Genomic DNA, 54,383 nt, shown 5'->3' on the forward strand with positions numbered 1-54,383 from the left:
AACGGGCACGGCGCCGAGAGCGAGCACCCTTCCCGCGTCTTGAGAACCTGCGCGACAAGACCATAGCGATCGCGCTCAATGGTCCGGCGCAGTGCATTGAGTTCGGGGGTCATCGCCTTGTTGGCGTTCACGGCGCTGCCAAATGCAGCCAGCCGCGAAACCTGTGCGGCGGTATAGGACACGCCCGCTGCGGCGGTATCGGCGGAGGCAAACAGCGCCTTCTCGCAGGCCGTCTCGACGCTTTCGCCGGCAAGGCCATCCAGACAGGCCAGAGCCGGAAGGGATGGACCGGCGGACACCGTCGCTGATTTCAGATCAGCCGACGCGCCGCTGCCCGACCCGCGCAGCATCATGGTGACGGCGATGCCGATGGCCAGCAGCGTGATCACGGTGAGCGCGCCATTGGCGACCGAGCGCTCGGCGCGAAACAGCGTCACCAGGAGAACAATCGCAAAGAAACCCGCCGCGGCGATGGTCAGCCACATCGGCAAGCTCTGCGAATGCCATAGATTTTCGATTGATGATGCCCAGGCCCGGTTCATGCGAGAATCCCTTCACAACGAACCGGACCAAGCGCCGCAACCGCGGCGAAATTCCGTCAGAGCGGAATCGTCAGGCGACGGCGAGCTGGCTTTCTTTCGCCACGCGCTCGAAGGCTTCGGTCGAACTCTTGATACGATACTGACAATCGTCGCCATCCGTCGGCAGCAGACGGATCACCTCATAGGTTCCGCTCGCGGCAGGCCGTGCCACATTGCTGGCCGTGAAATAGACAGTCTCTCCAACGATGAACTTGTGCTTCAACACCCTGCTCCATCACGCGATACGCGCATTTGGCGGCTTGCGGTTGTCCCCGGCAAAGCCTGTTTGACGCCCGCGGATGGTATAGCATGCCGGAGCCTTATTTGCCAGATAAACCGGCACACAGGGTGAAGCAAAATAACCTTTTTATTACAGTATCTTAATCTGGATTTAGATGCCCTGCGGGTGCCTCAAGGCAGGGTTCAGCCCCGTGCAATGCCGCAATTTTGCCTTGCCGCCCTCACGAAACGATTTGCGGGCAAGTTCAGTGTGTTAGCAGAGCAAGCTCATGCCGAGTGCGGCAGCGTCCCGCCGGGGCTCGCCTTGTCGACTGCGGTCGGCAAAACCTGCGCCAGAACGGTTGAAAGCTGATCCACGGGAATGCCGAACCGTGTGGCGAGTTGCTTCACCACATCGCTTCCCAGAACCTCCTGAATCTGATGCGCGCTGACCGGCAGGTTGGCACCATTGCCGATCCAGGAGGTCACCTGATCGCCGAGTCCCGCCTGCTGCAGCTTGGCGACAATGGCGGACAAGCCGCCCTCACCGCCCTTGCCAAGCACCTCGCTCAGGACAATCGGAATGATCGCCGGATCGAGCTCTTTCGCGGCCCGGGCGGCCATCACGCTGGTGAGCATGTCGAGGATTCCCATTGTGCATTCCTAGTCCGTTTCAAATCGTTCGATGACCAGCGTCTCGGCCAGCGCGTCCCGGGTCCATTGCTGAAATGCCGGATTGGCCAGCATCGCATCCATATAGGCGCGCACTGGCGGCGTCACCTCGATGGCATAGGTGCGGAAACGGTGGATCACCGGAGCATACATCGCATCCGCGCCGCTGAACGCGCCGAACAGATACGGCCCCTGCCCGCCATATTGCGCCCGGCATTCGGTCCAGATCTGCTGGATGCGCGCGATGTTCGCCCTCGCATCGTCCGACAGCGGCTTGGCGCGGATCGGGCGATGGATGTTCATGCCGCATTCGTTGCGCAGCGGCATGAAGCCCGAATGCATTTCGGCGGAGATCGAACGGGCATGCGCGCGCATGGCAACGTCCTGCGGCCACAGCCTCGCGTCCGGAAACCGCTCGGCGGCGTATTCGATGATCGCCAGCGAATCCCACACAGTCAGATCGCCATCGACCAGCGCAGGCACCTTGCCCGAACGGGTCACATCCAGAATACGCTGCTTGTCGGCGGCTCCTGTGTAGAGCGGAATGACGACTTCATCGAAGGCAATTCCCGCGCCCTTCAGCGCGATCCATGGCCGCATCGACCATGAGGAATAGTTCTTGTTGCCGATCACAAGCGTCAAAGCCATGAATTAAAACCTCCGTTCCAAACAATCTTGCCATGCCCGGCGCGCGACAAGCAACCAGCCCTCAAAGCGCTGAAAACCCTTCGCAGCGGGCGGCTTCCTGTCTATCGTAACGGCATTGTCCGGAAGGCATTGAGTCGTGCATCTGTTCGCAACCGCCGATCTGATCGCAATCGCATTTTTCGTCACCGCGTGGATGGTCTACGCGGTCACGCTGGAACGCACATCGCATGGCGCGAACAGCCTGAACGCCCGCATGAGCATCTACCGCGAGGTGTGGGTCCGGCGCATTCTCGACCGCGAGGCCCGAATGGTCGATATGCAGATCATGGCGTCGCTGCAGAACGGCACCGCCTTCTTTGCTTCCACGACCTTGCTGGCGATCGGCGTCGGACTGACATTGCTGCGCTCGACCGAGGAAGCCATGTCGGTCCTTGCCACCCTGCCGTTCGGCATCCGCAGCTCGCCTGCCCTTTGGGAAATCAAATGCGTCGGGCTGGTCGTGATCTTCGTCTATGCCTTCTTCAAGTTCTCATGGGCCTATCGCCTGTTCAACTATGTGGCGATCCTGCTCGGCGCGATGCCTTTCGCGGACAAGCACGATACGCCCGAAGCGCAGTCGCATGTGATGCGCACCACAAAGCTGTTCCAGTCGGCGGGACGGCATTTCAACCGCGGCCAGCGGGCCTTCCTGTTCGCGCTGGGCTATCTCGGCTGGTTCATCAGCCCGTGGGTGCTGATCGCAACCACGCTGGCGATCGTCGTTGTGATGTGGCGGCGGCAGTTCGACTCGGACGCCTATCGCGCGATGTCGCGATAAGATCATTGCCGCGGCCGCGCCGATGCGTCATGGCATGGTCATGAGCAAGCCCGATTCGACAATCACCCCTGCATCGCTGGACGATGCCATCCTCGCCGTGCTGGCGCGCGAGGGCACAAAGACCCTCAGCCCTCCGGAAATCGCTCACGCCATTGCCGAGGGTGATGACTGGCACGATCTCCTGGTGCCGATCCGCAGGTCCGCTGTCGCGCTGGCGCAAGCCGGACGTCTGGTGATCTACCGCAAGGGCAAGCCCGCCGACCCGAACGATTTTCGCGGGGTCTATCGCCTCGGCCTGCCCCGGCATGACTGAAGCATTTCAGTCAAATCAACCGGCGTATCGCTCTGCCACCTCTCCCGTGGGGAGAGGTCGACTTCGCGACAGCGAAGTCGGGTGAGGGCGTAGAATCTCTCGATAGATTGATATCCCCTCACCCCAGCCCTCTCCCCACCGGGAGAGGGAGCGCATCTGAACGCGGCGATACATCGAAAATGAACTACGCCTAGTTGATCTTGCGAGGGCCCGGAAACAATTCGCTGCTGCGTCCGCTCGCCCAATAGGCGATCAATCCGATCCATTCGTGAACGGCAACGTCGGTGCGGGCAAGTCCGGCGCTGAGTGCCGTGAACGGCATCAGGGCATCGCTCCAGCCGCGCGTGCGCCAGTCGACCGGATAGGCCTCGACGTCGAAACCCGCTTTGCGGAACGCGCCGATGGAACGCGGCATGTGGAAGGCCGACGTGACGAGCAGCCAGCGCTCGCCGGGCCTCGGCGACACCAGCTTGCGCGTGAACTCGGCATTCTCGGCGGTGGTGCGGGAGTCGCTTTCCAGCACGATCCGCGACGCCTGCGTTCCGAAATCCTGCAACAGATCGCCCGCGATCGGCGCTTCCGGAACCGCCTCCTGGATGAGATTTGCACTGCCACCGCTGAACACGATGCGCGCCTGCGGATACCGGCGGGCGAGTTGCAGCATCGTGACGATGCGCTCGGCGGAGGCATCCATTTCCAGCGACCCGCGCGCCTGGCTGCGTTCAGGGTCGATGGAGCCGCCGAGAACGATGATCCCGTCGGGCGTGCGGCCCGCCGCGCTCCACGCCGGGAAACGTTCGGTCAGCGGCAGCAGCAGCAGATTGCCGAGGGACGAATATCCGCACACCAGAAGCAGAAGGATTCCGAGCGCGAGAATGCGCGTCCCCGCCTTGCGCAGGCGCGTAAGCAGCAGGACCGCGCCAAGCGCGCACAGGATCGCCACCGTGTTGGACGGCACGACGAAAAAGCCGGCTATTTTTGAAAGATTGAAAAACATACGGACAGCGCGGCCTTCGAGTTCGGATGCTTGCCTCTGCTTGGGCGATCATCGCCGCGAGATCAAGCCACCCTCAATCCCATTTCGGCGCGAAACCAAAATCGACAATGCGGCCCCCGCGCGTTCCCATGGCAAAGATCTCGCCCATCTCCTCGTCGGTCAGATCGAAATCGAAAATCGCGAGATTTTCCGACAGGCGTTCGATTTTCGAGGTGCGTGGAATGGCGACGACGCCCTGCTGGATCAGCCAGCGCAAACAGATTTGCGCCGCCGTCTTCCGATAGCGTGCCGCGATCCGCGTCAGCACTTCCGCATTCTTGACACGGCCTTTCGCCACGGGGCTGTAGGCCACCAGCGCCAGATCGTGCGCGCCGCAGGCGGCCAGAACCTTGGCCTGGTCGAGATAGGGGTGATACTCGACCTGATTGCAGACCAGCGGCGCAGGCGACTTTGCAACCGCCTCCTCGATCAGCGCCACCGTGAAATTCGAGATGCCGATATGGCGCGTCAGACCGAGCCTTTGCGCCTCGGCAAGACCGCCGAGTGTCTCTTCCAGCGGTACCTGCGGATTCGGCCAGTGCAGAAGCAGCAGATCGACCTCGCTCATGCGCAGATGAACGAGGCTTTCCTTCGTTGAGCGCAGCAGATCGTTCGGCGCAAAATGCGTGGTCCAGACCTTGGTGGTCACGAACACATCCGGCCGCCTGACGCCGGAGGCGCGCACGCCTTCGCCGACATCGCGCTCGTTCTCGTACATCTGCGCGGTGTCGATATGGCGATAACCAAGCCGCAGCGCCTGCTCGACAAGCCGCGCGCAGGTGCGCCCGCGCAACTCCCAGGTCCCAAGGCCGATTGCCGGGATGCTGGCGCCATTTGCCTCAACGGTCTGCATGTCCTGCCTCAGCGCGGCGTATCTCTCTGCGCGAGCGCTGCGAAAACCATCTCGGGTTCGCGCGCAATAACTGTCAGCAGCGCGCGGGCCGGTCCGCGCGGCGAGCGCTTACCCTGCTCCCAGTTGCGGATGGTCTCAAGGGGAACGCCAAGGCGCGCGGCGAATTCGGCCTGGGTCAGTTTGGCGCGCAGGCGCAAATCCCGCACAATAGGAGTTCCCTGCGGTGCCGCCGGTGCAACGTTCGGCATGTCGGGAACCAGCGGCGCTTCCCGCCCGTCACGCAGTTCGACGATCCGCCCGTCCGCCTTCAGCCGTAGCCGCTGCATGTGCAACCCTCCGTGATCCTGAAGGGTCGGCCCGCGTGGTTAATCGCGGGTTAACAAGATGGCTCTGGTGGTCCGATTCTAACATTCGCCTCCCATTTACGCAGGCACCTCAGCGAATGTTAGAATCAAAGGACCACCAGCAAACTGTAAATTCTGGGTGGAGTTTGGATTTGACACTCGCTTTGCGAATCCCCGGGGAGACGGACAGCGAGTGTCAAATCCACTCCACTCGCCGTCCGGAAAGTTGAGGTTCCGGACGGCGCTATTTTGATTACCTCATGCGCGCGTAGGCGTTGCGCCACGAATGGCGCCGGTGCCCACCGCCGTGCGCGAAGCGCAGCCCCATCTCACGGCCGCCGCCGGCGTCGTAGGAAATGTGGATGTGCTGAACGCGGCCGGCGTCGGTCGAATAGCCGCCGCTCCAGCCCTTGAGCTGCGCGTAGATGCAGCCATAAGGCCCGCGCACGTCCACCGCCTTGCCTTGCGCGTGAAGCGACATGCGCCGCGTTCCGGCGATGCGCGTGTGACGGACACCCGAGATCGCATGCGTGCCCGGACAGGCCGCCTGAATGGAGGCGAGCTTGGCGGCAAGCGGCCCGACAAGGCCGGCAGAATAGCCTTCCGATGCAGCGGCAGCGCGCGAGGCAGCCGTGCGCGGCGGGGCAGGTTCAAACATTGCGCGCTGCGCGCGTTGAAGCGCGCGCTGCTGGCGGCGGCTCAGGCGCGGCGATGGCTCCATCATGGACAACGAAGGCTCTGCGCGGCGCTGTTTGCGCTGACGGGCATGGACGGGATTGTCGACACCGATGCACGGCATGGTGACATTGCATTCGGGCGAAACGGCCGGCGTGCGAACGCGCGCTTCGGCCAGCGATGACAGCGCACACAGCGCCGCCACGGCGGTGATGGTTCGGATCAAAATTTTTAGCTCCGGAAATATGCGTCACGGACGGCCGCATCGGGCAAGGTCCGGATCGCGAAGGTGTAGGAAGCCGCGCGGCTCAAGGCGTTTCGCGGCATGCGACAGAGTGTGTTTTATCGGCACGGATGGCGACAATGAGGCACACAGATGACAAGCCCCGATGCTGACGCATCGAACCCATGCCGAAACGGGTAGCATTAACGTTTCAGGCGGTTACGAGGCGCCGGCGCCGATGAATGAGCGCGCCTCATGTCACGAAACAACCCTGATTTGCAGTGCATTTCACCGCCTGCCAATCGACATCGGCGCAGCCGGTGCTAAATGTGCAGCGACGAACCGCAGTGCCGTTGAGGACTCTTCCGTGATGACCGCGTCGAAAGCCGTGATGTTTGCGCTGCTGGCGTCGTCGTTCGTGACGGCCGCGCACGCCGCCGACTGTCCGCGCAAGGACGCGCTCGGCACCTCGCGTGTCATGACGCTCGATCCGCAGGCATTTCCCCGCATCGGGCTCAAGAGCTTTCCGCAAACGCTGCCGCTTGCGGACAAGGAAGTGGTGCTGACCTTTGACGACGGCCCCTTCCCTGCAACCACCACCAAGATTCTGGCCGCACTCGCCAGCGAATGCGTGCGGGCGACGTTCTTCCTGATCGGGCGGAATGCCGAAGCCAATCCGGGCATCGTCAGATTGATCGCAGCCGGCGGCCACAGCATCGGTCATCACACCTGGTCGCACCGCCCGCTCGACAGGATCGGCGAGGCACAGGCGATCGAGGAGATCAATCGCGGGATCGCCGCCGATGAAAAGGCGCTGCATGGCGTCGCGACATCCGTCCCTTCGACACCGTTTTTCCGCTTTCCCGGCTTTGCGTCGACGCCCGCTTTGCTGACCAGTCTGCAGTCGCGCGGCATCGCGGTCTTCGGCGCCGACCTCTGGGCCAGCGACTGGAATCCCATGACGCCGGAGCAGCAGTTGAACCTGATCATCCAGCGGCTCGACTATGAAGGGAAAGGGATTGTCCTTTTCCATGACACCAAGGCACAGACCGCCAAAATGTTGCCCGCCTTCCTGCAGTATCTGCGGCGGAACGGCTACAAGGTCGTTCATCTGGCTGCGCCCCGCGCGATCAAAAGCTCCATGAACGAGCAATCGCGCCCGGTTCGCGCGAATTAATCCGGCGTTCACAGCACTGGCGGTAAGCCATCGGCGGTGTGCCCTGCTCACAGGTTCTCCATGCGCCGAACACTCATCCTCAATCGCACGACATTGCTGGCGCTTGGCCTGCTCACGGCGGCCACGAGCCTGGTACCCGCGACGGCCCATGCCGAGGCCTGCCCCGGCAATCCGAACGCGCTCGGCACCTCGCGCACCATCGTCGTGGATCCGAAGGAACATCCACGGATCGGCACCATGCAGTATGGCGAGACGCTGCCGCTCCAGGACCACGAGGTCGTCCTGACATTCGACGACGGACCGCTTCCCGCCCATACCAATGCCATCCTGGACATCCTTGCCTCGGAATGCGTGAAGGCGACTTTCTTCATGGTCGGGCGCATGGCGAAGGAGTTTCCGCAGGATGTGCGCCGGGTCCGTGACGCGGGCCACACCATCGGCACCCACAGCGAAAATCATCCCACCTTCTTCGGCAAGTTGCCGCCCGAACGCATGGCGGCAGAAATCGACGACGGCATCGCCCATGTCTCGGCTGCTCTTGGCGACGCCTCCCAGCTTGCGCCGTTCTTTCGCATTCCCGGCCTGCGCCGCGGCGACCTGCTCGAGGCTGAACTCAGCAAGCGCGGCCTCATGACCTGGAGCGCGGATTTCCCCGCCGACGACTGGCGGCACATTTCCTCGACGCAGGTGGTGAACTACGCGCTGTCGCGGCTCGAGGCAAAGGGCAAAGGCGTGCTGCTGCTGCACGATATCCAGGCGCGCACGCAGGCGGCCCTTCCCGTGATCCTTCAACAACTCAAGGCGCGGGGGTACAGGATTGTTCACGTCGTGCCCGCGACGCCGGATCGGCCCAAGACACCGACCGAGCCTGCGCAGTGGGTGCCTCACTGGATTCATGGCCCGGCGGTCGCGGCGAAAGCGCCGGCGGTCTTTGCATTCGGCGCTGTTGAGACGCCGCTCCACAATGCCTCGCGATCAATGCGTTCGGTCTGGCTGATGCGGCAGAAGCCTGCACGCGCGGCTGCGCTGATCCCGCATGCCTCATCGGCTCTCGCTCTGCATGGCAAGGGACCGCGGCCAATGGGCGTGATGGCGGCGAAAAAGCAAAGCCTGACGCGGCTCCCCCAGTCTCATCCCGTCCGCAAGAACGAGGTGATGTCCGCACCCGTCGTCAAGCCGATCAAGACCGGCAGCCGTACCGACGGGCCTCCCGGTCCTAACATCCGCTAAAAAGCCGCCCGGCAAGACCGGGCGGCTGAAATTCGATCGGCGAATCTGCCGCGTGCGCGCTCAGGCTATTTGCCTTCCTTGCTGGCGCCGGGCTGAACGGTGTTCGGCGATGTCTGCGACGTTCCGCCGGCGTTCAATGAACCCGGCACCGTCGCCCGATCCTGCTTCGACATTCCGGTCGTGTTCGAGCTGTTGTTGCGCATGGCGCCGCCCGCCTTCATGTCCTTGCCTGGCTTCATTCCCCCAGACTTCGCACTCGGCTGGCCACCCTGACCTTCCGCGTTCTGCGCCATCGCGCCGGTCGCCGTCAGAGCCAGCGCGCAGATTCCTGCAACCAAGACCTTCTTCATACGTCTCTCCTGTTGTTTCCTGCCGCCTTGCCAACAGCACAAACGCAAGCGTGTTCCTGAGGAACATCGGAAAACGGCGGAGTCCTTGGGTGTGGAACGCCCATGCGGCCGGAATCCACCAGCCGATAACAGCAAAGATGCTGACTGGAACCGAAAACGGAACAATTTCAATGATTTTTGAGGTGTGGTGCGCTCGGAGGGACTCGAACCCCCACCCTGTTACGGACTGCCACCTCAAGGCAGCGCGTCTACCAATTCCGCCACGAGCGCTAGAAGACCGGCCCGGGATTCGTGCCCGGAGCGGATCGACGGCGCCCGTGTAACAAATCAGGATTGGACGGACAAGAGCCAGAACAAGGCTTTATCCAATGGTTTGCGGACTATCTGTGGTCCGACGCCCGGGGCAGCATCTGCTTGACTTCGACCGCAATTCGATTGCGGTTCACCACCACCACCCCGCTGGCGACCGGCAGGTTGTTGGCCAGCACCTTGACCTCGTCCTGCTCCGTCGCATCCAGTTCGATGATCGCGCCGCGGCTCAGGCGCATCACCTGATGGATCGGCATCGAGGTGGTTCCGAGAACCACCATCAGATCGACGGAGACGTTATCGAGGGTTGGCACTTTGACTTCCGCATCCACAAATGAACGATAGCTCCAGATCACCACGGTTATGGTTACCCAATGGTTAATGCCCTTCAGACCCGGCGCGAAGACCCTGCCTTAACGTCGTTTTTCGCCCGGTCCGGCCCTCCCGCCGAATGGCGGGTCGCCGATTCGCCGGTGGCCTATCAGGAGGCGCTGGACGTCATGGAGCAACGGGCCGCGGACATCGCTGCCGGTCACGCCCCTGAACTGGTCTGGCTGCTGGAGCACCCGCCGCTCTACACGTCGGGCACGAGCGCCCGGCCGGACGACCTGATCGACGCCCGGTTTCCGGTGTTCGCCACCGGCCGCGGCGGACAGTTTACCTATCACGGGCCTGGCCAGCGGGTGGTCTATCTGATGCTCGACCTCAAGCGCCGCCGCCCGGATGTGCGCGCCTATGTGGCCAGCCTCGAACAGTTCACGATCCGCGCCCTCGCCGCCTTCAATGTTCGGGGCGAACGGCGGGAGGATCGCGTCGGCGTCTGGGTGGCGCGGCCGGAGAAAGGCCCCACCCACGAGGACAAGATCGCCGCCATCGGCGTGCGTCTGAAACGCTGGGTCAGCCTTCACGGCATTTCGATCAACGTCGAGCCGGACCTGTCGCATTTCTCGGGAATCGTCCCCTGTGGCGTGCAGGACCCGCGCCACGGCGTCACCAGCCTTGTCGATCTCGGCCTGCCGGTCACGATGCACGACGTGGATGTGGCCCTGAAGCAGGCTTTTGAAGAGGTCTTCGGGGCCTGACGGCCATCGGTCCCGGCTTGCCAGCGCTGGCCGTCCGTGGCGTAATCAGGCCGCAATCTGGAAATGCGCAGGGAATTTTAGACAGACCGCTATCGTCCGCAGACACCGCTCATTCGTGTGCCGTCGCTCTCAGGGGCAAAGGTCAACGCCATGCATGTGGATGTCATCACAAGCCGGGACGCATTGCTCCGCATTCGGAGCAATTGGGAGGCTGTGTATCAAGCGGACCCCGAAGCGCAGCTTTACATGTCATGGACATGGATCGCCGGATGGTTCGAGAAACTCGGCTGCCAGTGGATCGTTCTCGGCGCGAAGTCCACCGCCACTTCACCGGATTACGTCGGCTTCCTCCCGCTGCAATTGCGAACCGAACAGAACCGCGACGGCAGCTTTCGCAATGAACTGCGCACCGGCGGCGGCTATTTCGCCGGCTACACCGGTTTCATCTGTGATCCGCAGTTTGAGAAAGATGCCATCACCGCTTTTGCGGACCGGACGAAGCAACTGAACTGGTCGCGGCTGCACCTGGAAAACGTCTTTGCATCGCCGGACCGTCTCAATCTGTTCCTGAGTCAATTTTCCTCACCCGGTTTCGTCACCGAGAAGGTTCAGCGCCCCGACGATGGCGACGGTATCGACCACGACATCTATGTCTATGTGAACCTTCCCGAGAGCTGGGACGCCTTCCTCTATGAGCGGCTCGACGCGAAAGCGCGGCGAAATGCGCGTGCCGCGCTTCGGCAGGCGGAGGACGGCGAATACAGGATCACAACCCCTACACCCGATACGATCAGCGACGACATCGAGGCGCTGCTGAAATTCTGGGAGTTGCAATGGGCGGAAAAGCTCGCCGCGCGCTACAATCCGCGCCTGCCCATTGGCATGATGGCGAACTTCCGCAACATGCTGCATTGCTGCTTCGTCGACAACGCGCTGTATCTGCCAATGCTCTGGCAAGGCGATCACCGGATCGGCATTCAGGCCAGCCTGATCGACTGGAAGAACAAGTCGCTGATCAGCCTGCTCAACGGACGCGATCGTAACGTCAAGCGCCCGCCTCCCGGCTTCGTGCTGCATCTGCAATGCGTGCGCTGGGGCATCGAGAACGGCTTCAAGGTCTATGACCTGCAGACCGGAGACTTTCCCTACAAATATGATTTCGGCGGTATCGAACGGCGGGTCGAATGCCTGCGTATCAGCACACAGGACCTGCGCAACCTGCGCGGCACGCTCGAACCCCTGAGCGTGCCGGTGGTTCTTGGCCGCGCCATGCGGATGGAAAAGGACGGTGATCTTGCTGGCGCGGCGCGCGCCTGCAGGCAGATTCTCGAAGCCGATCCGCGGCACGCAGAGGCCACACGGTTACTCAAGAAGCTCGACGCAAGCGAGCGCCGCAACGTGCCGGCTGATCTCACCACTGCGAAGATCCTTCACCAGCGCGGCCGGATCGCGGAAGCCGAGAAAGCCTATCGGTCTATTCTGGAGTCCGAACCCAAACACGCCGAGGCGGCCTACCTTCTTGGCGTCCTTCTGCTCCAGCAGCACAGGTTTGAGGCCGCGGAACGTCAGATCGCACGGGCGATCGACCTTCAACCTGCCGCGCCCATGCTTCACTACAACCGGGGCGTCGCGCTTCAGCATCTCGGGCGCGCGAGGGACGCGCTTGCGAGTTTCAATTCAGCCATTGCGCTGAAGCCGGACTACGAACTGGCGCTGGTCCAGCGCAACAGCATCCTGAAAGCCGCTCCGAACATCGGCGTCGATCAAAGTCTTTCCTGAGACGTGGCGTCCGTTGCCAGTCATGGCCGGGTTTGCCCGGGCCATGACCGCAACGATAGCGGCTTCGGTCACGCCGCCGCACTGCGCGGCGCAACTGCGAGCTTGCCGGCGATATAGCGGCGCTCCTGCGTCAACCCGCCGAAACCGTAAGCATCCGCGCGCGCATCGTGCACGTAGATATAACTCTCGTTGTGCAGCGGCCCGAGCAGGTCATCCATCGTCTTGAAGGTAGCGGCGATGAAATCCGCCTTCTCGTCCTTGCTGTTGGTGCCATCCGAGATGTGGATGTCGACCCAAACGCTGGCGAGCTTCTGCTCGGTCAGCGAGCGACCGCCCGCGAACCAGTCCGACGGATCGACGGACTGCACGATGACAGCCGTGACGTTCGGGTCCTTGTGCAGGATGTCAGCCGACAACCTGGTGACGGCGGCGGCGATGTCGGCCTTGGGAACCTGACGTTGCGAGGTGTACTGGACTGTAATGAGGGGCATGGTCGTGTCTCCTGTCTTGCGCATCAGCGCGTAACAGGAAGCTAGACCTCTCCGCATCATATTGGTATCTTATGTTATGTAATATCAATCATAACGATACATGATGATGAAATGACCACGCTCGATATCCCGACGGTACAGGCCTTCCTGCTGGTGGCCGAGTTGCAGAGCTTCACCCGCGCCGCCGAGGTGCTCGGCACGACGCAGGCCAGCGTCAGCATGAAGCTGCAACGGCTGGAAGCGGCACTCGGAAAGCGTCTGGTGGAACGCTCGCCCCGCGCAGTCCGTCTCACCGCGGACGGTACTGAATTTCAGGAATACGCCCGCGCCTTGATGACGGCTCATGACCGGGCGCTGTCGGGATCGGCGCCGATCATTCAACAACTGACGCTTGGCATCAGCGATCATGCCGCCGGTCCTGAACTCGTCCCCATTCTTGAAAAGATGAATGACGCATCGTCGTCGCTGACGCTGGCTGTCACCATCGACTTCTCGCGCACGCTGCTCGATGCGTTCGACAACGGAGACCTCGACGCCGTGGTGGTGCGGCAGGAAGGTAGCCGCCGCGGCGGAGAAACACTCTGCACCGACGACTTCGGATGGTTCGCATCGCCGTCGTTCCGCTGGAGCAAGGGCGAAACGCTGCCTGTCGCGGCCCTCGCCGCGCCCTGCGGCGTGCGCGCAATGGCCATTCGCGCACTCGACAAGCGCCGAGTCAAATGGACCGAAGCCTTCATCGGCGGCGGTGTCAGCGCGGTCGTGGCTGCCGCGGCGGCTGGACTTGCCGTTGCGCCGCTCGCGAAGCGGATCGCGCCGGCCGGCATGGTCGATGTCGGAATGGCGTTCGGCCTCCCGACACTCGGCGCATCGAAAGTGATGCTCTATTCGCGCGTCAGCGATGCCTCGAAGCGTGCGGCGCTGCGGATTCTCGCCGCGACCTTCCGCAAGGAGGCTGCAAGGTAGCCCGCGTTTCACATCGTCGGAAGAACGGAAAACATTTCGCCGACGCCGCGCAGCTTCAGCATGTCCTCTGTGGCTGGCTGGTTATCCACAACGGACACGCGCGCCATGCCGGGACCGTGCCGGCATTTTTCGATCAGCGCGGCGACGATATCATCCGATCCGAACAGCACAGCTTCGACTGAACCGTCCTTGCGGTTGCGCGCCCAGCCGCCAAGTCCGCACGTCTCGGCCTCGTCCGCAAGCCATGCGCGATAACCGACGCCCTGCACCTTGCCTCTCACGACGATGTGGCGGATGACATCGGCCATCGCAGCACCTGTATGGCGTTACTTCTTCAACCCCAGAAACTCCGCGATACGCGCCTTCACGGCGGCGTCGCGCATCACGCGATTCGTCAGTTCGCTGGATGGTAAGCCTTTGAGGTTTTTCGGCGATGTTCCGTCACGCAGTTCCTTCAGTGTCTGATAAACCGCCTGGGTTGCTGCGGCGATCGGCGCATGTCCCTGATTGGCGACACGCACGCGCTGGCTGGCGAGAAATGCGGTATCGGCAAGTTCGCCGTCCGCGCTGCCCATGATGATCGGCAGCTTGGTCGCGGCGGCAATGGCCTGCAATTCGGCGCGTGTCTTCAGCCCGGTGAAGAACAGCGCATCGACGCCGGTTGTCTCATAGGCTTTTGCACGCGCCACCGCATCTTCGATATTGGTAATCGCCGCCGCACCGGTGCGGCCGACAATCACAAGCGACAGATCGGAACGGCCACTGAGCGCGGCCTTCATCTTGCCGACACCCTCGTCGATCGAAATCACCTGCGGCTTCGCCTGCCCATAGGCCTGCGGCAGCAACGTGTCCTCGATGGTGAGACCCGCCGCGCCGGCCGCTTCCAGTTCCTGCACCATGCGGCGGACATTCAGCGCGTTGCCGTAACCGTGATCGGCATCGACCAGCACCGGAATGTTTCCGGCGCGGCAGATGCGCCGCACCTGCTCGGCGAGTTCAGAGAGCGTGATCAGCAACAGATCCGGATCGCCGAGAATGGTCAGCGAGGCTGCCGAGCCGCCGAACAGGCCAAGCTCGAAGCCGACATCTTCAGCAATGCGTGCCGAGATCGGATCGTAAACCGATCCCGGCTTGATGACGTCCTTGCCCGACAGGATCGCCCGGAACGCTTCGCGCTTTTCCTGCGGGACCATGGATACCTCAAGCGAATTCGAGGATCAGCGCATCGACCGCGAGCGTCGCGCCCGGCGTCGCGGCGACTTTCTTCACCACGCCGTCGCGCTCGGCCCGCAGCACGTTCTGCATCTTCATCGCCTCGATCACGGCGAGCGTTTCACCGGCCTTGACCTCCTGCCCTTCGGTCACGGCGATAGAGATCACCAGACCTGGCATCGGGCACAGCACCTTCTTGCCGGTGTCGGCGGCGGAGACCACCGGCATCAGGCGCGCGGCAGCCGCTTCGGTCTCGGTATAGACCTGAACCGGAATCTCGAAGCCCTGATGGGCGATGCGGAAACCATTCGGCAGCGGACGGACCTGCGCCACAGCGGGCCGGCCGCCGATGGTGCCGAACCAGACCGGCTCGCCCGGCTTCCACTGCGAACGCAACAGCACCGGCTGACCGGCATTGCCATCCGCGCCGATCAGGCGAACCGCGATGTCGTCGCCTTCGCGTCCGACCTCGAGCAGCACCTCGTTGCGATCGAGCCAGACCGCGCGGCGGCGTTCGCGCGAAACCGCCCGGCCCTGCATCTGGCCGGAAATCTGCCGCTTGCGCGCACCGATCACATGATCCACCGCCGCCGCGATCGCCGCGATGCTGCTGGCGATATCGCCTTCCGGCGTGCGCGCCGTGAAGCCGCCCGGAAATTCCTCGGCGATGAAGCCGGTGGAGAGATTGCCCTCGCGCCAGCGCGGATGATTCATCAGCGCCGAGAGGAATGGAATATTGTGGCGAATGCCGTCGACATAGAACGCATCGAGCGCCTGCGACTGCGCCTCGATGGCGGCGGCGCGCGATGAGGCGTGAGTCACCAGCTTGGCGATCATCGGATCGTAGTAGATCGAGATTTCGCCGCCTTCCTGCACGCCAGTGTCGTTGCGCACGGTGATGTCGTCCACCTTGCTCTCGGCGGGCGGACGATACTTCACCAGCCGTCCGATCGACGGCAGGAAGTTGCGGAAGGGATCTTCTGCATAGACACGCGATTCCACGGCCCAGCCCGTCAGCGTCACGTCCTTCTGCGCCAGCGTGAGCTTTTCGCCCGCCGCAACGCGGATCATCTGTTCCACAAGGTCGATACCGGTGATGAGTTCGGTCACCGGATGCTCGACCTGAAGGCGGGTGTTCATTTCGAGGAAGTAGAAGCTCTTGTCCTGCCCCGCGACGAATTCCACTGTCCCGGCGGAATCGTAGTTCACAGCCTTGGCCAGCGCGACGGCCTGCTCGCCCATCTTGCGGCGGGTGGCTTCATCGAGCAGCGGCGATGGCGCTTCCTCGATCACCTTCTGGTTGCGGCGCTGGATCGAGCATTCGCGCTCACCGAGATAGATCACGTTGCCATGCTTGTCGCCCAGCACCTGGATTTCGATGTGGCGCGGATCGACGATGAATTTCTCGACGAATACGCGATCGTCACCGAACGAAGCCTTGGCTTCGGCCTTGGCGAGGTTGAAGCCTTCCTCGACCTCGTCCCTGGAATGGGCAATGCGCATGCCCTTGCCGCCGCCGCCGGCGGACGCCTTGATCATGACCGGATAGCCGATCTCGTCGGCAATCTTCACGGCGTGCTTGCCGTCCTCGATTACCCCGAGGAAGCCGGGCACGGTCGAAACCTTGGCCTTGGCCGCCGCCTTCTTGGATTCGATCTTGTCGCCCATGGCGGCAATGGCATCGGGGTTCGGTCCGATGAAGACCACCCCGGCGGCTGCGAGAGCGCGCGGGAACGCCTCGCGCTCGGACAGGAAGCCGTAGCCCGGATGCACCGCCTCGGCGCCGGTCTTGCGGCAGGCCTCGACGATCTTGTCCATGACCAGGTAGCTCTCGGCAGCCTGCGGCGGCCCGATGAAGACCGCCTCGTCGGCCATCTCGACATGAAGCGCGTCGCGGTCGGCTTCCGAATAGACGGCGACCGTCTTGATGCCCATCCGGCGCGCGGTCTTGATGACCCGGCAAGCGATTTCGCCGCGATTGGCGATCAGTATCTTTTTGAACATGGAGTGATCTGGACCTTAAGGAACGGCGGGTTCGGGCCAGGCAGCCCTAAGCCGCAATCTGGCATGCGGGACCGGTTGTAACAATTCTGTCGCCGACAGAAACTACACCAAGCTACCGTCCGGCATAGCTGCCCTGAGCGGCAAATCGTCCGAAAGCGAGTCTCCCATGCGTCGCTCCATAATGCTCTTTTGCTTCGGTTTTCTGGCCTTGTCGTCCGCCAGCTTCGCGCCCCCGGCTTTCGCCCAAAACAGCCAGCCCCGCAACCTGATTTTGTTTATCCCCGACGGCCTGCGGGCGCTCAAGGTGACCCCGGAAACGGCCCCGGCCATGGCCGCCGTGCGCGACAAGGGGGTGAATTTCAAGAACCCCCATTCGCTGTTCCCGACCTTCACCATGGCCAACGCCTCGGGCATGTCCACCGGGCACTACCTCGGCGACACCGGCACCTTCAGCAACTCGATCTACACCGGCAAGCCGGTCACCTCGGTCGCGAGCCAGGCTGGCACGGTGGTGCCCTTCATCGAGCACGACCAGATTCTGCGGGAGATCGACGAGCAGTTCAACGGTGACTACCTCAACGAGGAAACCCTGCTCAAGGCTGCGCGCGAGGCCGGGTTCAGCACCGCCGCAATCGGCAAGGTCGGCCCCACGCTGCTGTTCGATCACACCGAGCGCACCGGCACCAAAACCATCACCATCGACGACCAGACCGGGGCGACCGAGAAGGACGGCAAGCTGATCGGGATTCCCCTCTCCGACGAAATGAAAGCAGCGCTAACCGCGGCCAATCTTCCGGATGCCGCGCCGGGACGCGGCGACAATGGCAAGGCGGGCAACTCCAAGACGCCCGGCACGACGGTCGCCAACACCAAGCAGCAGGACTACTTCGCGGATGTCGCCAGCAAGGTCGTGCTGCCGATGTTCAAGGCCCGCAACAAGCCATTCGTGCTGGTGTTCTGGTCACGCGACCCCGACGGCACGCAGCACAACCAGGGCGACAGCCTCAACAGCGTGGTTCCGGGCATCAACGGCCCCTCATCGCTCGCAGCTATCAAAAATGCCGACAACAACCTCGCGCAATTGCGCAGGGCGCTTGACGATCTCGGCCTCGCAGCCACCACCAACATCATCGTGTCGGCCGATCACGGCTTCTCGACCATCTCCAAGGAGAGCAAGACCAGTTCGACGGTGAAGAATACCTATCCCGACACGCCGGAAGGCTTTCTTCCGCTCGGCTTCCTCGCGCTCGATCTCGCCAAGGCGCTGGTCCTGCCGCTGTTCGCTCCGAACAACAAGAATGCGCCGGTCGGTGCGAATGAATATCCAAGGGCCGGCAACGGCCTGCTCGGCAAGGACCCGCTCAAGCCCGATCTCGTCGTCGCCACCAACGGCGGATCGGATCTGATCTATGTCCCGAACAAGGACCGCAAGCTGGCGGGCCGCACGGTCAAGGCGCTGCTCGAGCAGGATTACGTCAGCGGCATTTTCGTCGAGGACAGCCTGGGGCGTTTTCCCGGCACGCTGCCCCTCTCCCCGCTAAATCTGAAGGGCAAGGCCGTGACGCCGCACCCGGCCATCGTGGTCAACTTCCGCTCCTACGCAAAGGGGTGTGACGAGCCGACACTGTGCTCGATTTCGATTGCCGATACCATTCTGCGGCAAGGCCAGGGCATGCATGGCAGTTTCAGCCGCGGCGACACCATGAACTTCATGGCGGCCATCGGTCCTGATTTCAAAGCCGGCTTTGCCAGCGACCTGCCGGTCAGCAACGCCGATGTCGGCATCACCGCGGCTCATCTTCTCGGCCTCAAGCGCAAGGCGAAGGGTTCACTGATCGGGCGTGTGATGACGGAAGCCATGCCGAACGGCGTCACGCCGAAGAGCTACACCGGCACCATCGCCGGCAAGCCCGCGGCCAATGGCCTGCGGACGGTGCTGCAATTCCAGCGGGTGCTGGACCAGCGCTATTTCGATGTGGCGGGATTTCCGGGCCGGACCGTCGGACTGCCGGAGACAACAAAAACGGCAGGCGCCAGATAGCGCCTGCCGTTCTCTAACTTTGAAGCCTTACATGCCGAGGTCGAAGACGTTCGGCAGCGTATGAGCGAGCGGCATGGTCGCCGCGCCGATCAGGGTCGCGACCAGCCGCATCAGCGCGCGGTTGTTGCGGCGGGTGCCGCGCATCTGGCTGGCGATCCATTCCAGCACTTCGATGTTGACGCCGACTGCGGTGGTCGGCGCCCAGCTTTCGATCGCGGTTTCAGGCGACAGCGCAACCGAACGCGGCGGCACGGGCAGCCCGGAGGCCGCAGCAGCGTGATGGACGATGGCCTTGGCGAACAGATCGTCGAACTGGCCGTCGTCAGTGCGCTCGCTTGCGGCGCGGTTGATCTCGAACAGCGTTTCGGCTTCGGCGCGGCTGACCGGCTCGTTGGTGTTGGCGGCGGCATTGAGAATGCGCGCGCACCAGGCGGCGTCAGCGGCATCCAGCGCGCGGGAGAAATGAATCCGGCCCGTGGTCGTCGGCCCCTCACCCGTAATCACGCCATCGCGCACAAAAGCAAGCGCGTGAGCCGAGACATCGCGGTCTGCGGTGAGGCCGGTTTCGATTTTCCGGATCAGGTCGGAAAGCGGGGCATTGGAGATGATCTGGGCGGACGTCATGTTACTATTCTCTTGTTGTGTCCTGCAGCATTTTCACGCGGACGTAAACGAAGCATTAAGAAAGCGATTCGGGTGCCGCTTCTTTTCCTTATGGTTGCGGATTGGTCGCACTGACCGCCCGCGAGGTTCATTCATGACAACGGGAACCGGCGGCGTTGCGGCGCATCAAAGACAAATTCGAGGCATTGCAAAAAAGTGAGCGCGCCGGGCGCCGGGGATGAATTTTCAGTCATCCGCCTGAAAAGAGCAGAGCCTGCTGCAAACCCTTGCGCGCCTGGAAAGAACTTGTCGTTTTTGCCATCCCTCTCGCGAAAAGACAGGGAGCGATGTAGGGTGAGACACCAAATTTCCTAGAAACTCTAAGTACATGAGGCAGATTCATGACGATCCAGATTGGCGCGGTGGCCCCCGATTTCGAGGCCGACACCACCGAAGGGCGCGTTCATTTCCATGACTGGATTGGCAATAGCTGGGCGCTGCTGTTCTCGCACCCGAAGGACTTCACCCCGGTCTGCACCACCGAACTCGGCACGCTGGCGCGCCTGAAGCCGGAATTCGACAAGCGCGGCGTCAAGCTGATGGGCATCAGCGTCGATCCCGTGGACCGTCACGCGAAATGGGGCGAGGACATCAAGGAAACCCAAGGCTATGCACCGAACTATCCGATGATCGGTGACACCGACCTCAAGGTCGCCAAGCTCTACAACATGCTCCCGGCAGACACCGCCGGCGGCGCCGATGGCCGCACCGCCGCCGACAACGCCACGGTGCGGACCGTGTTCATCATCGGCCCGGACAAGAAGGTGAAGCTGGTTCTGGTCTATCCGATGACCACCGGACGCAACTTCGACGAAATCCTGCGCGTGATCGACTCCCTGCAACTTACCGCCAAGCATCGCGTGGCGACGCCCGCCGACTGGAAACAGGGCGAAGACGTCATCATCGCCGGCTCGGTTTCCGATGAGGAAGCCAAGACGATCTATCCCGGCGGCTGGAAATCGCCGAAGCCCTACATCCGGATCGTTCCGCAGCCGAAGTGATCGCGGGTCACAATACAAGCAATACAAAAAGGGGACGCAGCCGCGTCCCCTTTTCATTTCACTGACGAATGGCTTGGCCGATCACGCCGCCCGCACATCATTGAGGAAGCGCTCGACCTCCGCCTGAAGGTGGAGGCTTTCGCCACTGAGAGCCTGTGCCGAGACGAGGATGCCGTCCGACGTCTCGCCGGTCTGCTTCGCGCCATCGGCGACCTGTCCGACATTGACCGCGACTTCGCTGGTGACGCTTGCCGCCGCCTGAACGCTTCTTGCGATTTCCTGGGTTGCCGCGCCCTGCTGTTCCACAGCGGCGGCGATGGACGTGGCGATATCGCTGATCTGCTCGATGGTGTGCCCGATTGCCTTGATCGCAGACACCGACTCCTGGGTCGCCGACTGCATATTGACGATATGGCTGGCGATCTCGTCAGTCGCCTTTGCAGTCTGTCCCGCAAGGTTCTTCACTTCCTGTGCGACCACGGCAAAGCCGCGCCCCGCTTCGCCGGCCCGCGCCGCCTCGATGGTGGCGTTGAGCGCAAGCAGATTGGTCTGTTCGGCAATCGAGGTGATGAGTTTTACGACATCGCCGATGCGATCACCCGCGCGCGACAATTCCGCCATCCGCTCGTCGGTCGCGGCCGCCTGCTTCACCGCGCTGGAGGTAATCCCATTGGATTCCTGAACCCTGCGGTTGATTTCCGCGATGGAGCTGGTGAGTTCCTCCGAGGCCGCCGCGGCGTTGCGCACATGCTCCGAGGCCTGTGTCGAGGCGCTGGCGGAGGCCTGGGACAGATGCGCCGTACTGCGCGCAGTGTCCGTCAAGTTTTGCGCCGCAGTCTCGAACTCGCCTGATGAATGAAGCACCTTCTTGACGATGCCGCCGACGTTGGACTGGAATTCATCCACGAAGTTTCTCAATTCGGCTTTTCGCCTTTCGGCGGATTCCGCCTCCGCGCTCTTTCGTTCCGCTTCGAGGCGGCGGCGTTCCAGCGAGTTCGACTTGAACACCCCGATGGTGCGGGCGATCGAGCCAATCTCGTCGTACCGATCGACGTGTTCGATCGCGACGTTGGGGTTGCCTTCCGCAAGCGAGGTCAGCGTATCGGTGACGGACCGCAGCGGACGTGTCACGCTGCGCACCAGCAGCATTGTCAGGCCTAGAACAAGCAACGCGCCGACAACGGCGGCGGCCACCATCATCGCCATGGCGTGCTGAAGCATCGCGTCAAGCGGGTCAGTCGGAATTCCGACATAGAGAATGCCGATCACCTTCCCCGCCGCATTGAATACCGGCTGATACGCCGTCATGAAGCTCTTGCCGAACAGGACCGCCGGGCCCTTGTAGGTCTGACCGGCCCGCACGATCGCCTGCGCCGGATGATCCGGGGCCAGCTTTGTCCCGACGGCGCGGTCGCCGTTCTCTTTCTTGACGTTCGTCGTGCGGCGGACGAATTCCTTGCTCGCGTCGTCATAGACAAAAATCGTCGCATTGCCGCCGACATAGGATACGGCGCGATCCACCGTCTTGTGATCCTTGAAATCCGGCATCGCCGGGATTTCGGCGCGGCTGAGGTTGCCGTCCTTGATGACGACCTTGGCATCGGGCGTGGTTTCGGCGAAAGCCAGCGCCAGTGTGCGCAGACTGGTTTCGATATCAGACTTGCCGCGCGCCTCGAACTCCTTGCTCAGGGACCAGTAGGCCGCGCCCACCACCATCGAGGTGGTGATCGCAATCAGCAGCGCCGCGCAAATCGTGGCTTTCGCGCCCAATTTGAACTTCAGAAAATCAGGGGATTTCTTCCCGGAACCGAATGCCATTGCATCGCCCTTTCAAAGCATTCCGATAAAAATCGAGACACTCTGACAGTTTATGTTTACCGTTTCATTAACTGTTCGCTAGGCGATCGGACGCGGCGAAAAAAGAAGGATCGCAACCACTGATGACGAGTTCGTCTGCCCCACCCGTCATTGTCTGGTTCCGCGACGATCTGCGCCTGTCCGACCATCCGGCGTTGCACGCGGCGGCGGAGACAGACGCTCCGCTGGTGTTGCTCTATGTGCTGGACGAGGAAAGCACTTCGCTACGGCCGCCGCGTGGACGCGCAATCGGCAGCGCGTCGCGATGGTGGTTGGCGCAATCGCTGAGAAGCCTGCAGGCCAGTCTCGCGGCCCGCGGACAGACTCTCGTGCTGCGCAGCGGCGCAGCAGCCCGAGTCATTTCCGATCTCGCGCAGGATATCGAGGCCGCAAGCGTTCACTGGATCGAGAGCGACGTCCCCAGCCAGTCCGCCGTGGAGCGCGATGTGACGGCGGCTCTCAAGGAAATCGGCGTTCAGGCGCGAGGTTTTCCGGGCGACCTGCTGGTCAAGCCGGCGAGCCTGCGCAACAAGGAAGGTCGGGGCCTGCGTGTGTTTACGCCGTTCTGGAAGCGGGTCCTCAGTCTCGGCGATCCGCCGCAGCCTCTGCCCGTGCCGAAAAAGCTGAAGCCCGGCCCCGCTGTCGCGAGCGACGACCTCGCCTCCTGGAATCTCGAGCCGAAACATCCCGACTGGGCCGGTGGCTTGCGCGACACGTGGACGCCCGGCGAAAGCGCCGCGCAGACACGGCTTCACGATTTTCTCGAGACCGGCATCAAGGGTTACGCCACCCTGCGCGACCGGCCGGATCGCGACGGCACCTCGCGGTTGTCGCCACATCTGCGGTTCGGTGAAATCAGTCCGCGGCAGGTGTGGCATGCCGCGAATTTCGCGGCGGCTCAAAAACCCGACATTGCAAGCGATGTCGGAAAATTTCTGAGCGAACTTGGCTGGCGCGAATTCTCGCGTCACCTGCTATTCGATCTTCCCGATCTCGCCGAAAAGAATCTGCAATCATCGTTCGATGCGTTTCCCTGGCGGCGCGACGCCAAAGCGCTGCGCGCCTGGCAGCGCGGCCGGACAGGCTACCCGATTGTCGACGCTGGCATGCGCGAACTCTGGCACACCGGCGTGATGCATAACCGCGTGCGCATGGTGGTCGCATCGTTTCTGGTCAAGCACCTGCTGATCGACTGGCGGCACGGCGAAAAATGGTTCTGGGATACGCTGGTCGACGCCGATCCCGGCAGCAATCCGGCAAGCTGGCAGTGGGTGGCGGGCTCGGGTGCGGACGCCGCGCCCTACTTCCGCGTGTTCAATCCGGTGCTGCAGGGCGAGAAGTTCGATCCGGACGGCGCCTACGTCTCAAGATGGGTGCCGGAACTGGCGCGCCTTTCGGCAAAACTGATTCATCAGCCATGGGAAGCCACGCCGATGGAGTTGGCCGCCGCCGGTGTCACGCTCGGCGAAAACTATCCGGAGCCGATGGTCGATCACAAGGCCGCCCGCGCCCGTGCGCTTGCGGCCTACGCCAAAACGCGAGAACCCTAACCTCGCGCCCTTGCTGTGCTCTTGTTCACCAGCAGCACTGCCGCCGCGCAGATCACCATGCCGGCAATCGAGAGACCATCCAGCCGCTCGTCGAACAGCAGATAGGCCATCAGCGCCGTGACGCTCGGTACGAGATAGAACAGGCTCGCCACCTGTGTCGCGGCGGAGTGGCGGATCAGCCAGTAGAGCAATCCGATCGATCCGATCGAGAGCACCACGACCAGCCACGCCAGACTCAGCACGAATTCGCGATTCCAGACGATCACGCGCGTCTCGAACAGCCACGCGCCGAGCGCGAACAGCGCAGCCGCCGACAGAAACTGGATTGCGTTGCCCGAACGCCAGTCGATCCGGCTGCAGTAGCGCTTCTGATAAAGCGTGCCGAGCGTGATGCTGACCAGCGCGACACCGGTCGCGAGCCAGCCCCAGCCGGCCTCGCCTTCCATCGAGCGGCCGTGCAGGACAATCAGCGTGCCCGCAAGCCCCATCAGCAAGCCGGTCCATTGCAGCGGCGTGACGCGCTCGCCCAGCCAGCGGTTCGCCAGCGTAGATGTGAGGATCGGCTGCAGTCCCGGGATCAGCGCTGACAATCCGGCCGGAACAGAATGAAAAATCGCAACCGCCGTTCCGCCAAGATAAAAGCCGTGAACCAGCAATCCGGACACCGCGCTGTGAAAAATGTCGGCGCCTTTCGGCCATGACGCACGGGAGACGGCGGCGATCAGCCCCATCAGCACCGCTGCAAGGACCATGCGCACCGCGAGATAGGTCAGCGGTTCGGCCCCCGCCAGCACATACTTGGTGCCGATAAATCCCGTGCTCCACAGCACGACAAAGACCGCCGGCGCGGCGCGCGCGGCGATCGAGTCGAATGTCGCTTGAGGGGCCGATGTACTCATTTGCGCATCTGCTTGCCCGATCCTATGGTGTCGGGCAATCGACAAATATGCCGGGCCATGCTTTCAAAAAATGCAGACCCGGACACACAAAACAGAGGTCTGTTTCATGGATGTTCGTGCCGCCGTCGCCACCGCAGCCGGTCAACCGCTGGAGATCACCACCGTTCAACTGGAAGGCCCCCGCGAGGGCGAGGTGATGGTCGAGATCAAGGCGACTGGCGTGTGCCACACCGACGAATTCACGCTGTCCGGCGCCGATCCGGAAGGCCTGTTCCCGGCCATTCTCGGTCATGAGGGCGCAGGCGTCGTGGTCGATGTGGGCCGTGGCGTCACCAGCGTGAAGAAGGGCGATCATGTCATTCCGCTCTATACGCCGGAATGCCGCCAGTGCCCGTCCTGCCTGTCGCGCAAGACCAACCTCTGCACCGCGATCCGCGCCACGCAGGGCCAGGGCCTGATGCCGGACGGCACATCGCGCTTTTCGCTCGGCGGCAAGCCGATCCACCACTACATGGGCACCTCGACTTTCGCAAACTACACCGTGCTGCCGGAAATCGCGGTGGCGAAGATCCGCGAGGACGCGCCGTTCGACAAGGTCTGCTACATCGGCTGCGGCGTCACCACCGGCATTGGCGCGGTGATCAATACCGCCAAGGTCGAGCAAGGCGCGAAAGCGATCGTGTTCGGCCTTGGAGGCATCGGACTGAACGTGCTGCAGGGCCTGCGCCTTGCCGGCGCGGACATGATCATCGGCGTCGACATCAACAACGACCGCAAGGCCTGGGGCGAGCGCTTCGGCATGACGCATTTCGTCAATCCGACCGAAGTCGGCAAGGACCTCGTCGCGCATCTGGTCAACATGACGAGGACAAAAGAAGACCAGATCGGCGGCGCGGACTACACGTTCGACTGCACCGGCAATGTCACGGTGATGCGTCAAGCGCTGGAAGCCTGCCATCGCGGCTGGGGACAGTCGATCGTGATCGGCGTCGCGCCCTCGGGCGCGGAGATCGCGACAAGGCCATTCCAGCTTGTCACCGGCCGCGTCTGGAAAGGCACGGCATTCGGCGGCGCGCGCGGCCGCACGGATGTCCCGAAAATCGTGGACTGGTATATGCAGGGAAAGATCCAGATCGATCCGATGATTACCCATGTGATGCCGCTCAATGACATCAACAAGGCGTTCGATCTGATGAAGTCGGGCCAGTCGATCCGCGGCGTCGTGACGTTCTAGAAGCGGCCCGGTCCGCATAACGAATTGCACGTAATCTGCTTCACCATGCGACGTCGTCCCGGCCAACGGATCGGCGCAAAGCGCCGTCCGATGACAGGCTCCGGCCGGGACCCATAACCACCGAACAATGTGATGACTGCGAGAAAGCTGCTCCAGCATCTCCCTTAAATCGACCGCTCAGGGAGTATGGGTCCCCGCTTTCGCGGGGACGACCGGAGAGAGATTTCGGGAGAAGGCGGGAAAATCGTACGGAACGACCTGAGAGAGAGCGCGCGCGAAGCTTAGAAAAATTCTTCCGGGCACGGATCGACGATGCGCCAGAGATCGGCGCCATTCTTGATCTTCTTCATCTCGTTGGTGAGGCCGCCGTTGCGGCTGATCCACGATTTCACGGACGGCGGATAATAGGACATCAGGTCCGATGTCCCCTCGCTGCTATTGACCTTGATGCCGAAGGTCCAGGCCTTGTCATAATAAGCCTGATGGAATCCAAGGCTTGCACGCGGCGTTACACAAATCTTGTTCAGCGGCACGATACCGAACACCATGGTGCATGCCGAATTGCAGATGCCGTCGATGATGACGCGCTCGCCCTTTGCCCGGATGCGCGCGTACTTCGCCTTGTACTCCTCCACATAGCCGCCATGGTCGCGCGTGATGCGCAGGTCGGCGCGCGCCGGCATTGCGGCCAGCAGCAACAGAGCGACAGACACAAAAACGGCGATCCGCATGAAGATCCGAAGCGACAATAAAATCTGAAACAGACGGTGACGGCCTTGTCGGCTTCATCAACACCAAGACTCTGGCGGGACTGTGTTTGATAAAGCGTTAAGCACGACAGCCCGGCGGTCTGCTCCGCACGGCACAGAAGCAAGTATCTGAATTATATCAGGTTTTTCCTGATTTCGAGCAACGCCGCAAACGGCGCGGGAGCGGATGGCCATGGGCCGCCCGCTCCCGCATCAATTGTTCGTCCTGCTTACTTCTTCGGCCGGATCGCGTCCGCCGTTCCCTGAATGAACGCGATGATCTTGACCACATCGTCGTCACTCAATTTGCCGGTGAAATCCGGCATGCCCTTGTCCATATGCGGCCCCTTGAACACGAAGTTCTTCAGGTTCGCGATGGTCTCGGCGCCGACATAGCCAAGATTGCGGACGTTGCCGCCCTTGTCGACGCCCGGCACGCCATGACAGGTCACGCAACTGCTGACATACAGCAGCGTGCCCGGGCCGACGTCGGCCGGATTGTATTTCACGCCTTCGAGCAGGTTTTCCATCTGGTACTTCGTGATCTTCGGCAAAGGAGCCTTGCCGTCCACCGCGAAGGTGTAGACCGTGCCGGGATTGTCGCCTTCGGTGGCGCGTGCGGCGATGCCGAACACGCCGCCCCAACCGACCGCGACAGACACATACTGCTTGCCGTCGACCATATAGGTCGAAGCCGCAGCAACGACGCCGGTGCCCGTCGGCGACTCCCAGAGCTTGTCGCCGGTCGTCGCATTGTAGGCGATGAAGCGGCCGTCAGCGGTTCCCTGGAAAACGAGATTGCCGGCAGTGGTCAGCGTTCCGCCATTCCACGGCGCAACGTATTCCTGCTTCCAGGCCTCCTTCTGCTTCACCGGGTCCCACGCAATAAGCCGCCCGAACGGCAGGTTCTTCGGCGGAGTCGCGTTCAGAACAAAGCCGGTGTTCCAGCCGGTATTGCCGCCGAAATCGCCGGGCTGGTTGGCATTGTGCTTCCAGCCTTTTTGCGGCGTGAGGTTCAGCGGCACGCCCTGCGCGGGTAGATAGACCAGCCCGGTCATCGGATTGAACGACATCGGATGCCAGTTGTGAGCCCCGTAAGGACCCGGGATGGCGTCCATCCCCTTTTCAGGATCGCGCGCCGCGGCAACCTCGATCGGCCGGCCATTGGCGTCGTATCCCGTCGCCCAGTTCACATCGACGAAGTTCTTCGCTGAAATGAACTTGCCGTTGGTGCGATCAATGACGAAGAAGAACCCATTCTTCGGTGCGTGAAGGATGACCTTCCTCGGCGCGCCATCAATGTTGATGTCGGCCAGGATCATCGGCTGGGTCGAGGTATAGTCCCAGTGATCGCCCGGTGTTTCCTGATAATGCCAGACATACTTTCCGGTGTCGGCATTCAGCGCGACAATCGATGCGAGATAGAGGTTATCGCCGCCGGCGGGACTGCGAAGATGCCGGTTCCATGGCGAACCGTTGCCTGTCCCGATATAAACGAGATTCAATTCGGGATCGAAGGTGATGGTGTCCCATGCGGTGCCGCCGCCGCCGTTGACCCAGTATTTTCCAGCCGGATCCCAGGTTTTGGCGGCCTTCTCCATCGATTCGTCTTCGTAAGGCTTCGATGGATCGCCGGGAACGATAAACCAGCGCCAGGCCTGATTACCGGTCTCTGCATCGTAAGCGGTGACATAACCGCGCGCGCCGTATTCCGCACCGCCGTTGCCGATCACCACCTTGCCATTCACCACACGCGGCGCGCCGGTGATGGTGTAGGAATGCTCCTTGTCGAGCAGCGTATCCTTTTCCCAGACCTTCTTGCCGGTCACGGCATCAAGCGCGATCAGCCGGCCGTCATAAGCACCGACAAAAACCTTGCCCTTGTGAAGCGCGACACCGCGATTCACGACGTCGCAGCAGCCTTTGTAGCCGATGGTGCGCGGCACCTCCGGATCGTAGGTCCAGATCTTCTTGCCAGTGCGAACGTCGATCGCATGCACCACGCTCCACGAGGCCGTGACATACATGATGCCATCAACGACAACCGGCGTTGCCTCGACGCCGCGCGAGGATTCCAGATTGTACGACCAGACCAGGCCCAGATTCTTCACGTTGTCGGTGTTGATCTGTTTGAGCCTGCTGAAGCGGGTTTCGCCAAGGTCCAGACCCACGGCCGGCCAATCGTTCGACGTGGCTGCGTTGGCCTTGATCGAATTCTGATCGACGGCGGATGTCACAGCCTTGATATGTTCAGGCGACCCTTTGGCGGGCGATTGCGCCGAAGCGCCGGAAAAACCGGCGAACGCAGCAACAACAGACGCAAGAATCAAAAAACCCAGCGGTGAGCGCTGGGTTGCGGCATTTGCGGAAAATTGTCGGCGAGCAGACGGGCTGGCAAGACGGATCATGCATTCCTCCCATGGCCTCTCACGGGCCTGAGCGAATGTTAGACTCAATCCAAAGTCCGTCAACGAAACCATGTTGCGCAATGCAGCGAACGCCAGTGCATCGTGCAGTGCATGATGCACACGAGAGCGAGACAAAATTAGCAAGAGATGTTTTCAAACAAGCGATTGAGAATGAGACTGGCGTGACAAACCTCGTCGCAAAAGATTGGTTTCATGATCATTTTCGGGGTGGATTTCAGGCTGCCATTGGCTATGGTGCGCCCCTCAGCGCTCCTAGCTCAGCTGGATAGAGCATCGGATTTCGATTCCGAGGGTCGGGAGTTCGAATCTCTCGGAGCGCGCCAATCCCCTCAAAAAGAGCGTCTCGCAGCATCCGCGACGACGCACGCCTGACCGATCCGACTTGCCGAGGACCACGCCGGCCCTGCCCGCGCCCCCAATTATGACAATCATAAGTCGATGATGGGAATTGCAAGTCGGCAAATGTTTCGGCATGGCTTGCGACGTATTGCACTGCGGTTTCCGCAAATATGCGCTTCAGCCGAATCGGAACGCCGAGCTATTTGGAACGGACGTCCAACGTCGGGAGAAAACGGTGAGCATCGAGGGACTTCTGCCGTCAAATGCCGAGCACAGGTTTTATCAGGGCCTTGCCGCGACCTGCGTCGCCAATTGCCTGCAGGCGGCCAACTTCCTGTCTGATCGCTTTCTTCGACGCGCCTATTATGCACCGGCAAGGATCGAGGAGCTTTACCGCAACTCAATGAACAGTGCGTTCTCCGCGCGGGAAGCATTTCTGGTCACCGGCGCACCACATGCTTCGGCCTATTATCCGCGCGACTTCGCCTGGTTCTATCCCGACGTTCTCGACCCGCAGACCATTATCGATTCACAGGACGCAGCCCGCCGAATTCATCTCCTTGAAAAAAGCATCCGGCTGATGTTGAACGCCGTGCGTTCCGGCATCGTTACGACGACGCTCATTCCGGTGAAGCGCAATCGCTACATCGGCGCCAACTATTTCGCCCAGCCCTCCGACACGCTTCTCGGCGTGCAGACCGGCCTGGAGCAGATGATTCGCGCCGACCTGCGCATCTCATCCTTTGCGGACATGGCAATTGCCGCCGAAACCGGCCGCTCGTTGCTGGGCGAGTATCGCGCCGATCTGAAGACATCGGTGCTCGGCCTCGCGCGAAGTCTCAAACCTTATGAGGGCAACGGAATCCGCACCCTGCTTTGCGACGTCCGCGCGCCTCGTTCGGCGGCAACCGATACCCGCGCGGAACGATTGCGCTTCGTCACCAATGCGAGCGTTTACGCGACCTTCCAGCAGAGCATCCGGCTTGGCATCGTTGATGAAAGCGAGCTGGCGGCAGCTCTCGGGCGCGACCTTGCGCAGTACAAGTCCGAGTTGCTTCACCTGTTCGGCCGTGACGGCTACATCCGGCATAGTCTGGATTGCGTCGCGGAAGCCCCTGCCTTCTCCATCGCGCTCGATTTCGTCAATGTGCAGCACGGATTCTGGGATTTCAGGAACGAGACGGAGCGCGCGCTGTTCAGCGCGACCACCGACCTGATCCTCGCCGAGCCACGCTTCCGGATTCCCGAGACCTTCCACTTTTTCGTCTCGGCGGATAATCCGCGCAAGAAACTGATCCACCGGATCGCCACGCCGTCCTATCAAGGCCGGTCGGCTTGGCCGACATTCAATGTCGAATTCGCCGACCGAATGCTCGAACACGATGAATTCTCCGGTGCCGAAAGATACCGGCCCTACGCCCGCGAAATCCTGCGTCATATCCATCAAGCGACCGAAACGCATGGCGGGTATCAGGAACTGCTATCGGAAAACGGCCTCCAGTACCGCACATGGGCCTATCGCGGCGCCATCGCGCATTCCTGGTTTCCGCGTTTCCTGAGTGTATGGAGCCGCGCCTTCAATGCACCGCTGATCGACTGGTCCCAGCCGTCATTGTGATTGCGGGGCTGTGGTCCGCGCAATCATCTGCCCAAGTTCTTCAAAATGCCGTTTGCGCGGCGAGCTTCTGCGCCACGCCAGCCCGATCACCCGCTGCGGCTCCGGATCGGCAAACCGCATCAGGCGAATGTCGCCTCGCCTGCTCTCAAGCGGCACGGCAAGCTCCGGCAACAGTGTCATGCCAAGACCGTTCGCCACCATCTGCACCAGTGTCGACAGGCTCGACGCCCCGAATGTGTTGATGTTTTCGATCCGCCGCAGGCTGCAGAACGCCAGCGCCTGCTCGCGCATGCAGTGCCCTTCTTCCAGCAACAGCAGCTTTTCCCCCTCGAGCAGATCGGGCGTGGCCTTCACGCGGTTCGACATGCGGTGAGATGCCGCCATCGCCAGCAGGAAGCGGTCATCGAACAGACGGACCGTCTCGATGTCGGGATGTTCGACCGGCAGCGCGAGCAGCAGCACATCGAGCTGCCCGTCGAGAAGTTCGCTCAACAGCGACTGGGTCTGGCTTTCGCGAATATGCAGATCCAGATCGGGAAACGCATCGCGCACCATGGGCAGAAGCTGCGGCAGAATGTACGGCGCCACCGACGGGATCACCCCGAGACCAAGCGGTCCGGCGAGCACGTTTCCCTGCTGGCGTGCGACATCGACAATATCACGCACATCCGCGAGCACCCGCGCGGCGCGTTCGGCGATTTCCCTGCCGCTTTCCGTCAGCATCACGCCGCTGCGGCCGCGCTCCAGAAGCTGGACGCCGAGGAACTTCTCAAGCTCCTGAATCTGCATCGACAGCGCCGGCTGGGTGACGGCGCAATGCTCCGCGGCCTTGCCGAAGTGGCGCGACCGGGCGACCGCATCGAAATACTTGAGCTGCTTGAGCGAGACCATGTTGGATCAATTTTTCTTATCCAACTATGTCATTAATCCGGCCGCAGCTAATTGAAAAGCATTCTCTGAGCAACAGCCAGCGTTCAGGTCGCGTTGCCGTCCCTGCTCCACAAAGCCGCAACGATGGCATCCAGCCCGTCCGTCAGGGCGGCCGGCCCGGGCTGCAGGATCAGCGGAGATTTGATTTCGACAATCCGGTTATCGCGGACGGCGGCAATGGTGCCCCATCCGGGCCGCTGGCGAATTTTGGCGGGCACGACCTTCTTTCCGCACCAGGAGGCAAGGATGACATCCGGATTGGCCGCCGCCACCGCGCCGGGCGCAACAATGCGATCCTTCGCGGCCTTCGCCTTTGCAAGTTGCGGAAAGACGTCCTCACCGCCCGCGATAACGATCAGTTCCGACACCCAGCCGATACCGCTGATCAGCGGATCGTCCCATTCCTCGAAATAGACACGCGGACGGCTGAAGCGCTTCACCGACGCAATCTGCGCAAGGCGCTGCTCGAATTGCGTCGCCAGCTCATCTGCCTTTGCGGATTCGCCGATCAATCCGCCGAGCGTGCGGATCATCGCCAGAATTCCGGCAATGTCGCGCTGGTTGAAAACATGAACCGCGACGCCTGCGCGCACCAGATCGGCCACGATATCGGCCTGCAGGTCGGAGAACGCCAGAACCAGATGGGGATCGAGCGCCAGAATTTTCGGCACATCCGCCGAAATGAACGCCGAGACCCGCGGCTTCTCGCGCCGGACCTGCGGCGGCCGCACGGCATAACCCGAGACGCCGACAATGCGATCCTGCTCACCGAGCAGGTACAGCGTCTCGACCGTCTCTTCGGTCAGGCACACGATCCGTTGTGGTGGAAATGTCATCAACGATCTCAACAGATCTGAATGCGGCGGTACCTGACTAGGCCGCCGCCGCGCTCGTGCCAATGCGCCCAATGCCGGGTATCTTGATCGCGGGACGGCGGATGTCGATGCCGAGAACGGCACCCAGCACATTCAGTTCCACACCTTCCAGCCAGCCAACGGTGATCCCGAGATATCCGCCCAGCGTCGCGCGTACACCGGTGCCGGAGGGCGTGCGGCCAAACCACGCGCCATCATAAGGAAAGTCCTTCCCGATTGCTGTGGGCGGCAGCACGGCCTGCGTTTCAGGGACGGCGTCAATAATCGCTGCAACGAATGTATTCGAGTTCGGGCCGGGCCAGGCTCGATAGTCGCCGAGATTGCGATACTTGTAGCTCTCGATTGCCGCCTTGATTTTCGGTATCAGAAGCGATGCGCGCTCGCCGTCGGCGCGGAACACTTCCTCGGGGACCTGCCCGAACCAGCGTCCGTCCGCCACAAATCCGTTCACGCGAATCGGCTCACCCCATGCCGTATAGTCGTAACGGCTGTAGCGCGAGGCCCCCTGCTCCTTGAACACAATCCAGGAATGCACGGCGACGATGCCGCGCCAGCGAACCGTGCGCGCGGCATAGATGCGAACGGCGGCTTCAGGATGCTTCGCAGCGTCTGGCAAAACGCCGGCGCTGGAGCGATCGGCAGCATACCAGTTGGCCGAAGCCCGATCACTGACGAAATAGGATGCGGCGGAGACGCCGATGGGTGCGAACAGAAGAACCAGAAACGCAGCCAGAATCATCTTCCACAATCTCATCGGACACCATGAGAAACGCATATTGCGTACCTGAGGATGGTGATCCAAGGCGGTGGATTCAATGGGCCGGAAGGCGTCAGGGCCGCGCGACGTCGAAGACATCGCCGTCATATCCCGCTTCAAGCGGAATGCGCAGGCGCGTGGTTCCGTCCGCATTGCGGCTGATCTCAGGCACCACGGTCACGACAGACATCGTGCGGGCGTGGTTCATCGCCGCCTGCGCGGTGCCCAGCTTGTCGAGCTTGATCAGGTTGCGGATGGTCGGAAACGGAAGATTGTAACGTCCTGATTCTGCTGCTTCGAGCGCTGCCTTCGGCGACAGCCAGACCGAATCCACCGACTCCTTCCCGTCATGTTTGCCGACCTGATCGGGCGGCGCGAGCGCCAGCAGGAAATGCGTGTCGAAACGCTTCGGCAGCTTCACCGGCGTGATCCAGTGCGCGAACAGCGCCAGGAGATCGATCGCCGGGACGAGATCATGCTGTCGCAGGATGTCCGCGAAACTGACCTTGCCTTCGTCAAGCGCCTCGCGTTGCGCGCCCAGCGCATCAGCTTTCTCCGCGGACACCAGCGCGGACGATCCCCGTGGACGCGCCAGAAGAATTCCGCTTTCCTCGAAGGTCTCGCGGATGCCACCGATGCGGATCGCCGCCGTGTCGATATCGAGACCGCCTCGGTCGCCGACCAGCGCCGGATCGGCCGCGACTTCCCGGTCGTTCGGATCCATGCTGCCGCCCGGAAACACCAGCGCGCCGGAGCTGAACTCGATCTGGCGATTTCGCTGCACCATGAAAATTTCCATACCGCCGCCCGCTTCGCGCAACAGCAGCACGGTGGATGCGACACGCAGGGCCTTCGACGGATCGGGAACGCTCATGGTGCTGCTCATCAGATGTTGGCCCGCTTGTCGAAACGTGCAACGCGGGACAGAAGATAATCCACTTCGCTGCGCGCCAGCGCGCTCATGCTCGATCCCGGCTTGCGCTGCGCATCGGAGGCGATCTTGCCGCGCTTCTTGAGCACATATTTGCGCACCGCCAGGCCCACGCCGGGCTGCTGCTCGTAGCGAATCAGCGGAAGATGCGCGTCGAACAGGTCGTGCGCGGCATCGCGCTTGCCCGCCTTGGACAGATTGACCACGTCCACCAGCATGTCCGGGAAGGCGTAGCCGGTCATGGCGCCATCGACGCCCCGCTCCATCTCGAAATCGAGGAACAGGCCGCCGTTGCCAACCAGAATGGAAAGCGGACGCAGCGAACCGTCCTTCTGGAAACCGCGCAACGCCGAAATCTTTTCCAGCCCCGGCCAATCCTCGTGCTTGAGCATCACGCAGGACGGACTGTCCATCACGATCTTGCGGATGACCGATGGCGTCATCACCACCGTCAGCGTCAACGGATAGTCTTGAAGCACCCACGGAATGTCGCTGCCGATGGCTTCGCTCGCCTGCCGGAAATAGCCGGTGATCTGCTCGTCGGTGCGTAGATGCGGCGGCGGCGCGATCATCACGGCGGCGGCACCCGCGTCCATCGAGGCTTGCGCCAGCCTGCGCATCTGGGCGAAGCCCGGCGCGGAGACGCCGACGATGATCTGCTTGTCCTTCGCGCGCTTGATGAAGCGGGTCGCGACCTGCAGCGATTCATCCGCCTCCATCTTCGGCGCTTCGCCGAGAATGCCGAGCACGGTGACGCCGTTGCATCCCACCTCGGCATAGAAATCCGTCAGCCGATCGATGGAGTCGAAATCGATGCGGCCATCGTCAAAAAACGGGGTCGGTGCAATGGCGAACGTGCCGCTCGCCTCGGAGGTCAGCTTCATCATGGTTTCCGGAACTAGACTTTGCGGGCTGCCATCTTATCGTGTTCGTCGAAGAAAATCTCGCCGGCATGGCTGAGAATATCCTGCGCCTTCCACGATCCGCCGGGCTTCCAGCCCTCCATTTCCATCATTTTCATCTCGCGGACGCCGCGCGGCCCGGACACGCCGAGCACCTTGCCCGTTTGCTCACCGGACAATGAACTGACCATGTAAAGCACGGCAGGCGCAATCTCGTCCGGCCCCATCGCCGCCTTAGGATTTTCGATATAGCGCGGCAGGTCCGCGGTCATGCGAGTCAGTGCGCCCGGAGAGAGCGTCCAGACCCGGATGCCGTGCTTGCGGCCTTCGATGGTGAGCACATTGCTCAGCCCCCAGATGCCGCCCTTGGCCGCGCCGTAGTTGCTTTGGCCGAAATTGCCGAGCAGGCCTGAAGTCGAAGACGTGTTGACGATGACGCCGCCGCCGTTGTCCTTCATCCATTTGAAAACCGGCAACGTGACGCAGAAGGTGCCCTTCAGATGCACCTTCATCACCTTGTCCCAGTTCGCCTCGGTCATCTTGGCGAACGTGCCGTCGAGCAGAATGCCGGCGTTGTTGACCAGAATATCCGCACGCCCGAACTGCTTGATCGCATCGTCGAACACCGACTGCCCGCCTGCCATGGTCGAGATGTCAGCGCCGTTGGCATAGGCGCGGCCGCCTTCGGCCTTGATCGCATCGACAACCTTCTGTGCCATCGACGTGTCGGCACCGCTGCCATCGCGCGGACCGCCGAGGTCGTTGACAATGACCGCAGCCCCTTCGCGCGCGAACAGCTTCGCATAGGCTTCGCCGAGCCCGCCGCCCGCACCCGTGATGATCGCAACCTTGCCGTCGAGCAGACCCATCGTTTCCTCCGCTTCTTTTTATTAGGCGAGAACGGTTTTTCCGTTCTTGATGACGGTGACGTTGCGGCTCTTCACCCGGCCTTCGAGCGAAATCACGTTGCCGTCCTTCCAGAGATCGAACGACACGGTTTCGCCGGGGAACACCGGCGACGAGAAGCGGGTCACATGCTGTTTGAATGCGGCCGGATCGTAGTCCGCATAGGTCTGCAGCACCGCGCGGCAGCTCAGGCCGTAGGTACACATGCCATGCAGGATCGGACGATCGAACCCGGCCTTCTTCGCAAATTCAGGGTCGCTGTGCAGCGGATTGCGGTCGCCGCAGAGCCGGTAGATCAGCGCCTGATCCGGGCGCGTGGAAATATCGACGGTCATGTCCGGCGCGCGCTTGGGGATCGCGTGCGGCTCGGGCTGCCCTTCGGACGGACCGCCGAAGCCGCCATCGCCGCGCGCGAACTGAGAGGCGATCAGCGTGGCGAGATCCTCGCCCTTGTCGTTCTTGAGCACGGTCTTGCGCAGGATCACCGCGCCCTTGTCCTTGCCCTTGTCGAACACGCCGAGGATGCTGGAATCCGCCGTGATGTTCGCTGCGATGGGCAGCGGCTTGTGGAAGGTGATGTCGCGCTCGCCGTCCACCACCATGACGCGGTTGACGTCGATAGGACCGGCACTCGCGCCCCACGCGGCGACCGACGCATAGGTCGGCACCACCTTGAGTTCGCGCGGCGTATAATAGCCCTCGTTGACGAAAGACAACTCTTTCTCGTCCATCGGATCGGCGCCCATGCCGATGCCGTAGGCGTAGAGCATCACCTCGCGGTCGGTCCATGAATACTTCTGGCCGACATTTTTGAGCGCCATCACCTCATCGTACTTGATCGGCATGCTTTTGTTTCCTCGTTTTATGTCCTCATCCTGAGGAGCGCACTCTTGTGCGCGTCTCGAAGGATGAGGTTATTGTCGTGTCCTCATGGTGCGAGACGACGCGAGGGGTCTCCTCACCATGAGGAATTCTGCACTATGCTACCGGGGTGAAGAACGGCAGCGGCGCGCCGTCAGTCGGCTTGAACACGACCTTCACGCGCTGACCGATTTTCAGCGCCGCCAGGTCGCAGTCCACGAAATTGGTCAGCAGCGACGGGCCCTCATCGAGCGTGACATAGCCGATGGCGTAAGGCCCGCTGGGCGACTTGCGCATCAGGCTGTAGCTGTAGATCACGCCCTCGCCCCTGCTCTCTTCCCATACGGTCTGATCCGAGAAACACACCGGGCAGATCGAGCGCGGAAAATAATGCGGCTCACCGCAGGCGGTGCAGCGCTTGATCAGGAACTTGCCTTCCTTCGCCGCGTCCCAGAACTGCGTGGTTTCGGGATTGCCCGTCGGGGCTGGATACCTTGGCTTGTCAGTCATCACACGCGCTCCAGAACAGCGGTCGATGCCGCATGCCGCACACCGAGCAATCCGCCAGTGCCATGCACCAACGCAAGATCGCAATTCGGAACCTGAACTTTCGGATGCGCCTCACCGCGCAACTGCCGCACCGCCTCGATGATCTTGGTGATGCCGCCGCGGTTGATCGGATGATTGTTACACAGCCCGCCGCCATCGGTGTTCCACGGCAGCTTGCCGACACCGGAAATCAGGTTGCCGTCGGCGACGAACTTGCCGCCCTGCCCCTTGGCACAGAAGCCGAGGTCTTCAAGCTGAATCACCACGGTGATGGTGAAGCTGTCATAGATCGAGGCGTACTTGATATCCTTCGGCGTCACGCCTGCTTCGGCGAAAGCCGGAGGTCCGCTCCACACACCTGCCGAATAGGTCAGGTCGAGCTTGCGGCCGCCGTTCGGGCCTTTCAGCGATTCGCCGTGGCCGGTCAGGCGCACCAGCGGACGCTTCAGCGACTTCGCGATTTCGGGCGTGGTGACGACCAGAGCGCCGCCACCATCGGACACCACGCAGCAATCGAGCCTGTGCAGCGGGTCGGAGATCATCGGCGAGTTGAGAACATCCTCAACCGTGACCACATCGCGCAGCATCGCATGCGGATTGTATTGCGCATGATGCGAGGCGGCGACCTTCACCCAAGCGAGTTGTTCACTGGTGGTGCCGAACTCATGCATATGGCGCATGGCGCACATGCCGTAAGCGTTGTGGGTTGTCGCGCCATAGGCGGCCTCAAAATCGACTTCGGCGCCGAACGCACGCGGCGGCATCGGGCCGGTGCGCGGCTTTCCGGCCAGCGTGATCAGCGCAACCGAACACTTGCCCGCGGCAATCGCCTCGGCGGCGTGGCCAAGCGCGATGATGTAGGAGCACCCGCCGGTCTCGGTGGAATCGAGATGACGCAGTTTCAGGCCGAGATAATCGGCCATCGGCATCACGCCGCCGGGCGCGTCACCCGCGCAAAAATAGCCGTCGACATCGGCCTTGGTCAGGCCTGCATCCTCCAGCGCGCCCTTGGCGCATTCGGCGTGCAATTGCGCCGTCGACTTGTCCGGCGCATGCCGGGTGGGATGCTCATAAATCCCGGCGATATAGGCTTTACCCTTGATGCTCAACGTCATCTCCGCTGTTTGCTCTCAGCGGATTTTCTGACCCGCCAAGCGGCGCTTGGCAAGCATCTTGAATTTCGCCGTGCGAACGAGCGTTCTATTCTGCTGCGATGCGAGGCGCGACCAGCGGCGGCGGATTGACAATGTCCTTGGCAAGCTGTTCGTATCTCGCCTTCGCTTTTGCGACCGAGGCTTCCTTCACAGGTCCATAGCCCCGGATCTGATCCGGCAGCGACAGCAGTTCCACCGCGATATCGTGGGTCTTCGGCGACAAGAGCTTGATCGCCGTCTCCACATCCTGCTCGTAGCCCTTGATCAGGTTACGCTCGAGCTTGCGGTCCTCGCTGTAGCCGAAGGGATCGAGCATCGTGCCACGCAGGAAGCGGAATTTCGCCATGGTCCGGAACACCGGCATCATCCACGCACCGAACACCCGCTTCTTCGGGCGGCCCGAGGCATCGAGGCCGCTGTTGAGGATCGGCGGCGCGAGGTTGAAGCTGATCTTGTAGTTGCCTTCGAACTGCTTGCCGAGATTCTCCGTAAAGGTTTCGCCGGAATAAAGCCGCGCGACCTCGTACTCGTCCTTGTAGGCCAGCAGCTTGGCGTAATTGATCGCCGCCGCGCGGGGCAACGCTTCGCCATAACCGCCATCGAACGCGACCTTGCGAACCTGCTCGACCAGAGCGCGGTAGCGCGCGGCGTAGGCTGCGTTCTGGTAATCGGTCAGCAGCTTCGTGCGGTGAGCGATCACCTCATCAAGCGACATCTCGTCGAGGGTCTTCGGTAGCTCAGGCTCATCGCCCTTCATCATCGACGCCAGCTTTGCCGGATCGTGCGCCGCGAGGCGGCCCAGCCGGAACGCCTGTGTGTTCATCTTGATGGATACGGCGTTGAGTTCGATCGCCTGCTCGATGGCTTTTGCGCCGACCGGCAGCAGCCCCTTCTGATAGGCATAGCCCATCATCATCATGTTGGTGGCGATGGAGTCGCCGAGCAGCGTCTCCGCCGGCTTGGTGAAATCGAGGAATGCGGAATCCTTGCGCAGCGCGTTCTCCAGCACAAGGTTGACCTTGCCGCGCTTGAAATCGAAGTCGCGGTTCATGATGAAGTCCGCGATCGGGATCAGATGCGTGTTGATGATGCCGTGCGTGCGCGATGACTCAGCAAGGGTGATCGTTTCCTTGGCGACCGCCACGACCTCGTCAGCCGCGATAAGCAGATCGGCCGTACCGGTCACGATGCGCGAACAGGTGACGTCGGCGGTGTTCTGCGACAGCCGCACATGGCTGAGAACTGCGCCGCCCTTCTGCGCAAGGCCCGACATGTCGAGGATCATGCTCGCCTTGCCTTCGATATGCGCGGCCATGCCGAGCAGCGCGCCGATGGTCAAAACGCCGGTGCCGCCGACGCCGCCGACGGCGATGTTGTAAGGACGCTCCAGCGACGGCACGCTGGCGGGTTCGGGCAGTTCGCCGAGATCGTCGAGCGCGACGGGGGCACGTTTGCGTAGCGTGCCGCCCTCAACGGTGACGAAGGACGGACAGAAGCCCTTCACGCAGGAATAGTCCTTGTTGCAGCTCGACTGGTTGATGGTGCGCTTGCGCCCCAGCTCGGTTTCCAGCGGCTCGACCGAAATGCAGTTCGACTGTACCGAGCAGTCGCCGCAGCCTTCACACACCGCGGAATTGATGAAGACGCGCTTGTTGGGGTCTTCCATCAGGCCGCGCTTACGGCGGCGGCGCTTTTCGGCGGCACAGGTCTGCACGAACACGATTGCCGAGCAACCCGGCACTTCGCGCACCGTGCGCATCACCTTGTCGAGTTCGTCGCGATGCGCCAGCTTGGTGCCCGGCGCAATGGTGCTGGCCGGATAGGCGTCCGGATTTTCCGACACCAGCCAGATTTCGCGAATGCCCTCGCTGTGAAGCTGGAAGGTGATCTGCTGCGGCGAGAGGTCGCCGTCATGCTTTTGGCCGCCGGTCATCGCGACGGCGTCGTTATAAAGAATCTTGTAGGTGATGTTGGCTTTCGAGGCGACTGATTGCCGGATCGCCAGACTGCCGGAATGGAAATATGTGCCGTCGCCGAGATTGGCGAAGATGTGCTTTTCGTTGGTGAACGGCGCGATACCCACCCACGGCACGCCCTCGGCGCCCATGTGGGTATAGGTCTCGGTGTTGCGGTCCATCCACAGCGACATAAAGTGACAGCCGATACCGGCCATCGCACGGCTGCCTTCCGGCACCTTGGTCGATGTGTTGTGCGGACAGCCCGAGCAGAAATACGGCGTGCGCGTCACCGGCGCGACGGCCTGCACCTGCGTCGCCTGCCGGCCGTTGAACCAGTCAGCCTTGGCACGCAGCATTGCCACGATTTCGGGATTGAGATCGAGTTGCAGCAGCCGCTCGGTCAGCGAACTCGCCAGCGACGCGACACTCAATTCCTCCGCGAACGGCAGGAAACGCTTGTCGTGGTTGTCCATCTTGCCAACGATGCGCGGACGCACATCGTCACGCCAGTTGAACAACTCCTGCTTGACCTGATTTTCGACGATCTCGCGGCGCTCTTCGATGATGAAGATTTCCTCGAGGCCGACGGCGAACTGCCGCACGCCTTCCGGCTCGAGCGGCCACGGCATGCCGATCTTGTAAAGCCGCAGGCCGATCTTGGCGGCGACCTCGGGCGTAATGCCGAGTTCGCGCAGCGCCTGGCGGATATCCTCGTAGCTCTTGCCGGACGCCATGATGCCATAACGCGCGTTCGGCGAATCCATGGTCACGCGATTGATCTTGTTGGCGCGCGCGAAGGCGATTGCCGCAAAGCCCTTGTAGTCCTGTAGGCGTTTGTCCTGCGCATAGCGGTCATCGGGCCAGCGCAGATTGAGACCGCCCGGCGGCATCTCGAAATCCGTCGGAATGATGAACGGCGTCATCTCGTCGTTCAGATTGATCTCGGCGGTGGTCTCCACCGTCTCGGTGATGACCTTCATGCCGACCCAGCAGCCGGAGTAGCGCGACATCGCAATGCCGAGCAGACCCATCTCGATCATCTCGTGGATGCTCGATGGATAGAGATACGGCATCAGCGCCGAGATGAAAGCATGGTCCGACTGGTGCGGCACGGTCGATGACTTCGCACCGTGATCGTCGCCCGCCAGACACAGCACGCCGCCGTTCTTCGCCGAGCCGGCCGCATTGCCGTGACGAAACACGTCGCCGCAGCGATCGACGCCGGGGCCCTTGCCGTACCAGATGCCGGTGATGCCATCGAACTTCGCGCCCGGCGACAGATTGAGCTGCTGCGAACCCCAGATCGCGGTGGCCGCAAGGTCTTCGTTGACACCTGGCTGGAATTTGACGTTGTACTGTTCGAGGTGCTTGCGCGCGGCGTGAAGCTGCTGATCGTAACCGCCAAGCGGCGATCCGCGATATCCGGTGACAAAGGCGGCGGTGTTCAATCCCATCGCCCGATCTCGCCTCACCTGCGCCATCGGCAGCCGGACCAGTGCCTGAATGCCGGTCAGGAAAACATGTCCCGAGCTTTGCGTGTATTTCTGATCGAGACTGATCGGACCTTGATTGATTCCCATATTTCCGTTGCCTCTTTGCCGGGCGGTTTCTGGCAGCGCCACGAGTCTGATTAGAACCAGTCTATGTCGCTTTTGGTTTCCAGCGCATCATAAATCGCATTCATCAGACCTTTGTTCTGAAAAGCAATTTTCGCATCGCTTTTCAGCCGGGCCGGACCTCTTGTGTCGCTGCGAAGCCCGCCGCTGAAAGGACATTACCATTCTGTTTCGGCCTCTCCTGCGGCAGAACGTTCGCTGCAGTGCGATGGCATAACCCGCAATGCTGACCCGCTCCGGTTGCAACGCTCCGCAGGAACGGTTCGCGCCGCAGAACCGTTGCCAAATGCCTGATCACAACCCGAATTCAACGGGTGCGAGGCAAAGGAGGATGAAAACATGACCGTTATGTCGGAAAACGACCGGTCTGCCGACAACAAGACGGGCGTCCATGACAAGCCCGCCGGTCTCAACGACTTCAAGAACCAGCAAGGCAAGCCTGTCAAAGCGCTGATCGGTATCGCGCTGCTTGTCCTGTTCGCGATCATTCTTGCGCGGATGAATCCGGTGCCGCACGAGTCCATCAGCGCGCCTGCCTGGACCGCGAACCAGACAACAGGTTCCGGAGCGAAGTAGCGCGCGGCGTGTTCCCTGCCGGTGAAAGCGGCCATCTGGAACATGTAAGCGATCCAGAGATTGTCCCGAGAGATCAACCACTGGAGAACACGACCATGGCAATCGAGCGTAACCCGAACGATCCATATGCCACCGCGACGGGTGATGAAGCACATCGTCGCCGGTCCGAACAGTTGGATAACGAGTTGCAGGCAGATCCGGAGCTGGCAGAAGGGCCTGCGAGCGGCGGACGTATCGCACTGTTCGCCATCGCGCTTGTCGCCATTCTCGGCGTGGTGTTTTACGGATTGAACAATTCCAGCACGTCGCCGGAGACGACGCCAACGGCGCAGACGACGCCTGTTGCACCTTCGCCGACGGCCCAGGCGCCTCGCGCCCCGGCCGGCCAGACCACCGGCTCGGCAATGAAACCCGTGCAGCCTGCCCCTCCGCCAGCCGCGAATACACCTGTGCCGGCGGCACCGCAGAATCCCGCTCCGGCCGCGCCGTCCAGCAACTGAACGAAGCGAACTGAATGAATGTCAGCGGCGGGCAGCAATGCCCGCCGCTTTTCTTGGCGGCTAGAATGGGTCTCCACCGAACATGCCGTTGATCTCGGCATATGAAATGGCGGAGCCGAATTCGGCGAACGAACCGTTCTGCGCAATATCGCGTGACACGCGCAGAAACGCACCCCACGCGGCGCGTGCCATCGCACCCCCGACACTGATCCGGCGAACGCCAAGATCGGCGATCTCCGCAACTGACAGGCCGGGCGCGCCCATCAGCAAGTTGACCGGCTTCGGCGCCACGGCTTTCACGATAGCAACGATGTGTTCCTTGCTTTTGATTCCCGGCGCATAAAGGCAATCCGCGCCCGCCTCCGCATAGGCCGTCAGGCGGGCGATGGTGTCATGCAGATCGGGGATTCCAACAAGAAAACTCTCGCAACGCCCGACCAGCAGGACGTCCTGCTTCGTCGCGTCGATCGCAGCGCGCGCCGCGCGCATGCGCTCCACGGCCAGCTTCATTTCGTAGAGCGGCTGCTTTGCATCGCCCGTAGAATCCTCTATCGACAATCCTGCGACGCCGGATGCCACGCCCCGCGTGACATTCGCTGCGACGTCGGCCGGATCGTCCGCGAAACCCGCCTCGAAGTCGGCATTAAGCGGCAGATCGGTTGCATCGTTGAGAATCTTGAGATGATCAAGCACCTGCTCAACCGGCAGATCGTTGTCTGGCCTTCCGGTCGACCAGGCAAATCCCGAACTCGTCGATGCCAGCGCCTTGAATCCCATGCTGGTGAGCAGCCGTGCGCTGCCCACATCCCAGGGATTTGGCAGCACAAAGCAACCGCTTTCATGGAGCTTCCGGAATTCCGCGCGCTTTTGCGTGACTGAAGCCGGCATCCTGTCCTCCCGGGACAATTGTTGTCATTCGTGATGATTGTCATTCGCCGAAGCGGACAATGCCGTCGGCGGCGTGTGAAATCAATCGGCGTAGCTTCATGTCAGCCCCGTACCTGACGAAGAAAGGTTCGCTCCTCGGAGAGGATGAACCTGTGCTCTTGCGCGAAATTGAAATTCGCGACGCCCTCGTCATCCGACTTGAGCCGGGCGCGATAGGCTTCGTAATCCGCCAGACTGGGAAACGAGATCAGCCCGAATGCGATGTTGTCGGTCCCCTCATGCGGCATCCAGTAGCCGAGCAGATCGCCACCGCATTTCGGAATGATGGTAAGCCAGCGCTGCGCGTAGGCCTCAAAGAGATGCCGCTTGAACGGATCAAGCTGATAGCGGATGAAGACGGTGATGGTCATGAGCCTCTCCTGTTCGAGGAAGACTAGACCGTTGCCCGCCAGGAATGCTTCGACTAGGATCGAAGTATGAAAGCAGGACCGGATATGGCCATGATCGCTTCGCTTGTCGGCGATCCCGCACGCTCCAACATGCTGACCGCGCTGATGAGCGGACGCGCCCTCACCGCCACCGAACTTGCGCAGGAAGCGGGCATCACGGCACAGACGGCGAGTTCCCATCTCGCCAAGCTGGAAGCCGGACATCTCGTCGTTCCGGAGAAACAGGGCCGTCACCGCTATTTCCGGTTGTCGGGTCCCGACGTCGCGGCCGTGCTGGAAGGACTGATGGGCCTTGCCGCCCGTGCCGGTCACCTGCGGGTCCGCACAGGCCCGGCCGATCCCGGCCTGCGCCGCGCCCGCGTCTGCTACGATCATCTCGCCGGGGATCTCGGTGTCCGGATGCTGGATGCGATGACCGGGAACAAGCTCCTGCGGGAGCAAAAAGGAAGCGTTTCGCTCACGCCGCGGGGCGAGCGGTTTATCGCCGATCTCGGCATCGACCTTCCCGCGCTTGGCGGAACGCGACGGCCCTTGTGCAAGACCTGTCTCGACTGGAGTGTCCGGCGCAGCCATCTGGCCGGATCGCTCGGCGCGGCGATGCTGTCGCGCTTCTATGAGCTCAACTGGGCGAAGCGCGAAAAAGGCAACCGCGTCGTGACCTTTTCTCCGAAGGGCACTGCCCGCTTTAACGCCCTGTTCGGCGCTCCGAACGATTAATGCAACAATCCGCAGTTGACAGAGTCGCGCAAAAATTGGCGTAATTCGCCGCGCTTTTTGCGCTTTTGATGTCCCGAATTTCTGACAGGGTGTTCCATGTTTCGCAGTGGGTTAATCGCATTTGTCGCACTGTCCTCGGTTACCGTTCCGGCGGCCGGATGGGCGTACGAAATCAAGCCGAAGTCTCCCGAAACTGCATTCTCCGGAAAGCTCCAGCCGGACATCGTCGGCTTGTCCAGCGCCACCGAGGGCAGCAAGGCCGCGCCGATCTTCGAGGCTTATCTGAAGGATCTGCCTGGCGTGAAACCGGAGACCGCGCAGCAGAAGTTCGGCGGCACCAACGTGACCTACGTCACCGCGATGAAGTTCACCCTCTCTCCGACCAGCACCCATCCGGGTGAATCGATGCTGGCGGTATTCTCTTCGCCGGCGAGCAGCAACCGCGCCTATTACATTTCGCGCGTTCTCGGCTTTTCCTCCGACAAACAGCCATCCAAAGCCGAGATGATCGAACGTATCACCGGAAAGTATGGCGCACCGACCGCGATCGGCGATGGCCGCATGTATTATTTCTACAAGGGCGGCAAGCTGATGTCGGTGAAGCAAAAGTACACCCCTGCCAGCGCCTTGGAAGCGCTCAACGCGCCGATCAATCCGAAAGCTGCCGTCGCGCTCAACGATTCCAACGGACGCGGAAGCTGCGTTGCGGAGCTGAAGCGCGCACAGGCGCTGGAGAAAACCCTCGACAAGCTGGTCACCGAGGCCAAGGCCGCCAATTGCGAGGGCCTGTTGACGGTCGAAATCTCGCCCGGCATCACTGCCGACCGCGTCAGCAAGGCCGAATTCACGCTGATCGACTTCAAGCGGATCGTCAGCGCGGCGAAGATCGACGCTGATGCCTTCGCCGCCGAGAAGAACGAAGCCCTCAACAAAACGCCACTCGGCAACGCGCCGAAGCTCTGAGCCGGCGATGAAGGCGGCGCTCGCAGCGATTGCGCTTGTTGCTCCGGTGCTCTGCGCCGGAGCCTTGCAGGCCGCGCCGCTGGCACCGTCACCCCTCCCTATCAACAGCGACATCGTCGCGATCAAGGACGGCTGCGGTATCGGCTTTCACCGGCTCTCCAGCGGAATCTGCCGACCCGAACCGAAAGGGCCACGCCTGATGCGGCTGTTCGCGCGCAAGTGCCCGCTCGGCTATCGCCGCAACCTCGCCGGCAAGTGCCGCCGGGACTGAACTGAGCGCACCCGCAAAACGAAACCCCGGCGCGAACGCCGGGGCTCGTTCAGTTCAATGCTCACCAGCGGCGGCGATGCCAGTGACGGCGGTGATGGCGGCGCCAGTGGCGCCGGTAATGACGGCGGCGCCAATGCACATTCTCAGCATGCGCGTTCGCGACATCATCCTGATCGGCGACAGCGGGCCTTGCCGACGCATCCGGCTCGGGCTTCGGGCCATTCATCAAATCCTGCTGCGGGGACAGCATCGGCGCTGCGCTCGCGGCCGTCGCAGCCGCGGCGATCGCACCTGCGCCTGCGGCGACGCCAAACGCGAACTTGAGAAAATCACGACGTTCCATCGACTGTTCTCCTTGTGTCGGTTCACGGCACCACTGTCCCGCAAGCGTGATGAACGCTGAATGAAGCCAGATCGTTCCATGCTGCGTGCGAATTGTCGCACGCAGAACGGATGCGTCGCTCATCAAAGATAATAGCGGCGGCGGCGCCAGTAGCGGCGGCGGTAAATCGGCCGGCGGCGCCATCCCCAATACCTGCGGCGGCGCCAGTGACGGCGGCGTCGGAAGCCCCAGTATCTGCGGCGGCGCCATCCCCAGCGGCGGCGCCAGCGCCGCCTGCGCCAACGCACCTGTTCGAGCTGTGCGTCCTTCAGATCGTCGTCATTGGCGATGGCGTTCTGCGGAATCTGATCCGGCTCGAGCGGTGTGCCGGTGATGGCGTTCGGCGCAAGCGGTGCGGCTTTTGCCGCGGCGATGGTGGCAGCGCCCGCGGCGGCGACACCGAATGCGAACTTGAGAAAACCACGGCGATCCATCAGGCGTCCTCCGATCTGCTGTCTCTTGAGCGAACAATTCCGCAGCGTGCATGAATGGAAACTGAACCCCGCCGCGCAGGTTCCTGCCTGCCGTGTTTTCGCGCAGAGCGGTCACAATCGGTTCATCTTGTGTCAATAATCGAGAGAATAGTGTCCCGGCGTCGGCCCCGTGCCGGCGACTGATTCCATCCTCCGGTCAGCCCCGGCCGGTCAGGAACAGATCGCGATGTCAATTTTGACCTAAGGAAGGATACCCATGAAAACCTTGTTCGCAGCAGCCCTTCTCGCAGCCACCGCGGCCGGTTTCAGCGCCGCCAACGCCATGCCCGCAGGCCCTGTCTCCGGTCCCGCCGTCGACGTGATCCAGGTCGCAGGCGGCTGCGGCCCCGGCTTCCATCGCGGTCCCTATGGCGGCTGCCGCGCCAACCGTGGCCGCGTCGTGGTTGTCCGTCCGCCGGTCGTGCGCAAGTGCCGCTACTGGGGTCCGGGCCGCCGCGTCTGCCGCACCTGGTGGTAAGCGCACCGCTTCTTGAAAAACCCCGCTTCGGCGGGGTTTTTCTTTTGTACAATCTGCGCATGACCTGATCCAAAAACCGCTTCGCATTTTGTGGGGCCAAGCGCGATCACCCCTGTTGTTATGACGGCGCGGGGGCGCCCGTAATCGTTTCATCGCTTCGCCCGAATGAGGGCGCGCGGAACGCCGGATGCGCGAGCGCATCCGCAGCCTCATGCGCAATGAAAACAAGCGCACGAGTTCGTCACCACGGTCACGCCGCTTCATCCGGCGTTCCGCACGCAATGGTTGGAACGGCTTGCTGCGCGAAAACCCCCGGTGACCGGCCCTGAGGTCACCACCGCTGGAGAGGACTTCCGTGCCGCCGCTCTCCCTCTGTACGAGGAAAGAGCTTTGGCACTGCCTCATGGCGCAAGGCGATGCGCCGGGATATCGCGCTTTGGGCCGTCCGCGAACAATGTGGTCGTCATCGCTGTCCGCGCACGATCTGTCCGGAGACAGAAGTTTCGTGCGCATCCGGCGATCGAACACCGCACGCGGCCACCGCATCCCGCCCCGCGTCTCGTGACGATCGCGACACGCCCCTCATCGTCGGGGCAGGACATCTGGAATATATTCCCATATTGGCTGAAATGTCAAGTCCCAGGTATCGAATGGGTATCTTCCGGAACGCAGCATGCGCGCCTAAACACAGCCCCTTGCAAATCCATGGCTGGTTCATGATGACAGACAGCATCATCGCCCACCGCGCGTTCCGATCCCGCACTTCAAAATTCGCCCATGTCATCGAGCGGTTCGGCCTCTCGATGGCCGGTGCATCGTGCGGACTGTTCGTGGCGGCGCAGGTTTCCAACGCCCGCATCGAAATATTGAGTTCCGTCGGCATGAGTCTGGCGCTGATGGTGCTCGGCGCGATCGGATTCTATCTCGGCATCGACGTGCCGCCTCACCGCAACGCCCGGCTGCATCTGTTGCGCAACGGGTCGACGAGCGAGGCCCCTCCCACGACTGATCCGGTCGAACTGTTGAGTTCGGCCGGAACCTTTCTTGCCGCGATTGTGGCTTTCATCTCGGTCTATGCCATCGTCACCGACGCGGAAACCTCCACGACGGTCCTCGTCCTGCTCGCCATCGGCTGGCTTGTGGGCGTGGTGATCCAGATCGTGGCGGGAACCACGGCGCGAATGCGGAAAACTTGAACGAATTTATCGCGACTGCTTCTCGCGGGCACGCGGCATATTCGGCGCGATGAGCGGCGCCGGGACTTTCATGGCCTCGCGCTGCTTGCGGAGCGCTTCGTCGCGCGCCTTGGCGCAGAGCGCCTTGTCATAAGGCGTCGGCTGCTTCGGCCCGATGCTTGCGACACGCGAGATCATCTGCTGCGGCATGTGACTGCCGTCGGACAGGGGCTGAACGGACATGGGTGGGGGCTTGCGCGGAGACATGCCTCAACAACGCGCAGTCTGCCCAAAAGTTTCCTGGAACAAAACGCCACACCGGTTTGTGACCGCGCGACCGATCCATCCCGACAAGCCTCAGTGCGGCCCTTCCCGCTCATAGATAAACTTGGGCATTTCCCATTTGTAGCGGATCGCCAGCAGGCGAAATGTCAGTCCGAACGCCACCGAGCCGATCACAACCGCGACATGTTCGGTGCCGAGATTCGTGAACGCGACATAGATCGCGCCGGTGAGCAGCGACACGCTGGCGTAAAGCTCGCTTCGGAACAGCAGCGGGATTTCCGTGCAGAGAATATCGCGCAGCACGCCCCCCGCGCATCCGGTGATCATCCCCGCCACCACCACAATGGTCAGCGGCTGGCCCATGCTCATGGCGACACTGCAGCCGATGATGGTGAAGACCACGAGACCAACGGCGTCGAGCACGAGAAAAAGATAATGCAGGCGATGCACCACCCGCGCCAGCGCGATGGTGAGCAGTGCGGCGCCGCCGGTGAGAAACAAAAGCGAGGGATGTTTCACCCAAAGCAGCGGATAATGCCCGAGCAGCATGTCGCGCAACGAGCCGCCGCCAAGCGCGGTCACGCAGCCAAGCACCGCGACGCCGAACCAGTCCATCTTGCGCCGCCCGGCGGCCAGCGCTGCCGTCATGGCCTCGGCGACCATGGCGAACAGACCGAAGATGAAAAGGACCGATTCTGCGGGCTCCATGAGGGAGGCGTAGCATAGATCGGTTGCTGATGCAGGGCGGGTACAGCGAAACGCCTGCCGCTCTACGCTCCCGGTCGTCCCCGCGAAGGCGGGGATCGAGACTTTAAACAGAAACCTCACATGGCGCTGACAAACCGCAAACTGGGTCCCCGCCTGCGCGGGGACGACCGGTTGAGAGATGCGAGACCATGACGAAGCGAATTACGCGGGCCAGCTCTCCGCCTGGACCATGATGTCGCGCGTGCGCTTCACCTCGGGCCAGTCGCGGTCGAAGTCGCGGATCAGCCGCTTCATCTCCTCCCCGCCGACCGCGGCATCGAGCGACGCCCGGTCCGGGAATTCATACATCGCCAGATGCACGGCAGGATCGTTGGCGAGCCAGTAGCGCCACGCACGCTTGCAGCCGAACGACTTCACCGCATCCGGCAAATGCTCGCGCGAATACCACGCATCGAAGGCAGCGCGTTTGGATTCATCGGAGACAGTGGCGCGGACAACGAGGATGTGAGGCATGAACACGCGGCCTTGATTTGTCAAACAGCAGTTACGGCACTTCACGCCAGTAAACGCAAGATGAAAACACCAGAAAAGAACCGGCTAATAAGCCTTCGATCAAGAACGAAGGCCCCAAGGACAAAACAGCAAGAGTAAGAAATGAGAACTTTGAAGATAAATACCCGAAAGATTCCGCTGCAAAGCCCCAAACCAAGGGCAAACTTATTGCGATTATACCAGCCGCTAGCAAACCAACCATCAATCTCCGCCAACTAGCTCTCAGCTCAACGGGTGGCGGGCTCCCTTTCGAAAATTCGCGTACAGTTTTCCTAAAGAAAAATAGCGAAAAAACAATCTGAGCTAAGATTAGCAAAGCGAAAAGAAATTCAAATTCAGCAATCTTTGCGTCGGACAATAGCTCCACATTGCGCAGTACTTTGAAGGTCGGCGTCTCTTGCAGGATATGCGATCGAAACGCGAATCTATCTGACCCAGTCATTACGACAATTGGAATGAGCAGTCCGATGACGCTCAACAAGAATCCAGCCGCAGTACTCGTTGTCTGAGGAGGCACGAGAAGACCATATCGGTTTCGCTCAAAATCCATTGAAACCGTCGCGCTGCGGCATTCCAATATTGATGTGAGTCCTCACAACGGAATGTTGTCGTGCTTCTTCATCGGCACGTCGACGTGCTTGTCCTTAAGCATCGCCAGCGCGCGGGCGATGCGCTTGCGGGTCGAGTGCGGCATGATCACGTCGTCGATATAGCCGCGCTCGGCGGCGACGAACGGTGACAGGAAGCGGTCTTCGTATTCCTTGGTGCGCGCGGCGATCTTTTCCGCGTCGCCAATGTCCTGACGGAAGATGATCTCCACCGCGCCCTTCGCGCCCATCACCGCGATCTGCGCCGTCGGCCAGGCGTAGTTCATGTCCGCGCCGATTTCCTTCGAGGCCATCACGTCGAACGCGCCGCCATAGGCCTTGCGCGTGATCACCGTCACCAGCGGCACCGTGCACTGGCTGTAGGCGAACAGCAGCTTCGCGCCGTGCTTGATCAGCCCGCCGTATTCCTGCGCAGTGCCCGGCAGGAAACCCGGCACGTCCACGAAGGTGACGATCGGAATGTTGAAGGCGTCACAGAAACGGACAAAGCGCGCCGCCTTGCGCGAGGCGTCGCTGTCGAGCACGCCCGCCAGCACCATCGGCTGGTTGGCGACAAAGCCCACGGTCTTGCCCGCGATGCGGCCGAAGCCGGTGACGATGTTGCGCGCGAAGGTTTCGGCGAGCTCAAAGAAATCGCCCTCGTCCACCACTTTCAGGATCAGTTCCTTGATGTCATAAGGCTGGTTCGGATTTTCCGGCACCAGCGTGTCGAGCGAGTCTTCCGTGCGCTCGATGTCATCGAAGCTCGGCCATTCCGGCACGCCCGCGGTGTTGTTGCTGGGCAGGAAGTCCAGCAGCCGGCGCATCTGCAGGATGGTCTCGACATCGTCGTTGAATGCGCCATCCGCGATGGAGGATTTGGTGGCGTGCACGCTGGCGCCGCCGAGTTCTTCCGCCGTGACCACCTCGTTGGTCACGGTCTTCACCACGTCGGGGCCGGTGACGAACATGTAGCTGGTGTTCTTCACCATGAAGATGAAGTCGGTCATCGCCGGCGAATAGACGTCGCCGCCCGCGCAAGGGCCCATGATGACGCTGATCTGCGGGATGACGCCGGAGGCCTGCACATTGCGGCGGAACACGTAGGAATAACCGGCCAGCGCCGCCACGCCTTCCTGAATGCGCGCGCCGCCCGCGTCATAGAGGCCGATGATCGGCGCGCGCGCCTTCAGCGCCATGTCCTGCAGCTTGGTGATTTTCAGCGCGTGGGTCTCGGACAGCGAGCCGCCGAACACGGTGAAGTCCTTGGCAAAGACAAACGTCTTGCGGCCGTTCACGGTGCCCCAGCCGGTGACCACGCCGTCGCCGGGGATCTTGTTCTTTTCCATGCCGAACTCGACCGAACGATGCTCGACGAACATGTCGAATTCCTCGAACGAACCCTTGTCCAGCAACAGCTCGATGCGCTCGCGGGCTGTCAGCTTGCCGCGCGCGTGCTGCGCCTCGATGCGCTTGTCGCCGCCGCCCTTCTTAGCTCCGGCGCGGCGTTCGTCGAGTGCTTCGAGGATATGCTTCATGGATGTCGCCCCAGGGTCTTTGTTTTGGACCGGCGGCGGCCCGCCGGTGATGGATCGTTGGCCAGCGTTCTAGCATGCTGTTCGGGCGGGGGAAAATGGCCCGGCCGCCCCGAAAATGGCGGGTCTGGCAGCCCTGCGCGGCGTGCTAAAAGGCAGTTCTCAAAGAGGATTCGCTGGCATGACCGACACCACGACCACATCCGCCACAGGCGGCGCGACCGGCGGGGTGCGCACCCTGCTGCGTCTGGAGGGCCTGGCGCTGGCTGTGGCCTGCATGGTTTTCTACAGCTACTTCGAGGGCTCGTGGTGGATGTTCGCCATCCTGCTGCTGGCGCCGGACCTGAGCTTCCTCGGCTACCTCGGCGGCCCGCGCACGGGCGCGGCGGCCTACAATTTCGCCCATGCCGCGATCCTGCCGATGCTGCTCGGCATCTTCGCCATGGTCACGTCGTCCGCGCTGGCGATGCACCTGTCGCTGATCTGGTGCGCCCATATCGGCTTCGACCGCGCGCTCGGCTACGGCCTGAAATACGACGCGGGATTTTCATTCACGCATCTCGGGCGGATCGGGAAGGACGCAGGCCAATAGCCCGCGCCCTTCCCGCGTAAAGATCACGCCAGCGTTTCATCCAGCCAGTCGAAGATGCGGGCGTTGGACAGACGGCTGGCGCCGACCTGACAATGCGCGCCGGCGCCTTCCGCGTTCGAGAAGTGGATCATGGTCTTGCGGCAGGTCAGGTGATCGAACAGCTTTTTCGGCTGGCCCTTGAAGAACAGATCGTCCTCCGGGTCCAGCACCAGCGTCGGGCAACTGATCTTCTCCGCGATGCCGTCCTTCACATTGAAGTCGATCGCTTTGGCGAAATAGCCGCGCGGCGTCTTGGCGCCGGTGGCATACATGCCGTGGGTGATGGCCCAGCGCGAGGTCGGCGACGCCTTCATCGCCCCTTCCAGCGCGCGGTCGATCTCGGGCGCATGCTCCGCCCGCAGCGCGGCATCGAACGCCGCCTGCTGTTCCGGCGGAACGCGGGCCGCGTTCCTGTG

Annotated in this window: 59 protein-coding genes and 2 tRNA genes (2 of these 61 running past the window's edge); 21 read left to right on the forward strand and 40 right to left on the reverse strand. The window is 62.0% G+C overall.

The annotated features are described in order from the left end of the window. From HMPREF9696_RS06620 to HMPREF9696_RS06635, 4 genes are all read right to left on the reverse strand, one after another. Positions 1–542 carry the 5' portion of a hypothetical protein gene (locus HMPREF9696_RS06620; RefSeq protein ID WP_040301230.1) on the reverse strand. 442 nt of this gene lie to the left of the window's left edge, so 542 of the gene's 984 nt are visible here — the first part of the coding sequence; it begins with the start codon at positions 540–542; its stop codon lies off the left edge, out of view. A 70-nt stretch (positions 543–612) separates the two neighbouring features. Continuing rightward, positions 613–804, reverse strand: coding sequence for a hypothetical protein (locus tag HMPREF9696_RS06625; RefSeq protein ID WP_002712198.1), 192 nt, complete (start codon positions 802–804; stop codon positions 613–615). 284 nt (positions 805–1,088) lie between these two features. Continuing rightward, the gene (locus HMPREF9696_RS06630) at positions 1,089–1,454 is read right to left on the reverse strand and encodes a YidB family protein (RefSeq protein ID WP_002712199.1); all 366 of its coding nucleotides are present in this window, start codon (positions 1,452–1,454) and stop codon (positions 1,089–1,091) included. Positions 1,455–1,463: 9 nt separating this feature from the next. After that, on the reverse strand, positions 1,464–2,120 hold the full coding sequence (locus HMPREF9696_RS06635) for a glutathione S-transferase family protein (protein WP_002712200.1): 657 nt from the start codon (positions 2,118–2,120) through the stop codon (positions 1,464–1,466). A 136-nt stretch (positions 2,121–2,256) separates the two neighbouring features. On the opposite strand from HMPREF9696_RS06635, the gene HMPREF9696_RS06640 reads away from it, so the two are divergent. Then, the gene (locus HMPREF9696_RS06640; RefSeq protein WP_002712201.1) at positions 2,257–2,937 is read left to right on the forward strand and encodes a DUF599 domain-containing protein; all 681 of its coding nucleotides are present in this window, start codon (positions 2,257–2,259) and stop codon (positions 2,935–2,937) included. 22 nt (positions 2,938–2,959) lie between these two features. Next, complete coding sequence (locus HMPREF9696_RS06645; RefSeq protein WP_002712202.1) at positions 2,960–3,250, forward strand: DUF3253 domain-containing protein; 291 nt, start codon at positions 2,960–2,962, stop codon at positions 3,248–3,250. Between the two features lie 190 nt (positions 3,251–3,440). Here the strand turns inward: HMPREF9696_RS06645 and HMPREF9696_RS06650 are convergent, their stop codons facing one another. The 4 genes from HMPREF9696_RS06650 to HMPREF9696_RS06665 all read right to left on the reverse strand — a co-directional run bounded on the left by HMPREF9696_RS06650 (position 3,441) and on the right by HMPREF9696_RS06665 (position 6,384). Further along, the gene (locus HMPREF9696_RS06650) at positions 3,441–4,247 is read right to left on the reverse strand and encodes a YdcF family protein (protein ID WP_002712203.1); all 807 of its coding nucleotides are present in this window, start codon (positions 4,245–4,247) and stop codon (positions 3,441–3,443) included. A 73-nt stretch (positions 4,248–4,320) separates the two neighbouring features. Next, positions 4,321–5,139: an aldo/keto reductase gene (locus HMPREF9696_RS06655; RefSeq protein WP_002712204.1), complete on the reverse strand. Its 819-nt coding sequence runs from the start codon at positions 5,137–5,139 to the stop codon at positions 4,321–4,323. Between the two features lie 8 nt (positions 5,140–5,147). Continuing rightward, positions 5,148–5,465: a helix-turn-helix domain-containing protein gene (locus tag HMPREF9696_RS06660; protein ID WP_002712205.1), complete on the reverse strand. Its 318-nt coding sequence runs from the start codon at positions 5,463–5,465 to the stop codon at positions 5,148–5,150. Positions 5,466–5,736: 271 nt separating this feature from the next. Further along, on the reverse strand, positions 5,737–6,384 hold the full coding sequence (locus HMPREF9696_RS06665; protein WP_002712206.1) for a hypothetical protein: 648 nt from the start codon (positions 6,382–6,384) through the stop codon (positions 5,737–5,739). A 367-nt stretch (positions 6,385–6,751) separates the two neighbouring features. Here HMPREF9696_RS06665 and HMPREF9696_RS06670 point away from each other — a divergent pair, with 367 nt between their 5' ends. Together HMPREF9696_RS06670 and HMPREF9696_RS06675 are read left to right on the forward strand one after the other, a co-directional pair. Beyond that, a complete protein-coding gene (locus HMPREF9696_RS06670; protein ID WP_002712207.1) occupies positions 6,752–7,558 on the forward strand; it encodes a polysaccharide deacetylase family protein in 807 nt (268 codons plus the stop codon). Positions 7,559–7,618: 60 nt separating this feature from the next. Further along, positions 7,619–8,788: a polysaccharide deacetylase family protein gene (locus HMPREF9696_RS06675; RefSeq protein ID WP_002712208.1), complete on the forward strand. Its 1,170-nt coding sequence runs from the start codon at positions 7,619–7,621 to the stop codon at positions 8,786–8,788. A gap of 65 nt (positions 8,789–8,853) precedes the next feature. Here HMPREF9696_RS06675 and HMPREF9696_RS06680 read toward each other — a convergent pair whose 3' ends face one another. The 3 genes from HMPREF9696_RS06680 to HMPREF9696_RS06690 all read right to left on the reverse strand — a co-directional run bounded on the left by HMPREF9696_RS06680 (position 8,854) and on the right by HMPREF9696_RS06690 (position 9,761). Continuing rightward, a complete protein-coding gene (locus tag HMPREF9696_RS06680; RefSeq protein ID WP_002712209.1) occupies positions 8,854–9,138 on the reverse strand; it encodes a hypothetical protein in 285 nt (94 codons plus the stop codon). Positions 9,139–9,323: 185 nt separating this feature from the next. Continuing rightward, positions 9,324–9,408 (reverse strand) — tRNA-Leu (locus HMPREF9696_RS06685). Between the two features lie 110 nt (positions 9,409–9,518). After that, a complete protein-coding gene (locus HMPREF9696_RS06690; RefSeq protein ID WP_040301864.1) occupies positions 9,519–9,761 on the reverse strand; it encodes a FliM/FliN family flagellar motor switch protein in 243 nt (80 codons plus the stop codon). Between the two features lie 60 nt (positions 9,762–9,821). Here HMPREF9696_RS06690 and lipB point away from each other — a divergent pair, with 60 nt between their 5' ends. Further along, complete coding sequence (lipB, locus tag HMPREF9696_RS06695; RefSeq protein ID WP_002712211.1) at positions 9,822–10,529, forward strand: lipoyl(octanoyl) transferase LipB; 708 nt, start codon at positions 9,822–9,824, stop codon at positions 10,527–10,529. A gap of 246 nt (positions 10,530–10,775) precedes the next feature. Then, complete coding sequence (locus HMPREF9696_RS06700; protein ID WP_245259210.1) at positions 10,776–12,308, forward strand: GNAT family N-acetyltransferase; 1,533 nt, start codon at positions 10,776–10,778, stop codon at positions 12,306–12,308. Between the two features lie 68 nt (positions 12,309–12,376). Here HMPREF9696_RS06700 and HMPREF9696_RS06705 read toward each other — a convergent pair whose 3' ends face one another. Then, on the reverse strand, positions 12,377–12,799 hold the full coding sequence (locus HMPREF9696_RS06705; protein WP_002712213.1) for a tautomerase family protein: 423 nt from the start codon (positions 12,797–12,799) through the stop codon (positions 12,377–12,379). Between the two features lie 111 nt (positions 12,800–12,910). Here HMPREF9696_RS06705 and HMPREF9696_RS06710 point away from each other — a divergent pair, with 111 nt between their 5' ends. Further along, on the forward strand, positions 12,911–13,762 hold the full coding sequence (locus HMPREF9696_RS06710) for a LysR family transcriptional regulator (RefSeq protein WP_002712214.1): 852 nt from the start codon (positions 12,911–12,913) through the stop codon (positions 13,760–13,762). Positions 13,763–13,770: 8 nt separating this feature from the next. Here the strand turns inward: HMPREF9696_RS06710 and HMPREF9696_RS06715 are convergent, their stop codons facing one another. Genes HMPREF9696_RS06715 through HMPREF9696_RS06725 form a run of 3 tightly spaced genes read right to left on the reverse strand, consistent with a single transcriptional unit; the run spans position 13,771 to position 16,978 of the window. Beyond that, complete coding sequence (locus HMPREF9696_RS06715; protein ID WP_002712215.1) at positions 13,771–14,070, reverse strand: acylphosphatase; 300 nt, start codon at positions 14,068–14,070, stop codon at positions 13,771–13,773. Positions 14,071–14,088: 18 nt separating this feature from the next. Further along, positions 14,089–14,955: an isocitrate lyase/PEP mutase family protein gene (locus HMPREF9696_RS06720; RefSeq protein WP_002712216.1), complete on the reverse strand. Its 867-nt coding sequence runs from the start codon at positions 14,953–14,955 to the stop codon at positions 14,089–14,091. Positions 14,956–14,962: 7 nt separating this feature from the next. Beyond that, positions 14,963–16,978: an acetyl-CoA carboxylase biotin carboxylase subunit gene (locus tag HMPREF9696_RS06725; RefSeq protein WP_002712217.1), complete on the reverse strand. Its 2,016-nt coding sequence runs from the start codon at positions 16,976–16,978 to the stop codon at positions 14,963–14,965. A gap of 166 nt (positions 16,979–17,144) precedes the next feature. On the opposite strand from HMPREF9696_RS06725, the gene HMPREF9696_RS06730 reads away from it, so the two are divergent. Further along, positions 17,145–19,019, forward strand: coding sequence for an alkaline phosphatase family protein (locus tag HMPREF9696_RS06730; protein ID WP_002712218.1), 1,875 nt, complete (start codon positions 17,145–17,147; stop codon positions 19,017–19,019). A 27-nt stretch (positions 19,020–19,046) separates the two neighbouring features. Here HMPREF9696_RS06730 and HMPREF9696_RS06735 read toward each other — a convergent pair whose 3' ends face one another. Next, complete coding sequence (locus tag HMPREF9696_RS06735) at positions 19,047–19,643, reverse strand: hypothetical protein (RefSeq protein ID WP_002712219.1); 597 nt, start codon at positions 19,641–19,643, stop codon at positions 19,047–19,049. 380 nt (positions 19,644–20,023) lie between these two features. Here HMPREF9696_RS06735 and HMPREF9696_RS06740 point away from each other — a divergent pair, with 380 nt between their 5' ends. Continuing rightward, complete coding sequence (locus HMPREF9696_RS06740; RefSeq protein ID WP_002712220.1) at positions 20,024–20,683, forward strand: peroxiredoxin; 660 nt, start codon at positions 20,024–20,026, stop codon at positions 20,681–20,683. A gap of 81 nt (positions 20,684–20,764) precedes the next feature. On the opposite strand, the gene HMPREF9696_RS06745 is transcribed toward HMPREF9696_RS06740, so the two are convergent. After that, a complete protein-coding gene (locus tag HMPREF9696_RS06745) occupies positions 20,765–22,501 on the reverse strand; it encodes a methyl-accepting chemotaxis protein (protein ID WP_002712221.1) in 1,737 nt (578 codons plus the stop codon). A gap of 122 nt (positions 22,502–22,623) precedes the next feature. Between HMPREF9696_RS06745 and HMPREF9696_RS06750 the strand changes: the two genes are divergently transcribed. Then, the gene (locus HMPREF9696_RS06750) at positions 22,624–24,090 is read left to right on the forward strand and encodes a cryptochrome/photolyase family protein (protein ID WP_002712222.1); all 1,467 of its coding nucleotides are present in this window, start codon (positions 22,624–22,626) and stop codon (positions 24,088–24,090) included. Here HMPREF9696_RS06750 and HMPREF9696_RS06755 read toward each other — a convergent pair. Next, positions 24,087–24,989 (reverse strand): DMT family transporter, encoded by a 903-nt coding sequence (locus HMPREF9696_RS06755; RefSeq protein WP_002712223.1) that lies wholly within the window; start codon positions 24,987–24,989, stop codon positions 24,087–24,089. The two genes, HMPREF9696_RS06750 and HMPREF9696_RS06755, sit on opposite strands and share 4 nt — an antisense overlap. Positions 24,990–25,095: 106 nt before the next feature. Between HMPREF9696_RS06755 and HMPREF9696_RS06760 the strand changes: the two genes are divergently transcribed. Continuing rightward, on the forward strand, positions 25,096–26,223 hold the full coding sequence (locus tag HMPREF9696_RS06760; RefSeq protein WP_002712224.1) for an S-(hydroxymethyl)glutathione dehydrogenase/class III alcohol dehydrogenase: 1,128 nt from the start codon (positions 25,096–25,098) through the stop codon (positions 26,221–26,223). A 281-nt stretch (positions 26,224–26,504) separates the two neighbouring features. Here HMPREF9696_RS06760 and HMPREF9696_RS06765 read toward each other — a convergent pair whose 3' ends face one another. Together HMPREF9696_RS06765 and HMPREF9696_RS06770 are read right to left on the reverse strand one after the other, a co-directional pair. Then, positions 26,505–26,954 carry a hypothetical protein gene (locus HMPREF9696_RS06765; protein WP_002712225.1) on the reverse strand — a complete coding sequence of 150 codons (450 nt, stop codon included), beginning with the start codon at positions 26,952–26,954 and terminating at the stop codon, positions 26,505–26,507. 248 nt (positions 26,955–27,202) lie between these two features. Continuing rightward, the gene (locus tag HMPREF9696_RS06770; protein ID WP_002712226.1) at positions 27,203–29,380 is read right to left on the reverse strand and encodes a PQQ-dependent dehydrogenase, methanol/ethanol family; all 2,178 of its coding nucleotides are present in this window, start codon (positions 29,378–29,380) and stop codon (positions 27,203–27,205) included. Positions 29,381–29,647: 267 nt separating this feature from the next. On the opposite strand from HMPREF9696_RS06770, the gene HMPREF9696_RS06775 reads away from it, so the two are divergent. Further along, positions 29,648–29,724 (forward strand) — tRNA-Arg (locus tag HMPREF9696_RS06775). Positions 29,725–29,975: 251 nt separating this feature from the next. Further along, entirely contained in the window at positions 29,976–31,358 is a 1,383-nt protein-coding gene (locus tag HMPREF9696_RS06780) for a hypothetical protein (protein WP_002712227.1), read from the forward strand. On the opposite strand, the gene HMPREF9696_RS06785 is transcribed toward HMPREF9696_RS06780, so the two are convergent. The 10 genes from HMPREF9696_RS06785 to HMPREF9696_RS06830 form a co-directional block, all read right to left on the reverse strand. Continuing rightward, complete coding sequence (locus HMPREF9696_RS06785) at positions 31,350–32,249, reverse strand: LysR substrate-binding domain-containing protein (RefSeq protein WP_002712228.1); 900 nt, start codon at positions 32,247–32,249, stop codon at positions 31,350–31,352. The two genes, HMPREF9696_RS06780 and HMPREF9696_RS06785, sit on opposite strands and share 9 nt — an antisense overlap. Positions 32,250–32,332: 83 nt before the next feature. Further along, the gene (locus HMPREF9696_RS06790) at positions 32,333–33,124 is read right to left on the reverse strand and encodes a cobalamin-binding protein (RefSeq protein WP_002712229.1); all 792 of its coding nucleotides are present in this window, start codon (positions 33,122–33,124) and stop codon (positions 32,333–32,335) included. Between the two features lie 37 nt (positions 33,125–33,161). Next, positions 33,162–33,902, reverse strand: coding sequence for a DUF3750 domain-containing protein (locus HMPREF9696_RS06795; protein WP_002712230.1), 741 nt, complete (start codon positions 33,900–33,902; stop codon positions 33,162–33,164). Between the two features lie 91 nt (positions 33,903–33,993). Further along, positions 33,994–34,794 carry an NUDIX hydrolase gene (locus HMPREF9696_RS06800; RefSeq protein WP_002712231.1) on the reverse strand — a complete coding sequence of 267 codons (801 nt, stop codon included), beginning with the start codon at positions 34,792–34,794 and terminating at the stop codon, positions 33,994–33,996. Positions 34,795–34,805: 11 nt separating this feature from the next. After that, positions 34,806–35,735 carry a dihydrodipicolinate synthase family protein gene (locus tag HMPREF9696_RS06805; RefSeq protein ID WP_002712232.1) on the reverse strand — a complete coding sequence of 310 codons (930 nt, stop codon included), beginning with the start codon at positions 35,733–35,735 and terminating at the stop codon, positions 34,806–34,808. 14 nt (positions 35,736–35,749) lie between these two features. Beyond that, positions 35,750–36,622 (reverse strand): SDR family oxidoreductase, encoded by an 873-nt coding sequence (locus HMPREF9696_RS06810; protein WP_002712233.1) that lies wholly within the window; start codon positions 36,620–36,622, stop codon positions 35,750–35,752. Between the two features lie 21 nt (positions 36,623–36,643). Then, positions 36,644–37,504: a MaoC/PaaZ C-terminal domain-containing protein gene (locus tag HMPREF9696_RS06815; RefSeq protein WP_002712234.1), complete on the reverse strand. Its 861-nt coding sequence runs from the start codon at positions 37,502–37,504 to the stop codon at positions 36,644–36,646. 133 nt (positions 37,505–37,637) lie between these two features. Continuing rightward, positions 37,638–38,030, reverse strand: coding sequence for a Zn-ribbon domain-containing OB-fold protein (locus HMPREF9696_RS06820; protein WP_002712235.1), 393 nt, complete (start codon positions 38,028–38,030; stop codon positions 37,638–37,640). Then, complete coding sequence (locus tag HMPREF9696_RS06825) at positions 38,030–39,178, reverse strand: thiolase domain-containing protein (RefSeq protein WP_040301866.1); 1,149 nt, start codon at positions 39,176–39,178, stop codon at positions 38,030–38,032. Before HMPREF9696_RS06825 ends, HMPREF9696_RS06820 begins: the two co-directional genes overlap by 1 nt. 91 nt (positions 39,179–39,269) lie before the next feature. Beyond that, the gene (locus HMPREF9696_RS06830) at positions 39,270–42,761 is read right to left on the reverse strand and encodes an indolepyruvate ferredoxin oxidoreductase family protein (protein WP_002712237.1); all 3,492 of its coding nucleotides are present in this window, start codon (positions 42,759–42,761) and stop codon (positions 39,270–39,272) included. 375 nt (positions 42,762–43,136) lie between these two features. On the opposite strand from HMPREF9696_RS06830, the gene HMPREF9696_RS06835 reads away from it, so the two are divergent. Together HMPREF9696_RS06835 and HMPREF9696_RS06840 are read left to right on the forward strand one after the other, a co-directional pair. After that, positions 43,137–43,373, forward strand: a complete 237-nt coding sequence (locus tag HMPREF9696_RS06835) for a hypothetical protein (RefSeq protein WP_002712238.1) — start codon at positions 43,137–43,139, stop codon at positions 43,371–43,373. Between the two features lie 95 nt (positions 43,374–43,468). After that, a complete protein-coding gene (locus HMPREF9696_RS06840; protein ID WP_002712239.1) occupies positions 43,469–43,873 on the forward strand; it encodes a hypothetical protein in 405 nt (134 codons plus the stop codon). A gap of 60 nt (positions 43,874–43,933) precedes the next feature. On the opposite strand, the gene HMPREF9696_RS06845 is transcribed toward HMPREF9696_RS06840, so the two are convergent. After that, positions 43,934–44,761, reverse strand: coding sequence for an isocitrate lyase/PEP mutase family protein (locus HMPREF9696_RS06845; RefSeq protein ID WP_002712240.1), 828 nt, complete (start codon positions 44,759–44,761; stop codon positions 43,934–43,936). 101 nt (positions 44,762–44,862) lie between these two features. Beyond that, positions 44,863–45,171, reverse strand: a complete 309-nt coding sequence (locus tag HMPREF9696_RS06850) for an NIPSNAP family protein (protein ID WP_002712241.1) — start codon at positions 45,169–45,171, stop codon at positions 44,863–44,865. A 66-nt stretch (positions 45,172–45,237) separates the two neighbouring features. Between HMPREF9696_RS06850 and HMPREF9696_RS06855 the strand changes: the two genes are divergently transcribed. The 3 genes from HMPREF9696_RS06855 (at position 45,238) to HMPREF9696_RS06865 (ending at position 47,161) form a co-directional block, all read left to right on the forward strand. After that, on the forward strand, positions 45,238–45,927 hold the full coding sequence (locus tag HMPREF9696_RS06855; RefSeq protein ID WP_051053221.1) for an ArsR/SmtB family transcription factor: 690 nt from the start codon (positions 45,238–45,240) through the stop codon (positions 45,925–45,927). Positions 45,928–46,023: 96 nt separating this feature from the next. After that, positions 46,024–46,890 carry a hypothetical protein gene (locus HMPREF9696_RS06860; protein WP_002712243.1) on the forward strand — a complete coding sequence of 289 codons (867 nt, stop codon included), beginning with the start codon at positions 46,024–46,026 and terminating at the stop codon, positions 46,888–46,890. A 7-nt stretch (positions 46,891–46,897) separates the two neighbouring features. After that, entirely contained in the window at positions 46,898–47,161 is a 264-nt protein-coding gene (locus HMPREF9696_RS06865; RefSeq protein WP_002712244.1) for a GCG_CRPN prefix-to-repeats domain-containing protein, read from the forward strand. A 61-nt stretch (positions 47,162–47,222) separates the two neighbouring features. On the opposite strand, the gene HMPREF9696_RS06870 is transcribed toward HMPREF9696_RS06865, so the two are convergent. After that, positions 47,223–47,504 (reverse strand): hypothetical protein, encoded by a 282-nt coding sequence (locus HMPREF9696_RS06870; protein ID WP_002712245.1) that lies wholly within the window; start codon positions 47,502–47,504, stop codon positions 47,223–47,225. Positions 47,505–47,626: 122 nt separating this feature from the next. Then, entirely contained in the window at positions 47,627–47,977 is a 351-nt protein-coding gene (locus HMPREF9696_RS06875; RefSeq protein ID WP_002712246.1) for a twin-arginine translocation signal domain-containing protein, read from the reverse strand. A gap of 256 nt (positions 47,978–48,233) precedes the next feature. On the opposite strand from HMPREF9696_RS06875, the gene HMPREF9696_RS06880 reads away from it, so the two are divergent. Together HMPREF9696_RS06880 and HMPREF9696_RS06885 are read left to right on the forward strand one after the other, a co-directional pair. Next, positions 48,234–48,494, forward strand: coding sequence for a GCG_CRPN prefix-to-repeats domain-containing protein (locus HMPREF9696_RS06880; RefSeq protein ID WP_002712247.1), 261 nt, complete (start codon positions 48,234–48,236; stop codon positions 48,492–48,494). Positions 48,495–49,213: 719 nt separating this feature from the next. Beyond that, on the forward strand, positions 49,214–49,690 hold the full coding sequence (locus HMPREF9696_RS06885) for a hypothetical protein (RefSeq protein WP_040301869.1): 477 nt from the start codon (positions 49,214–49,216) through the stop codon (positions 49,688–49,690). Between the two features lie 6 nt (positions 49,691–49,696). On the opposite strand, the gene HMPREF9696_RS06890 is transcribed toward HMPREF9696_RS06885, so the two are convergent. The 5 genes from HMPREF9696_RS06890 to HMPREF9696_RS06910 all read right to left on the reverse strand — a co-directional run bounded on the left by HMPREF9696_RS06890 (position 49,697) and on the right by HMPREF9696_RS06910 (position 53,339). After that, positions 49,697–49,912, reverse strand: coding sequence for a hypothetical protein (locus HMPREF9696_RS06890; RefSeq protein WP_002712249.1), 216 nt, complete (start codon positions 49,910–49,912; stop codon positions 49,697–49,699). 114 nt (positions 49,913–50,026) lie between these two features. Beyond that, positions 50,027–50,662 carry a trimeric intracellular cation channel family protein gene (locus HMPREF9696_RS06895; protein ID WP_002712250.1) on the reverse strand — a complete coding sequence of 212 codons (636 nt, stop codon included), beginning with the start codon at positions 50,660–50,662 and terminating at the stop codon, positions 50,027–50,029. A gap of 201 nt (positions 50,663–50,863) precedes the next feature. Then, positions 50,864–51,175 (reverse strand): hypothetical protein, encoded by a 312-nt coding sequence (locus HMPREF9696_RS06900; RefSeq protein WP_002712251.1) that lies wholly within the window; start codon positions 51,173–51,175, stop codon positions 50,864–50,866. A 31-nt stretch (positions 51,176–51,206) separates the two neighbouring features. Beyond that, complete coding sequence (locus HMPREF9696_RS06905) at positions 51,207–51,692, reverse strand: hypothetical protein (RefSeq protein ID WP_157170007.1); 486 nt, start codon at positions 51,690–51,692, stop codon at positions 51,207–51,209. A 114-nt stretch (positions 51,693–51,806) separates the two neighbouring features. After that, positions 51,807–53,339: an acyl-CoA carboxylase subunit beta gene (locus tag HMPREF9696_RS06910; protein WP_002712253.1), complete on the reverse strand. Its 1,533-nt coding sequence runs from the start codon at positions 53,337–53,339 to the stop codon at positions 51,807–51,809. A gap of 178 nt (positions 53,340–53,517) precedes the next feature. Between HMPREF9696_RS06910 and HMPREF9696_RS06915 the strand changes: the two genes are divergently transcribed. Next, complete coding sequence (locus tag HMPREF9696_RS06915; protein ID WP_002712254.1) at positions 53,518–53,928, forward strand: DUF4260 domain-containing protein; 411 nt, start codon at positions 53,518–53,520, stop codon at positions 53,926–53,928. A gap of 23 nt (positions 53,929–53,951) precedes the next feature. On the opposite strand, the gene HMPREF9696_RS06920 is transcribed toward HMPREF9696_RS06915, so the two are convergent. Continuing rightward, a protein-coding gene (locus tag HMPREF9696_RS06920) for an alpha/beta hydrolase family protein (RefSeq protein WP_002712255.1) crosses the window boundary here: on the reverse strand, positions 53,952–54,383 show its final stretch. 906 nt of this gene lie beyond the right edge of the window; 432 of the gene's 1,338 nt are visible here — the last part of the coding sequence; its start codon lies off the right edge, out of view — the gene reads right to left on this strand; its stop codon occupies positions 53,952–53,954.

It is taken from the genome of Afipia clevelandensis ATCC 49720 (genome assembly GCF_000336555.1).
GTDB lineage: Bacteria > Pseudomonadota > Alphaproteobacteria > Rhizobiales > Xanthobacteraceae > Afipia > Afipia clevelandensis.

Coding starts and splice junctions, on each gene's coding strand:
- HMPREF9696_RS06680 (WP_002712209.1), bottom strand. CDS start 9,138: ATGAAGAAGGTCTTGGTTGCAGGAATCTGCGCGCTGGCTCTGACGGCG.
- HMPREF9696_RS06840 (WP_002712239.1), top strand. CDS start 43,469: ATGGCAATCGAGCGTAACCCGAACGATCCATATGCCACCGCGACGGGT.
- HMPREF9696_RS06800 (WP_002712231.1), bottom strand. CDS start 34,794: ATGAGCGTTCCCGATCCGTCGAAGGCCCTGCGTGTCGCATCCACCGTG.
- HMPREF9696_RS06760 (WP_002712224.1), top strand. CDS start 25,096: ATGGATGTTCGTGCCGCCGTCGCCACCGCAGCCGGTCAACCGCTGGAG.
- HMPREF9696_RS06790 (WP_002712229.1), bottom strand. CDS start 33,124: ATGACATTTCCACCACAACGGATCGTGTGCCTGACCGAAGAGACGGTC.
- HMPREF9696_RS06865 (WP_002712244.1), top strand. CDS start 46,898: ATGAAGGCGGCGCTCGCAGCGATTGCGCTTGTTGCTCCGGTGCTCTGC.
- HMPREF9696_RS06745 (WP_002712221.1), bottom strand. CDS start 22,501: ATGGCATTCGGTTCCGGGAAGAAATCCCCTGATTTTCTGAAGTTCAAA.
- HMPREF9696_RS06720 (WP_002712216.1), bottom strand. CDS start 14,955: ATGGTCCCGCAGGAAAAGCGCGAAGCGTTCCGGGCGATCCTGTCGGGC.
- HMPREF9696_RS06675 (WP_002712208.1), top strand. CDS start 7,619: ATGCGCCGAACACTCATCCTCAATCGCACGACATTGCTGGCGCTTGGC.
- HMPREF9696_RS06860 (WP_002712243.1), top strand. CDS start 46,024: ATGTTTCGCAGTGGGTTAATCGCATTTGTCGCACTGTCCTCGGTTACC.
- HMPREF9696_RS06725 (WP_002712217.1), bottom strand. CDS start 16,978: ATGTTCAAAAAGATACTGATCGCCAATCGCGGCGAAATCGCTTGCCGG.
- HMPREF9696_RS06650 (WP_002712203.1), bottom strand. CDS start 4,247: ATGTTTTTCAATCTTTCAAAAATAGCCGGCTTTTTCGTCGTGCCGTCC.
- HMPREF9696_RS06910 (WP_002712253.1), bottom strand. CDS start 53,339: ATGAAGCATATCCTCGAAGCACTCGACGAACGCCGCGCCGGAGCTAAG.
- HMPREF9696_RS06880 (WP_002712247.1), top strand. CDS start 48,234: ATGAAAACCTTGTTCGCAGCAGCCCTTCTCGCAGCCACCGCGGCCGGT.
- HMPREF9696_RS06705 (WP_002712213.1), bottom strand. CDS start 12,799: ATGCCCCTCATTACAGTCCAGTACACCTCGCAACGTCAGGTTCCCAAG.
- HMPREF9696_RS06830 (WP_002712237.1), bottom strand. CDS start 42,761: ATGGGAATCAATCAAGGTCCGATCAGTCTCGATCAGAAATACACGCAA.
- HMPREF9696_RS06820 (WP_002712235.1), bottom strand. CDS start 38,030: ATGACTGACAAGCCAAGGTATCCAGCCCCGACGGGCAATCCCGAAACC.
- HMPREF9696_RS06885 (WP_040301869.1), top strand. CDS start 49,214: ATGACAGACAGCATCATCGCCCACCGCGCGTTCCGATCCCGCACTTCA.
- HMPREF9696_RS06850 (WP_002712241.1), bottom strand. CDS start 45,171: ATGACCATCACCGTCTTCATCCGCTATCAGCTTGATCCGTTCAAGCGG.
- HMPREF9696_RS06815 (WP_002712234.1), bottom strand. CDS start 37,504: ATGCCGATCAAGTACGATGAGGTGATGGCGCTCAAAAATGTCGGCCAG.
- HMPREF9696_RS06750 (WP_002712222.1), top strand. CDS start 22,624: ATGACGAGTTCGTCTGCCCCACCCGTCATTGTCTGGTTCCGCGACGAT.
- HMPREF9696_RS06710 (WP_002712214.1), top strand. CDS start 12,911: ATGACCACGCTCGATATCCCGACGGTACAGGCCTTCCTGCTGGTGGCC.
- HMPREF9696_RS06870 (WP_002712245.1), bottom strand. CDS start 47,504: ATGGAACGTCGTGATTTTCTCAAGTTCGCGTTTGGCGTCGCCGCAGGC.
- HMPREF9696_RS06795 (WP_002712230.1), bottom strand. CDS start 33,902: ATGATTCTGGCTGCGTTTCTGGTTCTTCTGTTCGCACCCATCGGCGTC.
- HMPREF9696_RS06715 (WP_002712215.1), bottom strand. CDS start 14,070: ATGGCCGATGTCATCCGCCACATCGTCGTGAGAGGCAAGGTGCAGGGC.
- HMPREF9696_RS06635 (WP_002712200.1), bottom strand. CDS start 2,120: ATGGCTTTGACGCTTGTGATCGGCAACAAGAACTATTCCTCATGGTCG.
- HMPREF9696_RS06735 (WP_002712219.1), bottom strand. CDS start 19,643: ATGACGTCCGCCCAGATCATCTCCAATGCCCCGCTTTCCGACCTGATC.
- HMPREF9696_RS06835 (WP_002712238.1), top strand. CDS start 43,137: ATGACCGTTATGTCGGAAAACGACCGGTCTGCCGACAACAAGACGGGC.
- HMPREF9696_RS06915 (WP_002712254.1), top strand. CDS start 53,518: ATGACCGACACCACGACCACATCCGCCACAGGCGGCGCGACCGGCGGG.
- HMPREF9696_RS06810 (WP_002712233.1), bottom strand. CDS start 36,622: ATGGGTCTGCTCGACGGCAAGGTTGCGATCATCACGGGTGCGGGCGGC.
- HMPREF9696_RS06900 (WP_002712251.1), bottom strand. CDS start 51,175: ATGCCTCACATCCTCGTTGTCCGCGCCACTGTCTCCGATGAATCCAAA.
- HMPREF9696_RS06660 (WP_002712205.1), bottom strand. CDS start 5,465: ATGCAGCGGCTACGGCTGAAGGCGGACGGGCGGATCGTCGAACTGCGT.
- HMPREF9696_RS06765 (WP_002712225.1), bottom strand. CDS start 26,954: ATGCGGATCGCCGTTTTTGTGTCTGTCGCTCTGTTGCTGCTGGCCGCA.
- HMPREF9696_RS06645 (WP_002712202.1), top strand. CDS start 2,960: ATGCGTCATGGCATGGTCATGAGCAAGCCCGATTCGACAATCACCCCT.
- HMPREF9696_RS06890 (WP_002712249.1), bottom strand. CDS start 49,912: ATGTCCGTTCAGCCCCTGTCCGACGGCAGTCACATGCCGCAGCAGATG.
- HMPREF9696_RS06805 (WP_002712232.1), bottom strand. CDS start 35,735: ATGAAGCTGACCTCCGAGGCGAGCGGCACGTTCGCCATTGCACCGACC.
- HMPREF9696_RS06855 (WP_051053221.1), top strand. CDS start 45,238: ATGAAAGCAGGACCGGATATGGCCATGATCGCTTCGCTTGTCGGCGAT.
- HMPREF9696_RS06770 (WP_002712226.1), bottom strand. CDS start 29,380: ATGATCCGTCTTGCCAGCCCGTCTGCTCGCCGACAATTTTCCGCAAAT.
- HMPREF9696_RS06895 (WP_002712250.1), bottom strand. CDS start 50,662: ATGGAGCCCGCAGAATCGGTCCTTTTCATCTTCGGTCTGTTCGCCATG.
- HMPREF9696_RS06670 (WP_002712207.1), top strand. CDS start 6,752: ATGACCGCGTCGAAAGCCGTGATGTTTGCGCTGCTGGCGTCGTCGTTC.
- HMPREF9696_RS06630 (WP_002712199.1), bottom strand. CDS start 1,454: ATGGGAATCCTCGACATGCTCACCAGCGTGATGGCCGCCCGGGCCGCG.
- HMPREF9696_RS06845 (WP_002712240.1), bottom strand. CDS start 44,761: ATGCCGGCTTCAGTCACGCAAAAGCGCGCGGAATTCCGGAAGCTCCAT.
- HMPREF9696_RS06730 (WP_002712218.1), top strand. CDS start 17,145: ATGCGTCGCTCCATAATGCTCTTTTGCTTCGGTTTTCTGGCCTTGTCG.
- HMPREF9696_RS06655 (WP_002712204.1), bottom strand. CDS start 5,139: ATGCAGACCGTTGAGGCAAATGGCGCCAGCATCCCGGCAATCGGCCTT.
- HMPREF9696_RS06875 (WP_002712246.1), bottom strand. CDS start 47,977: ATGGATCGCCGTGGTTTTCTCAAGTTCGCATTCGGTGTCGCCGCCGCG.
- HMPREF9696_RS06700 (WP_245259210.1), top strand. CDS start 10,776: ATGTCATGGACATGGATCGCCGGATGGTTCGAGAAACTCGGCTGCCAG.
- HMPREF9696_RS06785 (WP_002712228.1), bottom strand. CDS start 32,249: ATGGTCTCGCTCAAGCAGCTCAAGTATTTCGATGCGGTCGCCCGGTCG.
- HMPREF9696_RS06755 (WP_002712223.1), bottom strand. CDS start 24,989: ATGAGTACATCGGCCCCTCAAGCGACATTCGACTCGATCGCCGCGCGC.
- HMPREF9696_RS06740 (WP_002712220.1), top strand. CDS start 20,024: ATGACGATCCAGATTGGCGCGGTGGCCCCCGATTTCGAGGCCGACACC.
- lipB (WP_002712211.1), top strand. CDS start 9,822: ATGGTTAATGCCCTTCAGACCCGGCGCGAAGACCCTGCCTTAACGTCG.